This is a genomic window from Streptomyces sp. NPDC001709, assembly GCF_053596375.1.
Map to the genome: position 1 here is coordinate 1 of NZ_JBSFGB010000029.1, position 57,671 is coordinate 57,671.

Consider the following 57,671-nt stretch of genomic DNA (forward strand, 5'->3'; position numbering starts at 1 on the left):
TCAAGGAACGGTCGCTTCCTTTGTACTCACCCTCTCGGGCTTTCCTCCGGGCGCTTCCCTTCGGTCTTGCGTTTCCGACTCTATCAGATCTTTTCCCGATCCGATTTCCTCGGTGCTTTCCAGGTTCCCGCTTTCGCGTTTCCCTTTCCGGCGGTTCCGACTTTATCAGAAGTTCTGAGTCGGTTTTCCCACCCGCTCCGGGCACTCGTGTCCAGCGCATGAAGTGCTGGGGTTCCCGGTTGGGCGGAGCCGTAAACGTACTGGAACGGGGCGCCCCGATGCAAATCGAGGCGCCCCGTTCGGTCGATGCATCCGACGAGCCGTCAGACCTCCACAACCACCGGCAGGATCATCGGCCTGCGGCGATAGGTGTCCGAGACCCACTTGCCGAGGGTGCGCCGGACGAGTTGCTGCAGCTGGTGCGGCTCCACGACGCCGTCCTGGGCGGACCGCTCCAGCGCTTCGGTGATCTTCGGGATGACGGCGGTGAAGGCCGAGTCCTCAATGCCGGAGCCGCGCGCCTGGACGTGCGGGCCGCCGGTGATCTTCCCGGTGGACGAGTCCACGACCACGAAGACCGAGATGATGCCCTCGTCGCCGAGGATCTTGCGGTCCTTCAGGGCCGGCTCACCGACATCGCCGACGGAGAGGCCGTCGACGTAGACGTAACCGGCCTGGACCTTGCCGGAGATCTTGGCCTTGCCCGCGACCAGGTCGACCACCACTCCGTCCTCGGCGATGACGATCCGGTCGTGCGGGACGCCCGTCAAAGCGCCCAGCTCCGCGTTGGCCCGCAGGTGGCGCCACTCACCGTGCACCGGCATCAGGTTCTTCGGGCGGCAGATGTTGTAGAAGTACAGCAGCTCGCCCGCGGACGCGTGGCCGGAAACGTGCACCTTGGCGTTGCCCTTGTGGACGACGTTGGCGCCCCAGCGGGTGAGGCCGTTGATCACGCGGTAGACCGCGTTCTCGTTACCGGGGATCAGGGAGGACGCGAGGATCACCGTGTCGCCCTCGACGATCCGGATCTGGTGGTCCCTGTTGGCCATCCTCGACAGCGCCGCCATCGGCTCGCCCTGGGAACCCGTGCAGACCAGGACCACCTCGTGGTCCGGGAGGTCGTCCAGCGTCTTGACGTCGACCACCAGGCCCGGCGGGACCTTCAGATAGCCGAGGTCCCGCGCGATGCCCATGTTGCGGACCATGGAACGGCCGACGAAGGCGACCCGGCGGCCGTACTCGTGGGCCGCGTCCAGGATCTGCTGGATGCGGTGGACGTGGCTGGCGAAGCTCGCCACGATGATCCGCTTGCGGGCGCTCGCGAAGACCTGCCGCAGGACGTTGGAGATGTCGCGCTCGTGCGGGGTGAAGCCCGGGACCTCGGCGTTCGTGGAGTCGGTGAGCAGGAGGTCGATGCCCTCCTCGCTCAGCCGGGCGAACGCGTGCAGGTCGGTGAGGCGGTTGTCCAGCGGGAGCTGGTCCATCTTGAAGTCGCCGGTGTGCACGACCATGCCGGCGGGGGTGCGGATGGCGACGGCCAGCGCGTCCGGGATGGAGTGGTTGACGGCGACGAACTCGCAATCGAAGGGGCCGATGCGCTCGCGGTTCCCCTCCGCCACCTCAAGGGTGTACGGGCGGATGCGGTGCTCCTGGAGCTTGGCCTCGATCAGGGCGAGGGTCAGCTTGGAGCCGATCAGCGGGATGTCCGGCTTCTCGCGGAGCAGGAACGGGACACCGCCGATGTGGTCCTCGTGGCCATGGGTGAGGACGATGCCCTCGATGTCGTCGAGGCGGTCCCGGATGGACGAGAAGTCCGGCAGGATCAGGTCGATTCCGGGCTGCTCCTCCTCGGGGAAGAGCACTCCGCAGTCGACGATCAGCAGGCGGCCGCCGTATTCGAAGACCGTCATGTTCCGGCCGATCTCGCCGAGGCCGCCGAGCGGGGTGACCCGCAGGCCGCCTTCGGGGAGGGGCGGAGGGGGGCCGAGTTCAGGATGCGGATGACTCAAAAGACTCTCCTCACCACACGCGCCACGTACCGGTCGGGCACGTGGCGCGTGAGACGTTCGTGCATAAGCAGTTGTCGTTGTGGGGCGCGGGCACCGGTGGCCCGCTTCTTCTGTTGATCTTCAGTTGTGAAGCTTGTGTGGTGCCAAGTCTGTTGTCAGAGCTGTACCCCGCCGGCAGCAAGATCGATCTTGAGCTGGGCGACCTCCTCGGGCGAGCACTCGACCATGGGCGAGCGCAGCGGCCCGGCGGGCAGGCCCTGGAGGGCGAGCGCGGCCTTGGTGGTCATGACGCCCTGGGTGCGGAACATGCCGGTGTAGACCGGGAGCAGCTTCTGGTGGATCTCGGTGGCCTTGACGACGTCACCGGAGACGTACGCGTCGACGAGGGCGCGCAGGTCGGGGGTGACCAGGTGGCCGACGACCGAGACGAAGCCGACCGCGCCCACCGACAGGAGGGGAAGGTTCAGCATGTCGTCGCCGGAGTACCAGGCGAGGCCTGACTGGGCGATGGCCCAGCTGGCGCGGCCGAGGTCGCCCTTGGCGTCCTTGTTGGCGACGATCCGGGGGTGCTCGGCGAGCCGGACGAGCGTCTCGGCGTTGATCGGGACGCCGCTGCGGCCGGGGATGTCGTAGAGCATGACCGGCAGCCCGGTGGCGTCGGCGACGGCCGTGAAGTGCCGGTAGAGGCCCTCCTGCGGGGGCTTGTTGTAGTACGGCGTGACGACCAGCAGGCCGTGGGCGCCGACGCGCTCCGCCTCGCGGGCCAGCTCGATGCTGTGGCGGGTGTCGTTGGTGCCGACGCCGGCCACGATGTGGGCGCGGTCGCCGACCGCCTCCAGTACGGCTCGTACGAGGTCCGATTTCTCCGCGTCGCTGGTGGTGGGGGACTCGCCGGTGGTGCCGTTGATGATCAGGCCGTCGTTGCCTGCGTCCACCAGGTGGGCGGCGAGCCGCTGCGCGCCGTCGAGGTCGAGTGCGCCGTCCGCCGTGAAGGGCGTGACCATGGCGGTGAGGACCCGCCCGAAGGGGGTCTGCGGAGTCGAGGTCGGAGCCATGGGTAACACGCTACTCGGTGCTCCATGCGTGGTCTGCCCGTGGGGTGCCGGGAAAGTCAGGACAAATGCGGATCCCGGCACTGCCTGCTCGGGGGTTCAAGCAGTGCCGGGTCCGTTTGATCAGGCTAGATGAACTTCTCTAAATGCCGCAATACGGACACTTCGCGAGGCTGATCCGTACATCCGTTCCTGGTGGGGGAACAGGGCTTCGTAGGCCTTTCTTACGGGGCCACACGCCCGTTCGCGTTGAAGGCGGCGTACGTCAGCGGCATGAGCTTGGCCCACTCCGCCTCCATCTTCTCGCCGACCATCTCGATCTCCCGCTGCGGGAAGGACGGCACCTTGGCCAGCTCGTGCTGGGTGCGCAGGCCGAGGAAGTGCATCAGGGAGCGGGCGTTGCACGTGGCGTACATCGAGGAGTACAGGCCGACGGGGAGGGCGGCACGGGCGACCTCGCGGGCGACACCCTCGGTGAGCATCTTCTGGTAGGCCCCGTACGCCTGCTCGTACGACTCCCGGAGCGTGCTGCTGACGGCCTCGTACTGGGCCGGGGTGCCCTCGACGAAGACGTACTTGCCGGGACGGCCCTCCTGCACGAGCTTGCGGTCAGTGCCGGGGACGTAGAAGACCGGCTCGAGCTCCCGGTAGCGGCCGGACTCCTCGTTGTACGACCAGCCGACGCGGTGCCGCATGAACTCGCGGAAGACGAAGATCGGGGCGCTGATGAAGAACGTCATCGAGTTGTGCTCGAACGGGCTGCCGTGCCGGTCGCGCATCAGGTAGTTGATCAGGCCCTTGGAGCGCTCGGGGTCCTTCTTCAGCTCGTCCAGGGACTGCTCGCCGGCGGTGGAGACCCGCGCGGCGAAGAGGACGTCGGCGTCCGAAGCGCTGGACTTCACCAGCTCGACGGTGACGTCACTGCGGAACGTGAGCGACTCGGGGGTGGTCACGGGGGTTGGGGTCCTTCCCATCACAGCTGTGCTTCGCGCCCACCTTACGGGGCGGCGACCCGGGCCCTGGCAGGACCTCGCCTCAAAAATCCCACCACGGATTTTTTCCGACATGGGCACCTTTTGTGTCACTCGAGCGTCTGTACCGGTGAGGCTTGGACGTTCGACCTCGAAAGGAGACGTACCGCGATGTTCCGTCGGCGCGAGCCCGTACCCTTCGCCTTCCTGGCCGAGGCGGACAGGTTCCGCAGCAATGTCACTCCCCCGCCCCGTCTGCGGGCGTCCTTCGGGGAGATAACCGGGCGCTGGCTGCTGGGACTCACCCTCGTCGCCGGGCTGGTGGGGGCCCTGATCCTCGGTATGCCGGCGATGTCCACGCCGTCCAGTACGCCGACGCAGCAGTCCCAGGCGTCCCAGGGGCACTGACTCTTCCGGCCGCCCGAGGGTGGTGAGCGGAAACAGCGGCGGATAGCCTCACCGGGCACAGCCCACGCGAGGATCGAGTGAGGACCCGCCGTGCCCCTGTCCTTCCTGACGGCCGACCGCACCTTCGAGGCCGCTACCGAGAGCGCGCTGCCGTACGACGACCGGGAGCGCTGGCGGCGCCCCTACCGTCCCGGTCCCTGGCGTGTGGGCGTGGCGGCGCTGGCGCTGTTGCTCGCCTCGTTCGTGCTGTTCGCCGCGGTGGTCATCGCCCTGACCCACTCGGTGTCCTCCTCCGCAGCGGTCTTCGCCGGGGCGCTCGTGGCCATCGCCTGGGCGCTGCGGCTGCTGCGCATGGGCGTGTGGGTGAGCGGGCGCGGACTCCGTCACGTCGGCTTCCTGGTGACGCGTACGGTGCCGTGGGCGCGGGTGGTCTCCGTGCGGACAGTGCAGCAGCCGGTGCGCTGGCTGGGGCTGCCCCGGACGGTGCAGGGGCAGGCGCTGGTGCACGTACGCAAGGACCGGGCCGCCAGTGACACGGCTCCGCTGCTGACGACCCACACGCTGGACTTCCTGGGCCGCCCGGGCGCGTTCGACCGGGCCGCGGACACCGTGGAGGCGTGGGCGGCGGAGTACGGGCGCGGGCGCGGCTGACCCAACGGCGCCGGGTGCCGGTGCGGGCTGGGGTCGGGGTCGGGGTCGGGCGCTGCTTGCGCCCCCCAAGAGGCGCGGGGGACTGCGCGACCAGGGCCCACGCGCCCACACCCGCGCACGGCCCGACACGGCTCGGCTCGGCTCGGCTCGGCGAGTGGGCGCCCCGGTCAGGCCTGGACGGGCCTTCCTTCATGCAGGGCGATAGCCCTTTGCATCGCCTTGCGCGCGCGTGGGGTGTCGTGGGCGTCGTGGTAGGCGACGGCGAGGCGGAACCAGCAGCGCCAGTCGTCGGGGGACGCCTCGGTCTCGGCCTTGCGCTTGGCGAAGACCTCGTCGGCCGAGTCGCGGTCGATCCGGCCGCTGGGCAGGCGCTTCAGCTCGTCGACCGGCAGTCCGCCCTCGGCGTCGAGTTCGGCAGCGAGGGCGTTGGCCCTGCGGACGAACTGGGTGTTCTTCCACAGGAACCACAGGCCGATGACCGGCAGGACCAGCACCGCGATCCCGAAGGTGACGGTGAGGACCGTGCCGGACTGGATGAGCATCACGCCGCGGCTGCCGACCAGGACGAAGTAGAAGACCAGGACGGCGGCCGTGACGAGGTAGGTGATCTTCGCGCGCATCAGGGAACCTGTCTCAGCCCAGGTCCAGGAAGTGTTCCAGGCCGAAGGTCAGGCCCGGAGTGGTCACCACGCGGCGCGCACCGAGCAGGATGCCCGGCATGAAACTGCTGTGGTGCAGGGAGTCATGACGGATCGTCAGGGTCTCGCCCTCGCCGCCGAGCAGCACCTCCTGGTGGGCCAGCAGGCCGCGCAGGCGGATGGCGTGGACCGGGATCCCGTCGACACTGGCGCCCCGCGCGCCGTCCAGGGCCGTGACCGTGGCGTCCGGAGCCGGGGCCGTGCCCGCCGCCCGGCGGGCCTCGGCGATGAGCTGAGCGGTGCGCGTGGCCGTACCGCTCGGAGCGTCCACCTTCTTCGGGTGGTGCAGCTCGACGACCTCGACCGACTCGAAGTACGGCGCGGCGATCTGCGCGAACTTCATGGTGAGGACGGCGCCGATGGAGAAGTTCGGCGCGATGAGCACACCGGTCTGCGGGGACTGGGCGAGCCAGCCCTTCAGCTGCGCGAGGCGCTCCTCCGTCCAGCCCGTCGTACCGACGACCGCGTGGATGCCGTGGCGCACGCAGAAGTCGAGGTTGTCCATGACGGAGTCGGGGGTGGTCAGCTCCACGGCGACCTGGGCGCCGGTCTCCACCAGCGTCTCCACTTTGTCGCCCCGGCCGAGGGTGGCGACCAGTTCCATGTCCTCGGCGGCCTCGACCGCCTTGACCGCCTCGGACCCGATCCGGCCCTTGGCGCCGAGGACCGCCACGCGCAGCTTGCTCATCTCTTGTACTTCCTTACGGGAGTGATTAGGCGACGGCGTCGTGCAGCCGTGCGGCCTGCTTGTCCTTCAGCGGGCCGATGACCGACAGCGACGGGCGCCGTCCCAGGATGTCGCGGGCGACCGAGCGGACCTCGTCCGGGGTGACCGCCGCTATCCGGTCCAGCATGTCGTCGACGGACATCTGCTCGCCCCAGCACAGCTCGCTCTTGCCGATGCGGTTCATCAGCGCGCCGGTGTCCTCCAGGCCGAGGACGGTGGAGCCCTGGAGCTGGCCGATGGCGCGGGCGATCTCGTCGTCGGTGAGGCCGTTGACGGCGACGTGGTCGAGTTCGTCGCGGCAGATCTTCAGCACGTCGTGCACCTGGCTCGGCCGGCAGCCGGCGTAGACCCCGAACAGTCCGCAGTCGGCGAAGCCGGAGGTGTACGAGTACACGCTGTAGGCGAGGCCGCGCTTCTCCCGGACCTCCTGGAAGAGGCGCGAGGACATGCCGCCGCCGAGGGCGGTGTTGAGCACGCCCATGGCCCAGCGGCGGTCGTCGGTGCGGGCGAGGCCCGGCATGCCGAGGACGACATGTGCCTGTTCGGTCTTGCGGCCGAGCAGCTCGACCTTGCCGGACGTGCGGATCGTACGGCTGCCGTCGCGGGGGGCGATGGGCCGCGCGTCGAGGTCCCGGAGGGCGCCCCCCTTCTCGAAGGCCACGCGGACCTGTCGTACGACCTTGTTGTGGTCGATGTTGCCGGCGCAGGCGACCACCAGGTGGGTGGGGTCGTAGTGCTTCTTGTAGAAGCGACGGATGCGGTCGGCGGTGAGGGCGTTGACCGTGTCGACCGTGCCGAGCACGGGGCGGCCGAGGGCGTTGCTGCCGAACATGGTGTGCGCGAACAGGTCGTGTACACAGTCGCCCGGGTCGTCCTCGGTCATCGCGATCTCTTCGAGGATCGCGCCGCGCTCGACGTCGACGTCCTCCTCGAGGATGAGCGAGCCGGTCAGCATGTCGCAGACCACGTCGATGGCGAGCGGCAGGTCGGTGTCGAGCACGCGCGCGTAGTAGCACGTGTACTCCTTCGCCGTGAACGCGTTCATCTCGCCGCCGACGGCGTCGATGGCGGAGGAGATGTCCAGCGCGCTGCGCTTGTGCGTGCCCTTGAAGAGCAGGTGCTCCAGGTAGTGCGTTGCGCCGTTCAGGGCCGGGGTCTCGTCGCGGGAGCCGACGTGTGCCCAGATGCCGAAGGTCGCGGAGCGGACCGAGGGCAGGGTCTCGGTGACGATGCGCAGGCCGCCGGGGAGGGTGGTCTTGCGGACCGTACCGATGCCGTTCTGGCCCTTGATGAGGGTTTGGGTACGGGCGACGGCCCGCGCCTCCGAAGAGGGGCGGGCCGTCACCTTGGAGCTACGGGACGTCACTTCTCGGCGTCGTCCTTGTCCGACTCGTTGCCTTCCTCGCCCTCGATCACCGGAACGAGGGAGAGCTTGCCGCGGGAGTCGATCTCGGCGATCTCGACCTGGACCTTCTGGCCCACGCCGAGGACGTCCTCGACGTTCTCCACGCGCTTGCCGCCGGCGAGCTTGCGGATCTGCGAGATGTGCAGCAGACCGTCCTTGCCGGGCAGCAGGGAGACGAACGCACCGAAGGTGGTCGTCTTGACGACCGTACCGAGGTAGCGCTCGCCGACCTCGGGCATCGTCGGGTTGGCGATGCCGTTGATCGTGGCGCGGGCGGCCTCGGCGGAGGGGCCGTCGGCGGCACCGATGTAGATCGTGCCATCGTCCTCGATGGTGATCTCGGCGCCCGTGTCCTCCTGGATCTGGTTGATCATCTTGCCCTTGGGGCCGATGACCTCGCCGATCTTGTCGACCGGGATCTTGACGGTGATGATCCGCGGGGCGTGCGGGCTCATCTCGTCGGGCCGGTCGATGGCCTCCATCATCACGTCGAGGATGTGGAGACGGGCGTCGCGGGCCTGCTTGAGGGCCGCGGCCAGGACGGAGGCCGGGATGCCGTCCAGCTTGGTGTCGAGCTGGAGGGCGGTCACGAACTCCTTGGTGCCGGCGACCTTGAAGTCCATGTCGCCGAAGGCGTCCTCCGCACCGAGGATGTCGGTGAGGGTGACGTAGTGCGTCTCGCCCTCGATCTCCTGGGAGATCAGACCCATGGCGATACCGGCGACGGGGGCCTTCAGCGGCACACCGGCGTTCAGCAGCGACATGGTGGAGGCGCAGACCGAGCCCATGGACGTCGAGCCGTTGGAGCCGAGGGCCTCGGACACCTGGCGGATCGCGTACGGGAACTCCTCGCGCGTCGGCAGCACCGGCACGAGGGCGCGCTCGGCGAGGGCGCCGTGGCCGATCTCGCGGCGCTTCGGGGAGCCGACGCGGCCGGTCTCACCGGTGGAGTACGGCGGGAAGTTGTAGTTGTGCATGTAGCGCTTGCGGGTCACCGGGGAGAGGGTGTCCAGCTGCTGCTCCATGCGGAGCATGTTGAGGGTGGTGACGCCCAGGATCTGGGTCTCGCCACGCTCGAACAGCGCGGAGCCGTGCACCCGCGGGATGGCCTCGACCTCGGCGGCGAGCGTACGGATGTCCGTCACGCCACGGCCGTCGATGCGCTTCTTCTCCTTGATGACGCGCTCACGGACCAGGGTCTTGGTCAGCGAGCGGTACGCGGCGGAGATCTCCTTCTCGCGGCCCTCGAACTCCGGCAGGAGCTTCTCGGCGGCCAGACCCTTGACGCGGTCCAGCTCGGCCTCGCGCTCCTGCTTGCCGGCGATGGTGAGCGCCTGGGCCAGCTCGGGCTTGACCGCGGCGGTCAGGGCCTCGAGGACGTCGTCCTGGTAGTCCAGGAAGATCGGGAACTCGCCGACCGGCTTGGCGGCCTTGGCGGCGAGGTCGGCCTGGGCGCGGCACAGGACCTTGATGAAGGGCTTCGCGGCCTCCAGACCGGCGGCGACGACCTCCTCGGTCGGCGCCTCGGAGCCGCCCTCGACCAGCTTGATGGTCTTCTCGGTGGCCTCGGCCTCGACCATCATGATCGCGACGTCGCCGTCCTCCAGGACGCGACCCGCGACGACCATGTCGAAGACGGCGTCCTCGAGCTCGGTGTGCGTCGGGAAGGCGACCCACTGACCACGGATCAGCGCGACGCGGACGCCGCCGATCGGGCCGGAGAAGGGCAGACCGGCCAGCTGCGTGGACGCGGACGCGGCGTTGATCGCCACGACGTCGTACAGGTGGTCGGGGTTGAGCGCCATGACCGTGCAGACGACCTGGATCTCGTTGCGCAGGCCCTTCCTGAAGGACGGGCGCAGCGGGCGGTCGATCAGGCGGCAGGTGAGGATCGCGTCCTCGCTCGGCCGGCCCTCACGGCGGAAGAAGCTGCCGGGGATCTTCCCGGCGGCGTACATCCGCTCCTCGACGTCCACCGTGAGCGGGAAGAAGTCGAGCTGGTCCTTGGGGTTCTTGGAGGCGGTGGTGGCCGACAGCACCATGGTGTCGTCGTCCAGGTACGCCACGGCGGAACCGGCGGCCTGCTTGGCCAGGCGGCCCGTCTCGAAGCGGATGGTGCGGGTGCCGAAGGCGCCGTTGTCGATGACGGCCTCGGCGTAGTGGGTCTCGTTCTCCACTAGCGTTTTCTCCGTTACATATCGTCTTTCGTCCCTTGGCTGCCCGTGTGGCAGGGGGACGGTGGTGGAGAAGCGCGCCGTCTGGTGCGGGCCGGTCTTCGATCGAAGCACCCGGGGCTCACTTCCCCCCGGGGGCCACTACCGAGGACCGGCGGCGGCGAGGTGCGCTTCTCCTCGTTCTGTGTTGTACGTCGTTCTGTGTCGTACGTCGTTCTGTGTCGTACGTCGTTCTGTGTCGTACGTATTGCGTTGTGCTACCACACTACAAAGCGTCAGTGACACTCCGCACGTTTCCGCATGTACGACGAAGGGAGCGGTCCCCGGGTGCTACCGGGAACCGCTCCCTTCACGGCGTCTTACTTGGCGCCGGCCGCACCGCGGCGGATGCCGAGGCGGTCGACCAGCGTACGGAAGCGCTGGATGTCCTTCTTCGCCAGGTACTGCAGGAGGCGACGGCGCTGACCGACCAGGATCAGCAGGCCACGACGGGAGTGGTGGTCGTGCTTGTGGGTCTTGAGGTGCTCCGTCAGGTCGGAGATCCGACGGGAGAGCAGAGCGACCTGGACCTCGGGGGAGCCGGTGTCACCCTCCTTGGTACCGAACTCGGCGATGATCTGCTTCTTCGTAGCGGCGTCGAGCGACACGCGTACTCCTCATAGTCTGTGAGTGGCCACCGAGCGCCCCCGGTCTTCGTCTCGGGGGAGCTTCCGTAACTCGGGAGCCGGGGATCCGCTGGGCGCGGCCTCCGGAACCGTCCTTCAGGGGGCTCCGGGGGTGCGTACACAAACGGCCGTCACTCAGGGTACCAGCACGCTTCGGCCGTCTGTGTCACCGGTTGCGCTGGGCGTTCCATACCAGGAGGGCCACGATCACGACGACCAGGACGATGACGGATATCCATACGAAGCCGCCGCCGGACCCGTGGCTCCCAGAGTGGTGGTAGCTGTGGGAATAGCTGCCGTGGTAGCTGCTGTGATAACCGCCGCCCCGGCCGCCGCCCAGGGCGAGTACGTCGGCGGGCGGCAGGGACCACGGGGCAGTGACAGGCATGCTCATGATCGGGACATTACGTGGGCATTGCATGGCATGAGCACGCCCGTTGCACGCCCGTGACGAAACCTCCGCTCCCTGGGCACAAGCGGTCGCCGGTCCGCCCCGCGTGTCCGGCCGAAGTCCTTCCTACGGGCGTTGACCAGGCCGTTTCACAGTACGCGCGCGTGGCCTCCCAGTAGGGTGACGATCGCAACGCAGTCCGTATTGCCGAAGGGGGCCGCTTCACCATGGCCGAGACACAGGGCACGAGCGCCGGCACACCGGCGCCGGAATCGCAGGATGACGTCAAGGCGCGCAAGGAGCGGGAGCGGGACGAGCTGTACGCGCTCGACATCTCCGGCGTGGAGTGGCAGAGCGCGCCCGGTACGGAGGAGCACGAGGAGCGGGTCGAGATCGCGTACCTGCCCGGCGGGGCGGTGGCGATGCGCTCCTCCCTCGACCACGACACCGTGCTGCGCTACACCGAGGCGGAGTGGCGGGCGTTCGTGCTGGGGGCACGGGACGGCGAGTTCGATCTGGAGCCGACGGAACGGAATGGGGGGCTCGCGGCGCAGTAGCGGTGGGCGCTCGCGGCGGAGTAGCGGTGGGCAAGAAAAGGGCGGCACGTGTACGTGCCGCCCTTTGTCCTTCAGTGTTTCAGCCCCGCGCTGCCCACTCCGATCACCGAGAGCACCGGGTTCTTCGGATGAACGACGTCGCGTGCCAGCACGCGACGGGCGAAGAAGGCGTGTCCCTGTTCGTACAGGATGTCCGACTGCTCCGGGTCGCCGAGTTCACCCTCGTCGTCCGCCGGGAGATGGAACAGCAGGTACGGGGTCTCCTTGTCGGTCCGGGGGTTCCAGTCCACCACGGCGGCCGGCTGGACGTCGTCCTCGGTGCTACGGAAAATGATCAGGTCGTCACCGTTCATGCGGACGGGGACGACCTGCTGGAAGAGCCGGCCCACGAACTTGGTCACGGCTGTGCCCTTCTTGAGGTCGAAGGCCGTGATCTGGTTCTCCGGCTTCCTGGTGACGTCGTCGGTGTCCTTGCTCATGACGAAGACCCGGTCGCGGCTGACCACCATGCCGTAGCACTTGTCGACGGCGTCGAAGAAGCCCTCGACGTTGCCGCCACACTGGGGGTCGTAGCCGTTCATCGAGATGGTGGCCAGCCGCTCACCGCTCTTCGGATCCAGAGTGATCAGGTCCGTGACCCGGTAGTCCCCCGCCTCGACGGCGATCACCGGCGGGTCGGCGGACGGCAGGTAGATGCTCCGCAGACCGTTGCTGACCGAGTAGCGCCACAGGACCTTGCCACTGCGCGGCTCGAGCTTCTCCACCCGGTAGGTGGCGTCGCTGGAGTCGCCACACTTGACGAGGGCCAGCAGAGCCCTGCCACCGGCATAGGCCGAGTCATGGCACTGGGACGTGGCGGACGTGTTCCACAGCCGCTTGCCGCTGTGCATGTCGTACGCCACCGACCCATCACCCCAGGCGACGGCCATGACGCCCCGGGTCAGGGAGATGTTGGTGCTGGTGATGGAGGCGGCGTCGGCCGCCGGCATCTTCTCCTGCCAGAGCTTCTTGCCGGTGTCGAGGTCGACCATGACCACCTCGTCACAGGCACCGGCCTGGGGGTTGTCGGTGTGTCCGGGCTCGACAACGACGGCGGTCCGGCCGTCGGCGGTGACGTCTCGGCTGACGGCACAGACGTGGCCGCCGAGTTGGAGGGTCCATGCCTTCGCGTCCCAGTCGGGGTGGGGCTCGATCTTGTAACCCTCGATGCGGTCGGCGAAGGTCCGCGCGACGATCTTGCCCGTGGCCCAGGTGGCGGGCGCGAACAGCTGCTGCTTGCCGGTGAGGCCGCCTTGGTTGTGCTGGACGACGACCTGGCCCTCCGGTGAGACGGGGGCCTTCTCCACGGTCTCGCGTATGGCGTCCGGGGCCTGCTTGACCGCCTTGGGGTCGGTGCGCCCCTTCGTCCGGTCGGCCGAGTGGTACCAGAACAGACCCGCGCCAAGGCAGACGACGGCGGCTACCACCGCGGCGACCGCGCCGAGTATGCGTCTGCGGCGCCTGTTCCGCGACTGGTCGGCCGCCGGCGCCGACTGGGCATGCATGGACGGGGGCGGGCCGAAGCTCACGCTGCTGAATCCTTCTCTTCGCTGCCGCTGATGGGATCAGGAGTCGACGAGGTCGGCCCGGGTCACTTGCTGGTCATCGCGCGGGCCGTCGCGTACACGTCGAACACGGCGAGCGCGAGGGGGACCAGTGTCAGGAGCACGAAGCCTTCGATGATCTCCAGGAAGCGGCCCCAGAAGGGGCTGAGACCCTGGCGCGGGACGATGAGACCCAGGGCTGCCACGAGGGCCGCCCCGGCTGCGATGGCCGCGGTGAGCCAGATCGCACGGATGTCGAGGCCGGAGCGGTCTCCGGTGAGTGCCTCGCGCAGCACGGAGTGTGGTGGGTTGAGCGCCAGGCCGAGACCGAGCAGGACGAGTGAGCCGAGTCCGGCCGCCAGGAGGGGGGCGACCTGCCCGGTGTAGCGGAAGAGCTGGGCGCGCATGAGCAGCGCCACGGCCGTCGCGCAGGCGAGCAGTTGGGCCCAGACGTCGTCGGAGAATCCGAGCACCGCGCAGGAGGCGAGCGCGGTGAGCGCGCAGCCGCCGACGAGCCCGACCAGGATCTCGTGGCCGCGGCGGGCCTGGGCCTCGATCCGCCTGATGTCGACCGGCTCCTGCACGGCGGTCTCCGTGCCGTAGACGCTGCTCTGGGCGGAGTTCGGCGGGTCGAAGCCGATGGGCAGCCGGGCGAAGCGCATGGACAGTCCCGGCAGGAAGGCCAGGCCGGCCACCGCGACCGGCGCGCACAGGGCGGCGATCTCCTTCGGTGTCCAGTGCACGAGGATCGCCGTGAAGACGGTGATCAGGCCGATCGCGGACGCGACGACGAAGGCGACGAACGGGGCGTCCCCGCCCGGTGTGCACAGCGTCAGGATGACAGAGGCGAGCAGGACCGCCGCGCAGGCGAGCAGGAACTGCAGTTTGCCGATTCCCTGGCCGTGGGCGAGAGAGAGGAGTCCCGATCCGGCAACGCCCACGTTGGGAAGAGCGCCGAGGCCCAGCGCTGTCGCCGAGCCCCGGTCGTCGTAGACCCGGCCCCGAACGGCGGCGAAGACCACGAGGAGCACTCCGGAGACGCCCGCGAGTATCCCGGGCAGGCTGTGCATGTCGTGCCGGGGATCGGCGTTCCAGGCGACGAAGGCGAGCAGGGTCGACAGGACGCCCGCGCCCGCGAGTCCCGCGGCGCGGGTGAGGTCGCCGCCCCACAGAGTGCGGTGACGGGTCACCGCCGAGGCGACCGCCTCGGAGACGTCGTCGAAGACGGCGGGCGGCAACGACTCGGAGAAGGGGCGCAGCGTGAGCAGTTCGCCGTCGAGAATCCGTTGTGCGGCAAAGGAGCGTGCGCTGTCGAGAACGGTGCCGTCCCTGCGTACGAGGTGGTAGCCGACCGGCGCACCTTCGGCGGGGCTCTGCCGGGAGAGCCGGAGGATCTCCGGGTAGATGTCGGCGACCGGGATGTCGTCGGGCAGCGCCACGTCGATCCGGCTGTCGGGCGCGACGATCGTGACCCGGCAGAAACCGAGCCCCGACCCCGCCCCCGAGCCGGGCACCGCTGTGCCCGTGGCTGTCGTGCTCACCTTGTGCTCCCCCTCAGTGATGGTTCTGCGCCCGTGATGTGAGAATCCTGCGTCTTTCCCCGGCCGGGACCGCCGGAGGGTGACGCGAAGGGCGCCACCGGGCTCCGCCAGGGGCGGCGTGCGGTGACGCCTCGCACGGAATACCCCGGTTCGCGGGGTGTGTTCGCGTGTGCTCGAGCGAACACCCGGCACCCTACCGCGCACCGGTCACACATGGAGTCAGTAGGATCACGCGGCGGCCTGCGTCCGTCCATCAACGGGGGGCGGACCTCATTCTTGCGGCCCGGCAAAGGAATTGGGGAGCAGTGAGTCACATCGTCGTGAAGCGCCCGCCTCGGGCGCTGCCGTCCGAAGTGCCCACAGAAGAGGTCGTTCTCCAACCTCCCCCGGAATTGCCCCGGGGGCCGCAGGAGAGCGTCCTCATGCAGTTGCTGCCGACGCTCGGCATGGGTGGCTCGGTGGTCTTCTTCTTCACGAACGGACAGCCGTTCATGAAGATCATGGGCATGGTGATGATCGCCTCCACAGTCGCCATGTCCATCGCCATGGTGGTCCGCTTCCGGCGGGGTTCCCAGGGGCAACTCGCCGACGTGCGGCGCGACTACATGCGGTATCTGTCACAGACCCGGCGCGCGGCGGTGGACACCGCGAAGGCACAGCGCGACGCGCAGTACTACCTGCACCCCTCACCCGACCAGCTGTGGGCGCTGGTCGCCGAGGGCAGCCGGGTGTGGGAACGCAGGCCGGGCGACGAGGACTTCGCCCAGGTGCGCATCGGGCTGGGGGCCCAGGAGCTGGCCACGCCGCTCGTCGCCCCCGAGACCGGCCCGGCCGGCCGGCTGGAACCGCTCACGGCGGGGGCCGTGCAGCGTTTCCTCGACGTCCACGGCACCCTCAACGACCTGCCGATGGCCGTGTCGCTGCGCGCCTTCTACCACGTCACCGTCAGCGGTGACGGCGAATCCGTGCGCTCCTGTGTCCGTGCCCTGACCGGCTCGCTGGCCGCGCTGCACTCTCCGCAGGATCTGGTCCTCGCCGTGGCGGCCGGACCCGACACGCTCCCGCAGTGGGAGTGGGCCAAGTGGCTGCCACACGCCCAGGCGGCCGGCGCCGTGGACGGAGCGGGCGTCCGCCGGCTGATCAGCCCTGACGCCCGCGATCTGGAAAGCCTGCTGGCCGCTCGCCTCTCCGGCCGGCCGCGATTCCACCCGGGTGCCGCGCCGCTCCTGGACGAGCCCCACATCGTCGTCGTCCTCGACGGTGTCTCCCTGCCGCCGGACTCCGTGCTGGCCAACCTCGAAGGGCTGCAGGGCGTCACCGTCATCGAGGTGGTGCCCGGTGAACCCACCGCCGCACGCGGCGACCTCGCGGTCGTCGTACGGCCCACCACGCTGCGTCTGGAGTCGGCGGGCGGTGAGGTCTACGAGGGCACGCCGGACGCCCTGTCCTACGAGTCCGCCGAGGCCCTGGCCCGGCAGCTGGCCCCGCTGCGCCTCGCCTCCGGCGGTGACGACGACGAACCCCTGCTCGCCAACCTGGAGTTCACCGACCTGCTGAACCTCGGGGACGCGGCGTCCGTCGACCCCCAGCGCACCTGGCGGCCGCGCGGGCTGGCCGAGCGGTTGCGGGTGCCGATCGGTGTCGGCGTGGACGGCCGTCCCGTGATGCTGGACCTCAAGGAGGCCGCGCAGGAGGGCATGGGCCCGCACGGCCTGTGCGTGGGAGCCACCGGCTCCGGCAAGTCGGAACTGCTGCGCACGCTCGTGCTCGGGCTGGCGGTGACCCATTCCTCCGAGACGCTGAACTTCGTCCTCGCCGACTTCAAGGGCGGTGCGACGTTCGCCGGCATGGCGCAGATGCCGCACGTGGCGGCGGTCATCACCAACCTGGCCGACGACCTCACCCTGGTCGACCGCATGGGCGACTCGATCCGCGGCGAGCTGAACCGCCGTCAGGAGATGCTGCGCGACGCGGGCAACTACGCCAACATCCATGACTACGAGAAGGCCCGCGCGGCCGGCGCCCCGCTCCAGCCGATCCCGTCCCTCGTCCTGGTCATCGACGAGTTCAGCGAGCTGCTGACCGCGAAGCCGGACTTCATCGAGATGTTCGTGCAGATCGGCCGTATCGGCCGTTCGCTGGGCGTGCACCTGCTGCTGGCCTCGCAGCGTCTGGAGGAGGGCCGCCTGCGCGGCCTGGAGACGTACCTGTCGTACCGGATCGGCCTGCGCACCTTCTCCGCGGCCGAGTCCCGTGCGGCACTCGGGGTCCCCGACGCCTATGAACTCCCCAACGTCCCGGGATCCGGCTTCCTGAAGTTCGGCACGGACGAGATGGTGCGCTTCAAGGCGGCGTACGTCTCCGGCGTGTACCGCTCCGGGAACAGGCAGGCCACCTCGGACGGGGGGTCGCTGCCCGTCGACCGGCGCCCGGTGCTGTTCACGGCCAGGGAGGTGCCCGTGCAGTACGCACCGGCGCCGCAGCAGCGGACGGAGCCGACGTCACAGGTCGACGACGCCCTCGCGGACACGGTGCTCGACGTGATCGTGCGCCGGCTGGAGGCACAGGGGCCCGCCGCGCACCGGGTGTGGCTGCCGCCGCTGGACAGCCCTCCTTCGCTGGACGGGCTGCTGCCCAAGCTCACGGCCGTGCCGGAACGGGGACTCACGCAGCCCGGATACGAGGGCGCAGGACGCCTCGTCGTCCCCGCGGGCCTGGTCGACAAGCCGTACGAACAGCGCCGTGAGCCCCTGTGGCTCGACTTCTCCGGGGCCGCGGGCCATCTGCAGATCCTCGGCGGCCCGCAGTCCGGTAAGTCCACCCTGCTGAGGTCGCTGATCTGCTCCTTCGCGCTGACACACACCCCGTACGAGGTGCAGTTCTACGGACTGGACTTCGGTGGCGGCTCCATGGTGGCGGTGGCCGGCCTGCCGCACGTCGGCGGTGTCGCCTCCCGGCTGGACCCGGAGCGGGTACGGCGTACGGTGTCGGAGGTGTACGGCGTACTGCGGCGCCGGGAGGAGTACTTCCGGTCGTCGGGCATCGCCTCGATCGCGGACTTCCGCGCCCGTCGGGCACGCGGCGACATCTCGGTCACCGACCAGCCGTGGGGCGACGTGTTCCTGGTGATCGACGGCTGGGGCAACTTCCGTTCGGACTACGAGAGCCTGGAACCGGCCATCCTCGAGATCGCCTCACGCGGCCTCGGCTACGGCATCCACCTGATCCTTACGGCATCACGCTCGATGGAGGTCCGGGCAAACCTCAAGGACCACCTGATGAACCGCCTCGAACTGCGGCTCGGCGACACCATGGACTCCGAGATCGACCGCAAGGTGGCGGCGAACGTTCCGGCGGGGGTGCCGGGGCGCGGTGTGTCGCCGCAGAAGCTGCACTTCATGGCGGCGGTGCCGAGAATTGACGGCCTGACGTCCGACACGGACCTGGCCGACGCGACGGCAGCCCTGGCGGCCGAGGTCTCCCGGCACTGGCAAGCTCCCGGGGCACCGCAGGTGCGGCTCCTGCCCCGGGAGCTCCCCGCGGAGCAGCTGCCCCCGGGCGACCACCTCCCCCAGCACGGCATCGCCTTCGCCCTCGACGAGGAAAACCTCGAACCCGTCTTCGTCGACTTCGAACAGGACCCCTTCTTCCTGGTCTTCGGCGAGAGCGAGTCGGGCAAGTCGAACCTGCTGCGGCTGCTCATCGCACAGCTGACGCAGCGCTATGCGGGCGACGAGGCGAAGTTCTTCGTGGTCGACAACCGGCGCTCCCTGCTGGACGTGACCCCTGCCTCACACCTGGCCGAGTACATCCCCATGTCCAACGCCATGGACCACCACATGGTGGCCCTCGCCGACCTGATGAAGCGGCGCACGCCCACTGCCGACGTCACGGCCCAGCAGCTGCGGGAGCGGAGCTGGTGGCAGGGTCCGACGGTGTACGTGGTCGTCGACGACTACGACCTGGTGTCGACATCCAGCGGCAACCCGTTGGGCGGTCTCGCCGAGCTGCTGCCGTTCGCCCGTGATGTCGGCGTGCGGTTCATCATCGCGCGGTCGACGGCCGGGGCGGGACGGGCCTCTTTCGAGCCGTTCATGCAGCGGATGACGGAGCTGGGCGCGCAAGGCGTGGTGCTGGCCGGTGACCCGAGCGAAGGGGACCTCCTCGCCGGGGTGCGGCCACGGCCGATGCCGGCGGGGCGGGGCGTCTTCGTCTCGCGTAGGCGGGGGAAGATGCTGGTGCAGACGGGGTTGGTCAGCGTCGATTACTGAGTGAGGCGCAGGCGCTCAGCGGCCGCAGCGGCTGACGGGGCGGGAGCCGGACGCGTGTGTCCGGCTCCCGCCCTTGCCTTATCGCCGCCGCCGCATGGAATGGGCGGCAAAGGCCGGCGCCTCAGGGCCGCCCACCGCCGGTGGCGGGCCACACTTGGCGCGAGCTCAGGCTTGCCACCAGGGTGCTGGAGAAGCTCCGGGCGGTGTCGATCGAGCCGTGGCAGGATCCCGCGCTGCCGGCTCAGCAGCGTCCGGTCACAGCTTGAACACTCCGCGCCAGGTCCATCCAGCGTCGAGAACCGTGTTCCGCAAGGGATCCCGCATGTTCCGCGAGTCGAACTGGATCACCTTGCGCCGACGGCCGTCCGGGCCACGCTCGTACGTCCACTGTCGCTGGACGTACGGACCACGGCTCCACTGGCGCGACAAACCTCGCCGCGGGGGGTTGCCGACCAAGGCGACGTCCCGTACCTCGTCGAGGACATGTACCTCACGCTCGGCAGGGACGAAGCGCATGCGGGTCTTCATGGTCCGCTCCACCTTATTGGCGGAGAGTGCGTCGCCATAGTAGGGCAGCCGGTTCGCCGATCCCGGTAACGGGCCCAACTGTTCCGAAGAAAGCCCATCATCGTGCCACGGCCCCGGTGTCCGGACGAACGGTGCGGACGAACTCCTGGAAGTCCTGCAGAACGGCGTCGTGCTGCGCTGCGGTGGCAGTCAGGGCCAGTCTGGTCAGCGCGCGCTTGTGCGGGTCCTCGACGTCCACCAGGGAAAGGTACACCTGGGACTGGACGAGGTCGCGGCGCGCTTCCCCGACGACGGCCGAGAAGGCCACTCCGGGGTCACCGATCCCGTCGGGACGGGCGGGGAGCCAGCCCTCGGGCAGCCGGAACTCGATCCTCCTTCTCGATCGTCGCGGCCGCGGCTCGATTCCGGGCCGGAGAGGACACGAGATCCTTCTGGCCGCCACCCAACCCCGAAGATCCCGCGCCCCCGCTGGTCGCCAAGGTGCAAAACGGGGGTGGGCGCCTCCCGCGCGTGCCCACCCCCGCTGTCTCTGCTACGCGTGCCTCACTCGAAGTAGCTGGCGCCCTTGAGGTCGCCACCGCGGTAGTCACCGCCGGCTGCGTGCACGCGGTGCGTGATGGAGAGCAGCGCCTGGTGGATGCCAGTGGCGTGCTCGTCCCACTTCTTCGACTTGCGCTGGAAGGCGTCGTACGCCTCACCGCTCCAGCCTTCGGCCACGTCGAGGACGCCCTTCTTCAGAGCGGTCAGGTCGTCCTCGAGCTGCTTGGCCACGTTGCCGAGCTCAGTGGCGAGCGCGTCCAGGGCGCCGTACTTGACGGACAGATCCTGGTAATGCGGTGTGCCGGTCATGTCTTCCTCTTCCCTTGGGGCCCGTCAGTACAGGTTCAGCGCCGAGGTGCCCGCGCCGGCGTCCACCTCGATCTTGGAGATCGTCGAGTGGAGTTCGTCCTCGAGCTTGGTCTTGTCGCTCTTGTTGAGGCGGACGCCCTCGAGGAAGTCCTCGAGCATGCGCCCGATGGCGGCCATGTGCTGGTTGATCTCGTGCTGCTTGCCCTTGAACGCGTTGGCACCGTGGCCCGTCCAGTTGGCCTCGATCATGTCGATCGTGCCCTGGAGCCTGCCGAGCTGCTTCTTGACGGACTCGTACCGGTCGATGACGTTCGTCTGGAGCTTTTGTGCGTGATCGTCTTGAAACTTGCGGCCATCAGCCATTTCGGCACTCCCCTTCGTGAGAGCTGTACTTCGTCTTGACTGGGCGTCACCGGGTGGTGGCGCCTTTTCTGTGAGCCGTCAGGCGCGTCGTCGTGACCGGATGACGGCGAAGGCTGCGCCGCCGATCACCACGAGCGCGGCGACCGCGCCGACGGCCACCCAGGGCAGGGCACCGCCGGACGACTTCGAGGTTGCTCCGGTCGCCGAAGTCTGGCCGCCCGAGGAGGACTTGGCGGGCGGCGAGGAGGCGGAGGGCGAAGCCCCGTTGTTGCCGACCGAGTTCTCCTTGGCGAGCGGATCGACGTTCGCAGGGCCCGGGTTGTAGTTCGGGTTCTCCAGCACCATGCGGGGGCGGAGGAGGCCGTAGCCGAGGTAGTTGCTGGGCGTGTCCTTGGGCCAGTCCCGGCCGGCGGTGTCGATCAGCGAGCGGAGCACCTGATCGGCGGTCCAGTTGGGGTGGGCGGACCAGATCAGGGCGGCGGAGGCGGAGGCTACGGCGGAGGCCATACTGGTTCCGTTCCCGTGGACGCAGTAAGAATGGAAGGTCGCGTCACACCATGCGGGCACGTCGACACCGGGGGCGGCGAGATCGACGTAGCGCCCGTGGGTCGAGAACTTGCCCACCGTACCGGTCTTGTCGGAGGCAGAGACGCCGACGACATAGGGATACGACACCGGGTATCCGGCGTTGTTCTTCGTTTTGGCGTCGTTCCCTTCCGCAGCGAACATCAACTTGCCCTTGGAAGCCGCGTACTTGATAGCTGCCTCTTCGTCGTCATAGCTGATGTCGTCCCCGAAGGACATGTTGATGATCTTCGCGTCACTGTCGGCGATGGCCTTGATCACCGCTCCCACACGAGGAGCCTTGTTCTCCTCAGATAGCGAGAGCCCGCGAAGGGCGACACGATAGGGCACGACTTTGGCGCCTGGGGCCAGGCCTTTCAGTCCTCCGCCGGCACCCGTACCGGCGATGATTTCGGCCATCGTGGTGCCGTGGCCATTGAAGTCCTTCGTGGCCCCGTAGGCGGCGGATTTCGGTACTTCGGCGGCCAGCACCTGCCCCCTGAGGGACGGGGTCGACGGATTGACGCCCGTGTCAACGACCGCGACCTTGACGCCCTTACCCGTGCTCACCTTCCACATTTCGGCGGCCTTCATGGCCGACAGGTACCACTGCTGTGACTGGACGTCGGCGGCCGCCGCGCCGGGGGCCAGGCCCACCGGCAGAGCCATCAGTGCGCCGAGTGCTGCGCATACGGCGGTCACTCGTCTCGTGCTCGCTGACAACATGCCTCTCGTACGTCCTCGCTTCATCTGTCTTTACTCGGTCTCCGGCGCCTGCTGCCGGCGCGACGGCTTCCTGCCGCCGTCCCGTGCGGAGCCTCGCTTGACCGCGGAGGCGCGGTTGGGGACGTTCTCACCGGAGGCGCGAACGCGGCTACTCGCCGTCGATGCCTTGCCGTCGGACGTCCCGACCACACCGCCAGTAGGCATGACAGGCTTGCGCGACGCCTGTCCGTCGCCGCTTTCCTGCTCGGGCATCCTGATCACCCCACGCTGCCCGGGCCGCTCAATGACGCGCGGGTTGCGGGAAGCAGTCTCGCCGCCGACGACCGTGCCACGCGGCACCTTGGAGCCGTTCACGGCCTGTGCAGGCGGCGTGGTCGGCCTCCCGCCGACGACACCGCTGGTGCGCGCTGCTCCGGTCTGACCCGTACCGCCCATGCGCTCGGGGGGCACGCCGATGGTCCTCGGCGTTCCGCCGACGACACTACGGCCGACCGGGGCCTGACCCACGGGCGCCCTGCCCACGGGCGCCTCTCCCAAGGGCGCTTGGCCCACGGGCGTCTTGCCGACCGGTGACACAGGACCACGCGCTCCCGCCTGGCCCGCGGGCTCTTCCACGGGGCCGACAGGGCCGCGTCCTGTGCCGCCACCGCCCCGGGATGAACCACCAGCAGGAGGAGCCATACGCGGTGGCGCCACGACCGGGCCTCGGGACCCGCCCACTCCGCCGCGCCCCATGGGCAAGCCCACGGTCGGGGGCATGGGGACGGTGGGGACGGGAGGAATCGGTCCGCCGCCGACTCCGCTGGGCGCCGGTGCAGTCGGCGGTGTGACAGGGGTCGTCGGCCTCGTGGTGTCCGGCGGCAGCGTGTTGACGCTGTCGATGTCCGTACCCACGGGCTGAGAGGGACCGGGGTGCCGATCCTGAACCGCGACGACGTCGTGCAGCTTCTTCCCGGAGTCGGGAGTCTCTGCCGTGTCAGGCCCGGCCGGTGCGGAGAAAGAGTGATGGCTCGTCGTTCCGGCAACGCCAACTGCTCCCTGAGCGTGTGAGACAGGCACCTGACCTCCACTGTCCCGCTGCCCGCCGGCGGCCTGCGGCACCCCCATCTCCGGCATCTTCCCGAACGTAGGCGCCTGCCCGTCCCGCAACGACTCCCCGGTCACCGTGTAGTACGACGCCAACCGGTTCATCTGGTTGATCGCCTCTTGGCGGTGCCCCTCGACCGTCAGGGCCGCCTGGTAGTCCTTGTTGCCGGCGACCTGGGTAACCATCGGGAAGTCATCGACGCTCTTGGGCATGAGCCGTGTGTCGCGGGGCGGCATGGACTTGCGTACGGAGGCGAGTCCGGTGCTGGCCGCGGTGACGTGCGAGCCTGCGTTCTCCACGTAGACCGCGAGGGTGTAGGCGTTGGTGACGAGGCCGGAGGCCCACTTGTGGAACGCGTTGGCCGCCTCGCCGTGCCAGTCGATCCGGCCTATGTGAGCACTCAGTTCGTCGGCGGCGGCATTGATCGCGTCCCGGGCGTCCCAGAGGGCCTTGCCCGCGTCCTCCAGGTGCTCCGGGTTCGCGGACTCCACCATGTCGATCATGTCGTTGAGCTGGTGCTTCTCGAAATTGGTACGCCCGTGGTGGGGGACGCACTGTGAGTCCGCGTCGTGGATCTCCGTCTGGGCCAGCTCGCGTTCCAGTTGGTAGCGATCCGGCTGAACGTGGTGGTCGCCCATCAGTACCTCGTCTTGGCCTGCTTCTGGTCGGTGCGCTTCTGCTGGGTGCTCGTCTGCGCCTCGGCGTCCTGCTCGTCGATCTGTTCGTTGACCTGGGTCCGGATCTCGTGGAAGCGACGCCGCAGATCGTCCTCGAGCTTGTCGTAGCCGATGTCCGCGCCGTGCACGGCGATCTGCATCGCCTCGATCTGCAGCTTCAGCGTCTGGGAGAGCGACCTGATGCGCTCGTGGACGGTGTGGTACTGGCTGTGGAGATCAGTGGCCTCGGCGAACTCGCCCTTGCCGCAGAACGAGGCGGGGGAGAGCGTGTGCATCGCCACCTTCTTGGGATCGCCCGGCGAACGCTCGAACGTGTCGAGAAGGTTGTCCACCCGAGTTTTGAAGGCCTTCAGCGCCTCCAGACCGCGCCTCAGATCGCTTCCGCCCCCGTCAGGCAGCACGTCGCGTCTCCCCCGTTCCTGTCCCCTGCCCGTGGCAAGTGCGCTCCTCGAGCATTCGTTTTCGCAATGCAGTCACTCTAGTCAACGGATCTGACACCCCCAACTGGCTTGTGTGACAACTCTGCTACTGCCAATGGGTTCTTCACGCATCATTCACGGCTGCGGTCTCGCCCAGCCCACCGCTCCCCGCCTTCCTGCGCGCGTCGCGGATCGCCACCGCCGCCCCGCCGAGGGCGGCCACCAGTACGGCCGCGCCCACGCAGACATACGTCGCCAGGCGGGCGTTGCGTTCGTCCGCCGTTTCACCGAGTTCCAGTCGGGCCGGGGTCGGAGCCTCGGCCCGGCTGAGGCCCTCGTGCGGCTCGGGCCGCTCGATGGGACGGTCGTCCTCCGTCAGGGCCCGGACGGGGTCGACGACGCCCCAGCCGACCAGGCGGTCGTGGCCGGCGACCGAGCGTTCTGCCGTCTGTTCGATCTGGGCCACGACCTCGCGGGGTGTCCAGTCGGGGTGCTTGGCCTTGATGAGGGCGGCCACGCCGGCCACGTACGGCGCGGAGAAGCTCGTGCCGTTGTCGGAACAGTGGCCGCCCTTGGGGACCGTCGAGATCATGTCGACGCCCGGGGCGGCAACGCCCACGAAATCGCCGGACTGGGAGAAGGGCGCGCGCTCGTTGTTGCGGTCCGACGCGGCGACCGCCAGGACACCGGGGTAGGAAGCGGGGTAGGTGAGCTTGACGTTGCCGTCGAGGCCGTCGTTACCCGCCGAGGCGACCACGACGATCTTGTGGTCCAGCGCCTCGTTGATCGCGTTGTGCAGGTCGTCGCCCGGTGCCACGGCGTTCGCGGTGTCCTGGGAGATGTTGATGACCTGCGCCTTGACCTGGATCGCGTGCTGGATCGCCCGGGCGAGGGACTTGGACGTGCCGTGGCCCTCGGCGTCGTTCTGCTTGATCGGGACGATGGTGGCCTCGGGGGCGAGGCCGACGAAGCCGGTGCTCTTCATGGGCCGGGCGGCGATGATGCCGGCCACGCGCGTGCCGTGGCCCACCGTGTCGGTCGTGGGCTTGGACTTGGCGCCGTCGACCGGCTTGCCCTTGCCGTCCTTGGGGGGCAGGAGGTTCGTGCCCAGGGACCCGTCAACCGCCTGGCGGAGCTGCGGGTTGGCCGTGTCGACACCCGTGTCGATGACGGCCACCCTCACCCCCTTGCCCTTGGACTGGCTCCACAGTTCGTCGAGGTTGACGCGCTGAAGGGCCCAGGGTGTGCCGGGGTACTTCTTGTTCGGGAAGGTGCACTGGTCGCTGAAGGAGTCGGCAGCGGCGGGCGGCGCGAGAGCGACGGTGGCGGTGCACAGCGCGGCGACCGCGGTCGCCGCGGTACGGAGCAGACGCGAGGACGACGGAGCGTACGACACCCGGCCCTCCTACGAACCCTGCGGCTGGCTGGCCGCCGTGGTCGACAGGCGCGGTCCCGTCGGCAGGAACAGGGACCAGGCCGCCGGTACGGGAGCGGGGTCCACATCGGAGTATCCGAGGCGGATCTGGGCGAGTTGGGCCTCCTGCCGCAGCTCCTTGCGTTGCTTCGCCGTCATGCCGAACTCGGTGCCGTCCGTGTCGCTGTCTGCGTTGGACTGCATCGCGTAGCGCAGGCCGGTGTCGGTGACGAGGAACAGCCCGCCGACCTTGGTGTTCGTGCCCTGGTACTGGCGGTAGAGCTGGCCCGAGCCGGGGGTCACGTACGCACTCGACGACCCGGTGGGGAGCGCGGCGGGGAAGTCCGTGCCCGCCCAGGTGCTCAGCGTGGTCCGCGTGCCGTCGTCCTTGTCGACGTCGCGCAGGACGTTGCAGATGGTGTTGCGGCTGCCCCCTGAGAGGCCCGGGTCGTTGACGACCTCAGGGGTGAGGCTCGGCCACTTGTGGTCGGCCGCGAAGGCGGTCGCGTCGGGCTCGAAGGCACCCGCGCTGACGTCGAGTGCCTTTCCGGCCTGGCCGAGACGGACCAGGTCCTTGCTGTTGAGGAGCAGCTTCGCGGTGAAGTCCGAGACGGGCAGGACCTTTCCCTGTTCGACGACGTAGTACTGCTCGTGGTCGCCGTTGGGGGCCCGGAGAACCATGCCCACCCGGTTCGCCTTGTCCGGCAGGCCGCCCTGGACGCCGCCGGGCGCGCCCACGCTTCCCTCGACCTTCGGGAACCCGATCGGATCACCCGTGTGAAGGGTTTCGAGCCACTCCCGCGACACCCGCTCGGGCTGCCGGCCCGCGCCGACGAGGGTACGCAGCAGCAACTCGTCGTTCTTGTCGACCTCGTACGCGGTGCCTTGGGCGTCCACGATGTAGCGCTTCCCCTTCGGGTCGGCCACGTACAGGAGCTCGCCGCCGCTGAGCTTCTCGTGGCGCCCCTCGGTCTTGCTCATGTCGCGGGAGGTGAGGACGAAGGCCGCCTTCTGGATGGCTGTGCCACTCCCGCTCGGGCGCTCGCAGACGGCCCAGCGCTTCTTGGCACTCGCCTCCTCGCTGGAGGGCAGGCGGTCGGGGGCGTACGGGATGCCGATGGTCACGCCGTGCGGGATCTTGCCGTTGTCCAGGATCGACTCGTCGACGGTGACGACTTCGCCCTTGCCGTCCGCGAGGAGGAGTTTCGCCGACGCCATGTTGAGCACCGGGTGCAGCTCGGTCTTGCCGTTCGTGGTGAGGACGACGTACCGGGTGGTGGACTTGCTGGCGATGATCACCTTTTCGCCTGGAGTGTCCCAGCCTTGTGGCGCGGTCGGCCGGAACATGCCCCAGGCGCCGAACGCGGCCATGACGACCACTCCGACGATGGTGCTGGGCAGGATCGCCCGCAAGGGCTTGGGAGCTCCTTCCTCCGAGCCGTCCGAGGATGGCTGGACGAACGCCGCGAGCATGCGCTGCTTCGCAAAGGTGTAGGCGTTGAGTTGATCCCGCCGAGATGCCATCTGCCCTGTTTCTCCCCGTGTGCCGCCCGGATGACGGCCGGAGACCACTGTCTCCGTTCCTCCGTTGTCGGACCGAGCCCCTACTATGCCTGGTGTCTGATCGGCCCCGTGGAACGGGTAGGGTACCCGGGCTCTCAAAGGCCGTGCTCGGGGGCGGAATTCCAACGAAGTGTGAGGAAAACGGGGGGATGAATTGAGGGCTTCGGGGACGCGGTCCCGTACTCGCGGACAGGAGCGGACACCCAGCCCTGCGGCGGCCGGTCCGGAACCGGCGGGACAGCTGCCGACGCCGCCCCGGGAAGGGCAGGTCCCGGACACGGGACGCTCGGCTGTCCGTCCGATGCAGTCCGGTTCATTCCGCCTGCAACGGCTTGTACTGCCGGAACTCGCCGTGGCGGCGGTCGTCGTCGGCTGGGTCATCGGCCCCGTGGCCCTGGTGCCCGCATCGGTCGTCGCGCTGTTGCTGATCGTGTTGGCGTTCGTCCGGCGCCGGGGGCGGTCGTTGCCCGAATGGCTCGCCACGGCACGCGCGTTGAAGGCGCGCCAGCGGCGGGCCGCGAGTACGTCGATACCGCCGGGCACCGAGCCGGCGCTGGTGCCCGCACTTGAGTGCGAGCCCAGTCTGCGCACGTACTCCTACGCGCCGCGCGACCGGAGCCCCGTCGGCATAGTCGGGGACGGCACCTTCGTCACCGCCGTGCTCCAGGTGGAGGCCGACGCGACCGCGCTGCGGGCCGAGCGGAGTCGGCAGCCGCTGCCGGTCGCTCTGGTGCGGGACGCGCTGGAAGTGGACGGGATCCGGCTGGAATCGGCCCAGATCGTGCTGCACACCCAGCCGGCGCCCGCGCTGCACCTGCCCCAGCAGTCCGTCGCGGTGTCCAACTACCTTCCGCTGCAGGAGCAGACGGGCGCACCGGCGGTGCGCATCACCTGGATCGCCCTGAAGCTCGACCCCGAGGTGTGCGCGGAGGCCGTGGCCGCGCGCGGGGGCGGGCTGCTCGGGGCGCAGAAGTGTGTCGTACGGGCGGCGGACCACCTCGCGAGCCGGCTGACGGGCGCCGGGTTCCGGGCGCGCGTGCTCGACGAGGAGGAGCTGGTCGCCGCGCTCGCCACCTCGGCCTGCGCCAACCCGCTGGTCACCGCCGAGGCGGGGCGCAGCGAGACCCGGGAGCGGCGCACGGAGGAGTCCGGGCGCAGCTGGCGCTGCGACAACCGGCGGCACACGACGTACTGGGTCAGGCGCTGGCCCCAACTGGGTGGCGGCCGGGGCAAGTCGCTGCCGCACTTCGTCGCCCGGGTCACCGCGATACCGGCCCTCGCGACCACGTTCAGCCTCACACTTACACACGGCGAGCGGCAGGAAGTGACCCTGTCCGCGCATCTGCGGGTGACCGGGCGCAGCGACGACGAACTCGTGTCGGCGCGGCGCGCGCTGGAGAGCGCCGCCCGGCAGGCAGGGGCCGGCCTGACCCGCCTCGACCGGGAACAACTGCCCGGCATGCTGGCCACACTGCCCCTCGGAGGTGCGCGGTGACGACGATTCCGACGGTGTCCTCGATGCCGGGCACGGACGCACCGGCGGCGTCCGGTCCGCGCCGGGCGGTCGAGCTGCTGCGGCACGGGCTGGGTCTGATCGGGCCCCGGCACGGGCGACACGGACTGCCCGAGCAGCAACTGGACGCGCTCGCCCTGCCCATCGGGGACGACGGCGTGGTGGCCGGTGTCGACGCCGAGGGCCAGCCGGCGGTGCTGGGCATCAACCGGCCGACTCCGTACGACGTCGTGCTGATCGGCGGTCTGTGGACGGCGCAGGTGCTGGCGCTGCGCTCGGCGGCCACGGGCGCCCGTGTCGCGGTGGAAACCGGCCGGCCGCAGGCCTGGATACAGATGGTGCATGCCATGGGCGGCGGGCAGAACGGACTGTCCGTGTTCGAGGTCGGCCGAGTGCCTCCGCAGGGTGCCTCAGCCGGTACGCCGGTGCTGGTGGTGCGGGACTGCGGTATGCGGCCGCCCCGGGGGCGCGTGGTGTCCGGGCCCTGGCAGTCGGTGCTGACCCTGTTGCCGTATCTCAGTCCCGTCGCACCCCGGCTGCTGCGTCAGGCGCGGCTCGCCGGTATCCAGCGGGTCTCGCCGGACGAGGCCGCCGAACTGGGGCGCACCATGGGACTGACACGTACCGAGGTGGAGTCGCTGCCGACGCTGCCCGACGGGGTCACCCTGTGGTGCACGGACCGTGACCGGCAGTACGTGATGACCCAACCCACCGACGCCGAGATCGGATTGTTGGGCACACCTCGCCGGATGGACTGAACTGCCCTTCCTGTCCGTTTTGTTCACGGTGTCCGCGTTCCCGTTCGCCCGTTGTCCGCCCATTCCTCCCCAATCCATCCGGCAAGCAACGCGGCAAACAGGGCCGTTCAGGGTGTGCGGTGACCCGGTGGATGTGCGCCCGGAGGCGGACGGGCCTGCCGGGGGACGGCCCGTGGTGATTAGGCTGGGAGCGGGCGCGATGGCACGACCCGTGACCGGGCGATCGGTGTCCCAGGGGGAGGACCGTCGGCTCGGACTGCCCCGAATGACTACGGACGACTCGGAACGACACGACATGGTCGCCCCGGCACGGCATGAGGGTGTTCGACCACACCAGGAGGAACTGTGAACAGCGATCGGGACGGGATCCGCGGGGGCTGGGACACACCCGACGACGACCAGACCGACGCGGAGTCCGCCATCGAGATGACGGGCGAGTTCACCATCGACTACGCGCCGCCCGCCTGGTACACGCAGAACGCACAGAACGCGCAGGGCCCGTCCGGTGCGCCTTCGTCGGCTCCGGCGCCTCCGCCGCCCCCGCCGGCACACGGCGCGCCCTACGCCCCGCCCCCGCCCGCCCAGGGCGCCCCTTACGCCCCGCCGTCGCCCGCCCAGGGCGCTCCAGGCGCTCCATACGCCCCGCCTTCGCCGGACCAGGGCGCCCCGTACACCGCACCCACGCCGCCCGCGCCGCCCGTCGGGAATCCCGTCCCGATGCCGCAGTTGCCGAACGGCTTCGAGCTGCAGCAGCCGCAGCCTGCCCCGCAGGCACAGCCGGAGGCCGTAGCTCCCGCCGCCCCCGCCCCTGCCCCCGCCGTCGAGCCGGAGACCGACAACGGGGACCTGGAGAGCGGCGCCACCATGCGCTTCTCCGCCGTGGCGTTGAAGCGCGAGATGGCCGAGATCGCCGAGCGCGCGGCCGCGGCGGCGCAGCAGATCGGGTCCGGCGACGAGGGCTCCGCGGAGGCTTCGAGTACGGCCACGGCCGACGGGGAGGCCACCGGCTCCGCGGGTGCCGAGGGCGACACGTCCGAGGAGTCCGCGCCGCAGGGTTCCACCGAGGTCGCCGAGGAAAGGACGGCCGAGGAGACCGGAGACGAAGTCGCCGCGCAGGACGGTCCCGGCCGCGAGGCCGACGCCGCTCAGGCGCCCGAGGCCGCTGGGGCCGACGGGGATGAGGGCCAGAGCGAGGACGAGCGCGAGCACGAGCACGAGGACGAGAGCGAGGGCGAGCACACGGCCCTGGCAGGCGGTGACGCCGGTGCTGAGGCCGGGGACACCGCCGGTGCTCTGGAGGGTTCCGCCGACGACACCACGTCCGCCGCCGTGGAGCCCAAGGACGCCGTGGAACCCAAGGACGCCGTGGAGCCCATGGACGCCGTGGCGCAAGACGCCGTGGCCACGGATGCGACCGCCCAGAACGGCATCGCCCAGGACGGCACGCCTCAGCCGGGCACGCCGGAGAACGGCACGCAGCCGGACGGCACCGCGCAGACCGGCGCGCCCCAGGCTCCCGTACCGCCCGCGCCGCAGGACGCCCAGCCCGCCTGGACGCCGCCGCCCGCGCCGCAGAGCGGGGTGCCCCCGCTGCCGCCCTCGTACCAGCCCGCGGCGCCCGCTCCGGCGGCCCAGTGGCCCGGGCAGCCGCCCGCGCCCCAGCAGCCCGGTCCGATGCCGGGTCAGCCGCAGCCGGGTCAGCCGCAGCCGACGGCCGCGCAGGGGCCCGGTGGCGTGCCCGGCCAGCAGCCGCCGTTCCAGCCGCAGGCCCCGCAGCCCGCGCCCGCCGCCTGGAACCAGCCGAACCAGACCAACCAGCCCGGCGTGCCCAGCGCACCGCAGCCGGGCCAGCCGAACACGGCCGGACAGCCTCCGGCGCCGACGGCCGGCCCGGGACCGCAGCCGAACCCGGCGGGACCCGCGGCGGCGGGCGGTCATGGCTTCCCGCAGCCACCGGCACCTCAGCCGAACCCCAACGCCCAGGCTCAGGCGCAGGTCCCGCCCGGCGGTTACGGCTTCCCGCAACCGCCCGCACCCCAGCCGAACCCCAACATCCAGCCCCAGCCCGGCGGTTACGGATTCCCCCAGCCGCCCGCGCCGCAGCCCAACCCCAACGGTCCCACCCCGCCCGCCCCCACCGGATACGGCTTCCCGCAACCGCCCGCACCCCAGCCGAACCCCAACGCCCAGCCCCAACCCGGCGGTTACGGCTTCCCACAGGGGCCGGACGGCGCGCCCGCGCCCGAGAACCCGCAGGCACCACAGGCCCCGCACGCCCCGGTCGATCCGCGGTCCGGTGCCGCCTGGCCGCAGCCCATCCAGCACGACCAGCGGCAGCCGACCAACCCCGGTGCCGCGCCGCTCGGTTACACCGCCGCCGTGGAGTTGTCCGCGGACCGGCTGCTCAACAACAAGAAGCAGAAGGCGAAGAGCGGGCGGCCCACCGCGGCATCAAGCCGCTTCAAGATCGGCGGTAAGAAGGAGGAGGCCGAGCGGCAGCGCAAGCTGGAGCTGATCCGCACGCCGGTGCTGTCCTGCTACCGGATCGCGGTCATCAGCCTCAAGGGTGGCGTGGGGAAGACCACTACCACCACCGCGCTCGGCTCCACCCTCGCCACGGAGCGGCAGGACAAGATCCTCGCGATCGACGCGAACCCGGACGCCGGCACGCTCGGGCGGCGCGTGCGCCGGGAGACGGGTGCCACCATCCGCGACCTCGTCCAGGCGATCCCGTACCTGAACTCGTACATGGACATCCGGCGGTTCACCTCACAGGCGCCCTCCGGTCTGGAGATCATCGCCAACGACGTGGACCCGGCCGTCTCGACCACGTTCAACGACGAGGACTACCGGCGCGCGATCGACGTCCTCGGCCGGCAGTACCCGGTCATCCTGACCGACTCCGGTACGGGCCTGCTGTACAGCGCCATGCGCGGCGTGCTGGACCTCGCCGACCAGCTGATCATCATCTCCACGCCGTCCGTGGACGGTGCGAGCAGCGCCAGTACGACGCTGGACTGGCTGTCCGCGCACGGGTACGCCGACCTGGTCTCCCGGTCCCTCACCGTGATCTCGGGGGTCCGCGAGACCGGCAAGATGATCAAGGTCGAGGACATCGTGGCGCACTTCGAGACGCGCACCCGCGGGGTCGTGGTCGTGCCCTTCGACGAGCATCTGGCCGCCGGTGCCGAGGTCGACCTCGACATGATGCGGCCCAAGACGCGCGAGGCGTACTTCAACCTCGCCGCGCTGATCGCCGAGGACTTCGTACGGCACCAGCAGTCGCACGGGCTGTGGACCAGCGACGGCAACCCGCCGCCGGTGGCCGCCCCGCCGATGCCGGGCCAGCCGATGCCGGGCCAGCCGATGCCCGGACAACCGATGCCTGGTCAGCCCATGCCCGGTCAGCCCATGCCCGGACAGCAGCCGATGCCGGGTCAGCCCTATCCGCCGCAGGTCCCGAACCAGCCCTACCCGCCCCAGCAGAACCAGCCGTACGCACAGGCCCCGCAGGCCCCGCAGGCCCCACAGGCCCCCGCCCCCGGCCAGGAGCTGTACACCGGGCCGCCGCAGCCCCCGGCACACCTTGCGCAGCCGCAGCCGCAGCCGCAATCGCAACCGCAGCCCGGCCAGCCGTACGGCTACCCCCAGCCCCCGCAGGGGCAGCAGCCGCCGCAGGCCCCGCCGCCGCAGCAGTGACCAAAAGGGCGGCCGGTGCTCATCGCACCGGCCGCCCTTTCGTGTCGTAGAACCGCCGAAGGCCTACCCCTCCGCCGCCACGATCTCCCGGCACCGCTTCACATCCACGGCCATCTGCTCCAGCAGGGCCTCCAGCGAGTCGAACTTCGCCTGGCCGCGCACGTAGGCGAGGAAGTCGACGCCGACGTGCAGGCCGTACAGGTCGAGGCCGACGCGGTCGATGGCGTACGCCTCCACCGTGCGCTCGGTACCGTCGAACTGCGGGTTCGTGCCCACGGAGATCGCGGCCGGCATGGCCTCGCCCTCGACGTGCAGATAGCCGGCGTAGACACCGTCGGCGGGGATGGCGGTGTGCGGGAGCGTCTCGACGTTGGCCGTCGGGAAGCCCAGTTCGCGGCCGCGCTGGGCGCCGCGGACGACCACGCCCTCCACGCGGTGCGGGCGGCCCAGGATCTCGCGGGCGCCCTCGACGTCGCCCTCGGCGACCAGGTGGCGGGTCAGCGTCGAGGAGAACGGCCGGCCGCCGCCCGCCTCGCCGGTGACGTACAGGTCGACGACCTCGACCTCGAAGTCGTAGACCTTGCCCTGCTCGGCGAGGAACTCGACGTTGCCGGCGGCCTTGTGGCCGAAGCGGAAGTTCGGGCCCTCCACGACCGCCTTCGCGTGCAGCTTGTCCACCAGGACCTTCACCACGAAATCGGCGGGCGAGAGCTTCGAGAACTCTTTGGTGAAGGGAAGGATGAGGACCGCGTCCACGCCCAGGTCCGCCATCAGCTCGGCGCGGCGGTGGTGCGGGGCGAGCAGCGGCGGGTGGCTGCCGGGGCGGACGACCTCGCTGGGGTGCGGGTCGAAGGTGACCACGACGGCCGGGACGCCCAGCTCGCGCGCGCGGTCGACGGCGTGCTTGATGATCAGCTGGTGGCCGCGGTGGACGCCGTCGTAGGAACCGATGGTGACGACGCTGCGCCCCCAGTCCTGGGGGATGTCCTCCAAGCCACGCCAGCGTTGCACTGTGACCGCTCCTCGAACCCGTGTCCATATCGACGCTTAAGACTTGTGCAGGTCTAAGGGTGCCATGCCGGGTGCCGCGGGCCCGCATCGGTATCGGGGCTGTGACCGGGCGCACGTCCACCGCCGTCCCTCGATGGCCCCTCACGCCGGTACGCGGACGCCCGCCAGGTTCTCGAGCATGCGGCGGGTGCTGGGGCCCACCACGGCGGCCCAGTCGTCCGGGGTGGCGGCCAGCCAGCGGGCCATCCGGGCCGCGAAGCCGGGCACGTGCCGGCCCAGGTCGACCAGGCCGCGGTCGAAGCGGGTGGCGCCCTCCGGGGTGCGCACGAGGAGCAGGCCGGTGCGGTGGACCAGTCCGCGGACCTCCTCCTCCCGGCTGTCGTCCGACTCCCCGCCGTCGCCGTGCTCGGCCGCCGCGTGCAGGACGGCGTCCAGCACGGACGGGTCCCGTTCCCTGGCGAGCAGCAACTCCAGGAGCTCGCGGCGCAACGGGCGGGAGGCGGGGGTGCCCGCGGCGGCGAGAACGGCGGCGAGGGCCTCGCGGAGCTGCTCCGGGGCGTCTTCCAGCAGGCCGGTGAGCAGGGGCAGCAGGACCGGGCGGGTGGTGGGGCCCTGGGCGAGGCGCCGGTCGACATGGGCGGCGATGTGTCCGGCGGTCCGGGGGCGGAGCCGTGCCGCCTCCTGGAGCAGGGGCGCGACGCGGCGGGCGAGGGCAGGGGTGGTGACGTCGGTGAGCGCGCGCAGCACTTCCCCCGGGTGCGGGCCGGCGTGCAGCCGGGCGCGGAAGGCCGCCAGGACCGGTTCGGGATGGGTGGTCAGGGCGGGCGCCAGGGCGCTCGGCCGGACCTGCGGGTCGTCGTCGGCGAAGTGCCGCAGGGCCGCGGCGAGGTGCCGGTCGCGGGTGTGCGGATCGCGGACCAGCAGGGCGAGGGCGCCGCCGTGCAGGGTGCAGTCGGCGGGGCGGGCCAGCAGGGCGAGGGCGGCGTAGCGCAGCAGCTCGCGGTCGGCCTCCGAGCGGACGTGCGGGGCCGCGCGCAGGGCGTAGGCCACGGCCGCGACCCGGCGGGCGGGCCGCTCGTCGTGCGCCCAGCGGTCGACGGCCCGGCAGACGGCCGACGGCTCGTCCTCGGCGAGCGTGGCGAGCAGTTCGTCGGCACGCCGGTGGGCGCTCGCCACCAGGACCTCGGTGAGGTCGTCCAGCGCGCCGTGCCGGTGGGTGTGCAGCAGCGCCTGTGCCGCGGTCGCGACGGTGGCGTGCGGGGTCGCGGGCAGCGGCCGTTCGTCGTCGAACCAGCGGGTCAGCCACGGCTGTACGACGGCGGGGGCGGCGGCGAGCAGCCGGGCGGCGGCGTCCAGGTAGCGTTCGCCGGCCTCCGGGGGCGCCTGGTCGGCCAGCACGAGCCGGCGCAGCAGGTCGAGCCGCTCGGTGTCGCGGACCGGCAGCTCGGTCCAGAAGCCGGGACCGAACTCGGCCGGGACGGGCCGCTGTGCGCGGCGCCAGCCGACGATCCGTTCGGCGAGCAGCCGCAGCACCTCGGTGTACGGCGTCGCGTCCGGGACCTGGAGCAGGGTGCGGGCGAGCAGCCGGGCGGCCCACCAGGAGCCGGGGTCACGATCCAGGGCGTCCGTCAAGTCCCGGAGCCTGGCGGCGAGTTGGCTGACGCCGTGCTGCCTGGCAAGGAGCAGCAGGGCCTGGACGACGGGGCCGACGCGATGGTGCGGCACGGGCACGGGGGCGGTCTCCCGCGCGGCACGGGGGCGGTGGACCAGGGCGCGCAGGGCCTCGTCGAGGTCGAGATGCGTGCCCTGGATCCAGTCGGCCAGCTCCTCGTGCGCGAAGCGGTAGCCGCTGCCGGCCGGGACGAGGAGGCCCTCGGCCAGCACGGCGGACGCCCAGCCGGCGCCGCCACCGAGCCGGGCCGGGGCGGGCCCCCAGGGGAACACCGCCTCGAACGACGCACGGTCCAGCTCTCCGTGCCCGGGGCCGAGGCTGCGCCGGGCGGCCTCGTGCACCTGGCCGGCCACGCGGGCCGCGAGCCTGCGTACGGCGGTGCCGCGCAGGCCGCTGTCGGCGGCGAGCCGGACCGCGATCCGCAGACACATCAGGTCGAGGTGGGCCGCGAACACCTCATGCCGGTCGACCGGCCCGCAGTCCTGTGCCTCCGGGGCGGCTGCCCGGACCTCGGACAGCAGGTGGAGGGTGAGCGGATGCCGGGCGTCGCGATCGGCGAGCGCGCCGTCGGGGATCCCGTAGCGGGCGCGGGCCAGGCGGGCCTCGTCCTCCGTCAGATCGGGGAGGCGCAGGCAGGGCGGGAGGGGGGTGGGGGGCGACGGCCTGGTGGGGCTGATGAGCGTGATGGGCGTGGATGGGACGGGGACGTTCGCGGTGCTGGGGTCGAGCGTGGCGGCGGGAACGGCGCAACGGACGGCGCCGCCGGGAACAGCCTCGGGGTTCCCGGGAGGCGCGGGGCCGTCGGAAGCCACGGGCTCGGCGGGCGCCGGGGAACCGCAGGGCTCGGGCGGGGCTGTGGGCCCCGTGAAACCGCCCGGAGCAGAGGGAGCAGCCCCGGGAGAGGCCGGACCGACAGGAGCTACGGGCGCGGCAGGAGACGCCGGACCAACAGGAGCCACCGGCGCGGCGGAACCAACCGGCACCGCAGGAGCCGTGTGAGTGGCGGGAGCCGACAGGTTCGCCGGAGCCACGGGGGGCACAGACACCGTCACAGCCGCGGACGCTCCAGGCACCACCGGACCCCCGAAGGCCCCGGGAGCCGTGTGAGCGGCGGGAGCCGACAGGTTCGCCGGAGCCACAGGGGGCACAGACTCCGTCACAGCCGCAGAAGCTCCAGGCGCCACCGCACCCCCGAAGGCCCCGGGAGCCGTGTGAGCGGTGGGAGCCGAAAGGTTCGCCGGAGCCACGGGGGGCGCAGACGCCGTCGCAGCCGCAGAAGCTCCGGGCGCCGCTGGAACCGCAGAGTGCCCAGGAACCCCAGGACTCATAGAGGGCCCAGGCTCCATAGAAGCCCCTGAAGACCCAGACCCCGTCGAAACCCCGGAAGCCCCAGACCCCGTCAAAGCCCCAGAATGCCCAGGCTCCATCGAAACCCCGGAAGGCGCAGACGCGGTCGAGGCCCCGGAAAGCGCCGACCCCGTCGAAGTCACCGAAGACCCAGGCCCCGTTGAAGCCCCGGAAGGCACCGATGCCGTCGAACCCCCCAAAGGCACCGACGCCGTCGAAGCCGCCGCAGACCCGGACCCCGTCGAAGCCGCCGCAGGCCCTGGCGCCGACCGAGTCGCCGGAGCGTGCAGCAGGTCCGGGGGGAATTCCGCTCCCGCGCGCTCCCAGTACTCCTCGCGGCAGGCCACCACCAGGCGTGCCCCGGTCTCGCGCAGCCAGGTGGCCGTTTCCCTGGTCCAGTCGGGCAGGCGGTGGGCGAGGACGGGGGGCATCTCCTCGGGGCCGTCGAGGAGGAGCAGGAGCGGGCGGCCGGCGCGGGCGGCGAGGTGGGCCAGGTGTTCGGGGGTGAGGTCGCCGAGGGATTCGGGATGGGCGTTGTGGGCGGCGGCGACGATCCGGGCGGCCCGTTCCAGGGTGCGGCGGGCCGCGTCGGCCACCGAGCCGTCGGCGTCTTCGAGGTCGGCGCCGCGCAGCCACAGCGTCGGGGCGGGCCGCTCACCTCGGGCCCGGCGGGCGGCAAGGGCCGCGAGCTCCGTCGTACGGCCGCTGCCCGAGGCGCCGACGAGCCCGAGCACGCTGCTCTCGCCGTCCGTGAAGGCGGCCAACTCCCTTACGACACCCTCGCGTTCGACCGGTTCCACGGCACCGGCGACGAAGCCGTGCGGGCCGTCCTGGCCGACCGAGGTGGCGGTCAGCTGCAGGATGCCGGCCAGGTTGAGGTCGGCGCCGTAGGCCGGCACGGTGGCCGCGTTGCGGGCGAGCAGCTCGGCGAGGGAGTCGTCGGCGGGCCGTAGCGGCACCGCGAAGCCCGTGTCGCTCAGCGCGGAGTGCAGTGCGGTGCCGAGGACCCCGAGGACCGCGCCGGTCCGCGCGTCGAGCACCGGTCCCCCGGCCGCCCCGCCGCCCAGCCGCAGCGCGTCCCGGCCGGCGGTGCCGATGGCCAGCTCCAGGGCGTCCGGGAGCAGGTGGAAGCGGTCGGTGGCGGTGTACGTCACCTCGGTCGCGGCCAGCACCCGCGCCTCCCGCCAGCAGCCCGCGGGGACCCGTACGTACGTGCCGGCGTCGATGCGCTCCCGCACGGTCAGCGGCAGCGGGTCCAGGCCCAGACCCGCGGTGCGGACGAGGGCCAGATCGAGGTCGGGCAGCGGGGTGACGTCGTCCGCGGTGACCACACAGGTGAGGTCACCGCCCGCGGCGTGCAGCACCAGCCGGGGCAGGCCGTCGACGGTCTCGTGGCTGGTGACCAGGGTGCCCTGGTGATCGGCGAGGAATCCGACGCCTCGGGGGCGGCCGGCGAGGTCGCGGATCTGGATGAGGGCGGGGTCGGGGCGGGAGCCGCCGTGCTGCGTGGTGGGGGCGGCCGTGGGGTGGGAGTGGCTTGCGCCGTCAGCGGCACCTGTGGGGCCGCCGGGGCCTGCGGGGCCTGCGGGGCCGGTTCCTGTCGGGCCGCCGATATCTGTGGAGCCGGTACCTGTGGTGTAACCGATACCGGTGGTGTAGCCGATACCGGTGGTGTAGCCCGTGCGGTCGGCCGCTGTGGTATCCCCGTCGCCCCTACGGCCCCGGTGTGACCGTCGGGAGCCGTCCGCCGTCTCCCGCGTACCGTCCGCCGCCGCCCCGCGACCGCTCCCGGTGCGCGGGCCCCGTCCCGCCATGGCCGTACCTCCCCGCCCTTACCGCGTGCTCTGTCTCCCGACGGTAGGCGCGCGATGATCGGCGGGACAGATCGCGTGGCGAAAGCGCCCCCTTCCGCTCCCCCGCTTCACTCCGAGCGCCTGCCCGGACGGGTGAATAGGCGGGAGCCGCTGGATAACCCTAGAGGTGGGGGAACCGAGGGGGGACCGTGGAGCGGCGGCAGGGGCTCACCCCGTGGCCTGGCCGCCGCTCCACGGACAGCATCCGCGACAGATGTCTCAGCCGAAGACGGCCAGGCTCTTGGCCTTGCCCTTGTGCTGCTCGACGAGCGCGAGGAAACGGCCCTCGCCGTCGAACACGGCCACGGGACCGGCGCCCGCGTACTCGTCGGGCATCTCCAGCCGGACGCCGTTCAGCAGCAGCCGGGCGCGCCGGGCGTCCACCTGCCAGCGCGGGAACGCGGCCGTCGCGGCCTCCGCGATCGGCATCACGGTCAGCTCCTGCTGGAGCTGGTCCAGCGTCTTCGCCGTATCGATCTTGTACGGCCCGACGCGCGTGCGGCGCAGCGCGGTGAGGTGGCCGCCGACACCGAGGTCGGCGCCCAGGTCGCGGGCGAGGGCACGGATGTAGGTGCCGGAGGAGCAGACGACGGAGACGACCAGGTCGAGGACCGGGGTGCCGTCGGCGGCGACGGCGTCCCGGACGTCGTACACCGCGAAGGAGGAGACCTTCACCGGCCGGGCGGGGATCTCGAACTCCTCGCCCTCGCGGGCCCGCTTGTACGACCGTACGCCGTCGATCTTGATGGCGCTGACCCTGGACGGCACCTGCATGATGTCGCCGGTCAGTTTGGCGATCCCGGCGTCGATGGCGTCCCGGGTCACCTTGGAGGCGTCGGTGGACGAGGTGATCTCGCCCTCGGCGTCGTCGGTGATCGTGTTCTGGCCCAGGCGGATGGTGCCCAGGTACTCCTTCTCGGTCAGCGCGAGGTGCCCGAGGAGCTTGGTGGCGCGCTCGACCCCGAGGACCAGGACACCGGTCGCCATCGGGTCGAGGGTGCCGGCGTGGCCGACGCGGCGGGTCCTGGCGATCCCGCGCATCTTGGCGACCACGTCGTGCGAAGTGAAGCCCGACGGCTTGTCGACGATGACGAGGCCGTCGGGCGTGGTGTGCTTCTGGGTCATTCCGCGGCGTCGCCGTCCGTCTCGACCTCGTCCTCGGCCGGCTTGCGGTACGGGTCCGCGCCGCCCGCGTACGACGCCCCCGCGGAGGCCTCGCGGACCTTCGCGTCGGACTGCCGCGCCTTGTCGAGGAGGTCCTCGATGGTCCGGGCGGTGTCCGGCAGGGCGTCCGCGACGAAGGTCAGGGTCGGCGTGAACTTCACACCGGCCGCGCGGCCGACCTCGGAGCGCAGGATGCCCTTGGCGCTCTCCAGTCCGGCGGCCGCGGCCTGCCGCTCCTCGTCGTCCCCGTAGACCGTGTAGAAGACGGTCGCCTCCCGCAGGTCACCCGTGACCCGGGTGTCCGTGATGGTGACGTGCGAGCCGAGCCGCGGGTCCTTGATCCCGCGCTGCAGCTTCTGGGCCACCACCTCCCGGATGAGGTCCGCCAGCCTTTTCGCCCGCGCGTTGTCGGCCACTGGTCCGTCTCCCGTTCTTTCTTCTGCTTGCGTTCTGTGGTCTGGTCGCCGTCGGTCGTGTTCAGTCGTCTTCGCCGTGGAAGCGGCGTCGGACCGACAGCAGCTCCACTTCGGGGCGGGCGGCGACCAGCCGTTCGCACCGGTCCAGTACGTCGGTGAGATGCGCCGCGTCGCCGGAGACCATGGCGAGGCCGATGATCGCTCGCCGGTGGAGGTCCATGTGGTCCACCTCTGCCGCGCTCACCGCGTACTTGCGCTGGAGTTCGGCGACGATCGGGCGGACGACGGAGCGCTTCTCCTTCAGCGAATGGACGTCGCCGAGGAGGAGGTCGAAGGACAGAGTCCCCACGTACATGTTGTGTGCCGGGTATACCCGCCGGTACGGGATCGATGGCCTGGGGCCACGTTACCGCTTGGCCGTCCGTGACTCGACCGGGTTTCCCGGGCACCGTTGCCCCCGGGAACGGCGCGCTGGCCGACAGGACCGAAGTCCCGTCGGCCAGCACGAACCGTGGGCATTACACCCGCGGCTTCTCCCGCATCTCGTACGTCGCGATGACGTCGTCGACCTTGATGTCGTTGAAGTTTCCGAGGTTGATACCACCCTCGTAGCCTTCGCGGATCTCGGTGACGTCGTCCTTGAAGCGACGCAGGCCCTCGATGTTGAGGTTCTCCGCGACCACCTTGCCGTCGCGGATGAGGCGCGCCTTGGTGTTGCGCTTGACCTCGCCCGAGCGGATGAGGACACCGGCGATGTTGCCCAGCTTGGACGACTTGAAGACCTCGCGGATCTCCGCCGTACCGAGCTCGACCTCTTCGTACTCCGGCTTGAGCATGCCCTTGAGGGCCGCCTCGATCTCCTCGATCGCCTGGTAGATGACCGAGTAGTACCGGACGTCCACGCCCTCGCGCTCGGCCATCTGCGCCGCGCGGCCGGCCGCACGGACGTTGAAGCCGATCACGATGGCGTCGGAGCCCATCGCCAGGTCGATGTCGGACTCCGTGACCGCACCGACGCCGCGGTGCAGGACGCGGATGTCGACCTCTTCGCCGACGTCCAGCTGGAGGAGGGAGGACTCCAGGGCCTCGACCGAGCCAGAAGCGTCACCCTTGATGATCAGGTTCAGCTGCTGGACCTCGCCGGCCTTCAGCACCTTGTCCAGGTCCTCCAGCGACACGCGGCGCGTGCGCTTGGCGAACGCGGCGTTGCGCTCACGGGCGGCGCGCTTCTCGGCGATCTGACGGGCCGTACGGTCCTCGTCCACCACCAGGAAGTTGTCGCCCGCACCCGGGACGTTGGTCAGGCCCAGAACCTGGACCGGCGTCGAAGGTCCGGCCTCGGCAACGTTGTTGCCGTTGTCGTCGAGCATGGCGCGCACTCGGCCGTAGGCGTCGCCCACGACCATCGTGTCGCCGACCCGCAGCGTGCCTCGCTGGACGAGGACCGTCGCCACGGCACCGCGGCCGCGGTCGAGACGGGACTCGATCGAGATGCCCTGCGCGTCCTGGGCCGGGTTGGCCCGCAGGTCGAGCGAGGCGTCGGCCGTGAGGACCACGGCCTCCAGCAGCGAGTCGATGTGCAGACCCTGCTTGGCGGAGATGTCGACGAACATGGTGTCGCCGCCGTACTCCTCGGCCACCAGGCCGTACTCGGTCAGCTGACCGCGCACCTTGGTCGGGTCGGCACCCTCGACGTCGATCTTGTTGACCGCGACGACGATCGGGACGTCGGCCGCCTTGGCGTGGTTGAGCGCCTCGACCGTCTGCGGCATGACGCCGTCGTTGGCCGCGACGACCAGGATCGCGATGTCGGTCGACTTCGCACCACGCGCACGCATGGCGGTGAACGCCTCGTGACCCGGGGTGTCGATGAAGGTGATCTTGCGCTCTTCGTCGTTGACCTCGGTCGCGACCTGGTAGGCACCGATGTGCTGGGTGATGCCACCGGCCTCGCCCGCGATGACGTTCGTCTTGCGGATGGCGTCGAGCAGGCGGGTCTTACCGTGGTCGACGTGACCCATGACGGTGACGACCGGCGGACGGACCACCAGGTCCTCCTCGTCGCCCTCGTCCTCGCCGAACTCGATGTCGAAGGACTCGAGCAGCTCGCGGTCCTCCTCCTCGGGGCTGACGATCTGAACGCTGTAGTTCATCTCGTCGGCGAGGAGCTGCAGGGTCTCGTCGGAGACGGACTGCGTCGCGGTGACCATCTCGCCGAGGTTCATCATGACCGCGACGAGGGACGCCGGGTTGGCGTTGATCTTCTCCGCGAAGTCGGTGAGCGACGCGCCGCGGGAGAGACGGATGGTCTCGCCGTTGCCGCGCGGCAGCATCACGCCGCCGACGCTCGGGGCCTGCATGGCCTCGTATTCCTGGCGACGCTGCCGCTTCGACTTGCGGCCACGACGCGCGGGACCACCGGGACGGCCGAAGGCGCCCTGCGTGCCACCACGGCCACCGGGACCGCCGGGACGGCCACCGAAGCCGGGACGGCCACCGCCGCCACCACCACCGGGACCACCGGGACGGCCGGCGAAGCCGCCACCGCCACCGCCGCCGCCGGGACCACCGGGACGGCCGGCGAAGCCGCCACCGCCGCCACCGGGACGGGCGAAGCCGCCGCCACCCGGACGACCGCCGCCGCCACCGGGACGACCGCCGCCACCGGGACCGCGGCCACCGGGACCACCGCCGCCGGGACGCGGGCCGGCAGCGGGACGCTGCGGCATCATGCCCGGGTTCGGACGCGGACCGGCCGGGCCGGGACGCGGACCGCCCTGCGGGCGGGGCATGCCGGACGGAGTCGGCCGGGGACCGCCGGGAGCCTGCGGACGCGGACCGCCGCCCTGGGCGCCGGGCGCCTGCGGACGGGGACCGGCGCCACCGGCGCCACCGGGGCCGCCGTGGCCACCAGGACGGGGACCGCCCTGCGGGCGCGGGGCCTGCGGGCGGGCCATGCCGGTGGAGCCACCGGAGGTGAAGGGGTTGTTACCCGGACGCGGACCGGCCGGACGGGCACCGGGACGCGGAGCCTGGCCACCGGGACGCGGACCACCCTGGCCCGGACGGGCCGCCTGGCCCTGACCGGCACCGGCCGGACGGCCGCCGGGCTTCGGGGCACCGGGGCGGGCGCCGGGACGCGGACCCTGCGCGGCCGGAGCCTGCGGGGTCTGCGCGGCCGGAGCGGCCGGCGGAGCGGTGAACTCCGGGGCGGCCGGGGCCGGACGCGGCGCGGGCTTGGGGCCCGGAACCGGACGCGGGCCCGGGGCCGGCGCGGGGGCCGACGGAGCCTCGGAGACCGACGGGGCAGCGGGCTGCGGAGCCGTCGGAGGCTTGGGGGCGGCCGGCCGCGGGGCAGCCGGACGTGCCGCCTGCGCCGGAGAGGGCGCGGCGGGCTTGGGGGCGGCCTTGCGCGGGGCGGGCTTACCGGCGGACTTGCCGGAGCCACCCTGGAAGGCGTCGGTCAGCTTGCGTACTACGGGCGCTTCGATGGTCGAAGACGCCGAACGGACGAATTCACCGAGTTCCTGGAGCTTGGCCATGACGACCTTGCTCTCCACACCGAACTCCTTGGCGAGTTCGTAGACCCGGACCTTAGCCACTTCGCTCCTTTGAGGTCCGGGTGAAGCCGGACCGTCGCTAGTTCATGGGCGTACTCATCGCGTACTCATCGAGTGCTCATCGCAATCTCGACCTGCTTTCGACTCGCGAGGTACCAGGCCGCACGGGGGGTTCCGCGCGACATGCTTTCTTACGGTGTTGCCTGCTCAGCAACTGTCTGTCTGCCCGACGTACCGGCGCAACGCCTTTATGTCGAGCGGTCCCGGGACGCGCAGCGCCCGTGGGAACGCCCGGCGGCGCACCGCCTGGTCGATACAGACGGGGTCGGGGTGTACATACGCACCCCGGCCGGGCAGCGTACCGCGTGGATCGGGAACGCACCGCTCCTGATCCGCTACGGTCCGCAGCAGCTCGTCCTTGGCCGCTCGCTGCCTGCACCCCACACAGGTGCGTTCAGGGCATGCACGGGCACGCGTCCGGCCAGACACCCTTTAGTCTACCTCCCCGTACCGACCTCACCCCTTTGGGGGAGAAGTCGAACAGTTGCTGCATGCAGCCTGACGTGATCTCAGCGTCGCGCGGCCGAGATCTATTCCCCGGCCTGCTCGGTGTCGGGCCGGATGTCGATCCGCCAGCCGGTGAGGCGGGCGGCGAGGCGGGCGTTCTGCCCCTCCTTGCCGATCGCCAGCGACAGCTGGTAGTCCGGGACGGTCACCCGGGCGGAGCGGGAGGCGAGGTCGACGACCTCCACCTTGCTCACCCGAGCGGGTGACAGGGCGTTCGCCACCATCTCGGCCGGGTCGTCCGACCAGTCGACGATGTCGATCTTCTCGCCGTTCAGCTCGCCCATCACATTGCGCACCCGGCCGCCCATCGGGCCGATGCAGGCGCCCTTGGCGTTCAGGCCCGAGCGGGTGGACCGTACGGCGATCTTGGTGCGGTGACCGGCCTCACGGGCGATCGCGGCGATCTCGACCGAGCCGTCGGCGATCTCCGGCACCTCCAGGGCGAAGAGCTTCTTCACCAGGTTGGGGTGCGTACGGGAGAGGGTGACCGACGGTCCGCGGACGCCCTTGGCCACCCGGACGACGTACGAGCGAAGCCGCATGCCGTGCGGGTAGGTCTCGCCCGGCACCTGCTCCTGCACCGGCAGGATGGCCTCCAGCTTGCCGATGTCGACCAGCACGTTCTTCGGGTCGCGGCCCTGCTGGACGACGCCGGTGACGATGTCGCCCTCGCGGCCGGCGTACTCACCGAGCGTCGCGTCGTCCTCGGCGTCGCGCAGCCGCTGCAGGATCACCTGCTTGGCGGTGGTGGCGGCGATCCGCCCGAAGCCGGTGGGGGTGTCGTCGAACTCGCGGGCCTCCTGGCCCTCCTCGAGGTCCTCGGGGTCCTCCTTCGCCCACACGGTCACATGCCCGGTCTCCCGGTTGAGCTCCACGCGCGCGTGTCGGCGGCTTCCCTCGGTGCGGTGGTAGGCGATGAGGAGGGCCGACTCGATCGCCTCGACCAGCAGGTCGAAGGAGATCTCCTTCTCCCGAACCAAGCCCCGCAGGGCGCTCATGTCGATGTCCACGGCTACGCCTCCTCCTCTTCCTTCATGTTCTTCTTGTCGGTCTCATCGGTCTTGTCCTTGCGGCCGAACTCGACCTGCACGCGCGCCTTGGCGATCTCCGGGAAGCCGAGTCGGCGGCCGGTGGCCTTGCGGCCCTTGACCCCGGGCACCTCGACGTCCAGCCCGTCCTCGTCGACCTTCAGGATCCGGGCGACCAGCTCGCCGCCCTCGGTCAGCTGGAACTTCACGAGCCGGTCGGTGGCGCGCACGAAGTGCCGGTGCTCGGTGAGGAGGCGCTCCGCGCCGGGGGTTCCGACCTCCAGGTCGTACGCCGCGTCACCCATCGCGTTGGTCTCGTCGAGCTTCGCCGAGAGCGCACGGCTCACATCGGCGATGGCATCCAGATCAGCTCCGGTGTCGGAGTCGACGACCACGCGCAGCACCCGCTTGCGTCCGACGGAGTCCACGGCGATCTCTTCGAGATCCAGTCCCTGGGAGGTGACGAGCGGTTCGAGCAGCTCTCGCAGCCTCTCGCTCTGGGTGGTGCTCATCCGGGTGACTCCTCGGCCGCGTGTGCTGTTGTGGGATGGGGCGCGTGTCTGGTCAAAGGGTATCCGGTCACGAGGGGTGTTGCCGTCCCCTCCGGGGGTGGGGCGGCGTGCCCACGAGCTCGGGGGGGCTGTCGGGTGGGTCCGCTGAGCCGGTGACATGAGGCGCGGGGATGCGCGGGTACCGTGATCACGGCGGGGCGGCCTTCCCGCCCGTGTGTTCGTACCAGCCCCCGAGGACGTCAGCCGTGCCGTACCCCCCACCCTTGCGCGCCCCCTCGGGGCCGCGCAGAAGATCCCTGCTCGCCTCGGCCGCCGGTGCCGCCCTGCTGGTGGGCTGCTCGGCCGAGCCGGATCCCGGTGGCGGCGGACCGTCGGCGTCGGACCGGGCACGCGCGCGTGCGGCGCGGGACAGCCGGGGGCTGCTGGAGCGCTACGACGCCGTCATCGCCGCGCACCCGGGGCTCGCGGAACGACTGCGTCCGCTGCGCGCCCAGGTCGCGGCACACGTCGCGGCCTTCACGGACGGTGCGACACCCACGGCGACCACCACCCCATCGGCCTCCCCCGAACCCGTTCCGGCCGGCGAGAAGGACGCGCTCGCCGACCTGGCCACCGCCGAGCGCGTCCTCGCCAACTGGCGTGCCAAGGACCTGCTGGAGGTGCCGGGCGAGCTGGCGCGGCTGCTGGCTTCGGTGGCGGCGGCCGGCGCCACGCACGCGTACCTGCTGACGAAGGGGGCGAAATGAGCGGCGAGGCGAAGGCGGCCGAGCTGACCGCGCTGCAGGCGGCGCTGGCGGCGGAGCACGCGGCGGTGTACGGGTACGGCGTCGTCGGCGGCCGGATCGGCGCCGCGCATCGGACCCAGGCACGGGCGGCGTACGACGCCCACCGGGCGCGCCGGGACACGCTGACCCGTGAGGTCCGCGATCTGGGCGGGCAGCCGGTGGCCGCGGACGCCGCGTACGCGCTGCCGTTCCCGGTGCCGGACTCGGCCGCGGCCGTACGGCTCGCCGCCCGGCTGGAGGAGCGGGTGGCAGGTGTGTACGCCGACCTGGTGCGGGCGGCCACGGGCGCGCGGCGCGGCTCGGCCGCGGCGGCGTTGCGGGAGGCCGCGGTGCGCGCGGTGCGCTGGAGCGGGGAGAGCGTAGCCTTCCCTGGGCTCGCCGAGCGGGCCGGCGAACCGGCGGGCGCGGCCGGTACCGCGCCGTCGGCCTCCGCCTCGGTGTCGCCGTGACCTGGTGACCCGCCGAGCGCCCGTTACGACGACCCGGACTGGATTGGACTGGAAGGGAACGACTCGCGCATGGCTTTCGAACCGCCTCCGCGCCTGGTACGGGCGCTCGGTGAGACGGCACCGGCCGGGGACGACTGGCTGGCACGGCTGCCCGAGGCCGTCGAACAGGCCGTCGCCCGGCGCGAGTTGACCGTGGAGCGGGTCCAGGTGCCGGGCGGCCGCAGCAGCCTGGTGGTGCTGGTGCGGCAGCCGGACGGCACCCCCGCCGTACTGAAGCTGGCCCCGCCCAGGGCCCGCCCGGAGAGCGAGCGGGCGGCGCTGGCGCACTGGGGCGGACTGGGCGCCGTACAGCTGCTGGAAGGCGATGCGGAGGACGGCGCGCTGCTGCTGGAGCGGCTGCACCCGGATGTGTCGGTGCGGTCGCTGCCGGAGGCGAAGGCGCTGCTGGAGGCGGCGGGGACGCTGCGGCGGCTGTGGGTGGAGCCGCCGGCCGGTCCCGCCTTCGAGACGGTCGCCGAGCGCACGGGGCGCCAGGCGGCGGCGATGCGGGCGGGCGCGGAGGCCGACCCCGAGGTGGCGCCGCTGGTCGACGCGGCGCTCGCGGCCCGCGAGGAGCTGCTGGCCGCACCGCCCGAGCACCGGTTGCTGCACGGCACGTTCCGGCAGAGCAAGGTGCTGGCCGGGGAGCGGATGCCGTGGCTGGCGGTGGGGCCGGATCCGGTGGTCGGTGAGTGTGCCTTCGACCTGGCCCGGTTGGTGCGGGACCGGGTGGAGGACCTGATCGCCGCGCCGTCCGGAGCGGCCGTCGTACGGCGGCGGATCAAGCGGCTTGCCGAGTCGCTGGACGTCGATCAGGAGCGGCTGCGCGGCTGGACGCTGTTCCGCGCGGTGGAGTCCGGGGTGCGGGCGCTTCGCGTGGGGCGGCCGAAGGACGGCGAGTTGCTGCTGGAGTTCGCCGGCTGGCTGTAGGACCGCCGAAGCCCCCCGAGCCGCTGCGGGCTTCGGGGGGCTTCTTCGAAGGTTTCCCCTGACGCTACGCGGTCAGGCGGGCGATCGCTTCCTCGACCGGCAGTTCCTCGCGCTCGCCGGTCTTGCGGTCCTTCAGTTCCAGGACGCCCTCGCCGGAGCGGCGGCCGGCGACGAGGATCTGGGGGACTCCGATCAGCTCGGCGTCGGTGAACTTCACGCCCGGGGAGACGCCGGCCCGGTCGTCGACCAGGACGCGGACGCCCGCGGCGGCGAGCTTCTCGGCGACGTCGAGGGCCAGCTCGGTCTGCAGGGCCTTGCCGGCGGCGACCACGTGCACGTCGGCCGGGGCGACCTCCTTGGGCCACACCAGGCCCTTGTCGTCGGCGCTCTGCTCGGCGATGGCCGCGACCGCGCGGGAGACGCCGATGCCGTAGGAGCCCATGGTGACGCGGACCGGCTTGCCGTTCTGGCCGAGGACGTCGAGCTTGAGGGCGTCGGTGTACTTGCGGCCCAGCTGGAAGATGTGGCCGATCTCGATGGCGCGGTCCAGCTTCAGGCCGGTGCCGCACTGGGGGCAGGGGTCGCCCTCCTGCACCACGACGACGTCCACGTACGCGTCGACCTCGAAGTCACGGCCCGCGGTGACGTTCTTGGCGTGCGTGTTGTCCTTGTTGGCGCCGGTGATCCAGGCGGTGCCGGGGGCCACGCGCGGGTCGGCGATGTACGTGACCTTCTCGCCCAGGCCCTGCGGGCCGACGTAGCCGCGGACCAGGTCGGGACGGCCGGCGAAGTCCGCCTCGGTGACCATCTCGACGACGGCCGGGGCGAAGTGCGCCTCGACCTTGTCCAGGTCCACCTCGCGGTCACCGGGGACGCCGACGGCGACGATCTCGCCGTCCACCTTGACCAGCAGGTTCTTCAGCGTGGCGGAGGCGGGGACGCCGAGGGAGGCGGCCAGGGTCTCGATGGTCGGGGTGTCGGGGGTGGGGATCTCCTCCAGCGCGGGCACGGCCGAGGCGTCGATCTCCTTGAGCGCGTAGGTGATCGCCTCGGTGTTGGCGGCGAAGTCGCAGTTCGGGCAGTCCGCGAAGGTGTCCTCGCCGGCCTCGGCCGGGGCCAGGAACTCCTCCGACTTCGAGCCGCCCATGGCGCCGGCGGTGGCTGCGCAGATGCGGTAGTCGAGGCCGAGGCGCTGGAAGATGCGCTGGTATGCCTGGCGGTGCAGGGCGTAGGACTGGGCGAGGCCCTCGTCCTCCAGATCGAAGGAGTACGAGTCCTTCATCAGGAACTCGCGGCCGCGCAGGATGCCGGCGCGGGGCCGGGCCTCGTCGCGGAACTTGGTCTGGATCTGGTAGAGGATCACCGGCAGGTCCTTGTAGGACGTGCACTGGTCCTTGACCAGGAGGGTGAAGATCTCCTCGTGGGTGGGGCCGAGGAGGTAGTCGCCGCCCTTGCGGTCCTTGAGGCGGAACAGTTCCTGGCCGTACTCGTCCCAGCGGCCGGTCGCCTCGTAGGGCTCGCGCGGCAGCAGGGCGGGCAGCGAGACCTCCTGGGCGCCGACGGCGTCCATCTCCTCGCGGACGATCCGCTCGACGTTGCCGAGGACCTTCTTGCCGAGGGGCAGCCAGCTCCAGATGCCGGCGGCCGTGCGGCGGACGTAGCCGGCGCGGACGAGGAGCTTGTGGCTGAGGACCTCGGCGTCCGCCGGGTCGTCGCGCAGCGTCTTCGCCATCAACTGGGACATGCGCTGGACCGGTGCGTTGGCCATGGTTCTCGTACTCCTGCCGGGAAAGGGTGATGGCATAGGAGGTTAGCCGGGCTGGCTGCGCGGGCGGAAATCGGATATGGCGTCGTCTTTATTCGCGGCTTTATTTGCGGCGCAGCGGCAGGGGGGCTCCCATCACGGCGTACGGCCGCGGCGCGCTCGGGAAGTGGACCTGGCGGGCCAGGTCGACGTACCCGAGGGAGAAGTACAGACCGCGGGCGGGGCTGTCGGTGTCGATCGCGGAGAGGATCGAGCGGGGTTCGTCGGCGGAGTCGGTGATCGTGGTGATGAGCCGTCGCCCGATCCCGCGGTTCTGGTGGTCGGGGTGGACGTGCAGCTCCGTGATCACGAAGGAGTCGTCCAGCCAGTGGTCGTTGCCGGCCGCGCGGAGGTAGGGCTCCACGACGGTGGACCACCAGTGGGTGCGGCTGTTGGGCATGCCGTAGACGAATCCCACGAGGTGGCGACCGACTCTCGCGCCGAGGGCCCTCGCGCCCGGGAACTGCATGTGGCGCTGGACGATCTGCCGGCGTACGGCGACCTCGTCGGGGCCCAGTCCGAAGGCGACGGCTTGGACGGCCAAGGCCTCGTCCACGTGGGCAGCGAGGTCCAGGGAGCCGATCACGAGGTCCATGCCCGGAGCGTACAGGGGGCTCAGAACAGCACGCTCATGAAGGCGCCGACCTCGTGGAAGCCCACGCGCAGGTACGTCCTTCTCGCCGCCGTGTTGAAGTCGTTCACATAGAGGCTGACGACCGGGGCGACGTCGGCGAGGGCGTAGCGCAGGACGGCCGCCATGCCCGGTGCCGCCAGGCCCCTCCCCCGGTACTCGGGGGCCACCCAGACGCCCTGGATCTGGCAGGCCTGGCTGGTCGCGGCGCCGATCTCCGCCTTGAAGGCGACCTTGCCGTGCTCGTCGAGGCGGGCGAAGGAGCGGCCGGCGCCGACGAGTTCGGCGACGCGGGCCTGGTACAGCAGACCGCCGTCACCGGCCAGCGGTGACACACCGACCTCCTCGGTGAACATCGCCACGCACGCCGGCATGATCGTCTCCATCTCGTCCTTGCGGACGCGGCGGACGTAGGGGTCGGGGGCGATGTCGGCGGGCATGCCGTCGGTGACCATCAGGGGCTGGTGGGCGCGGACCTCGCGGGCGGGGCCCCAGTGGGGTTCGAGCAGGCGCCACAGCGCGGCGGTGGCTTCGGCGGGGCCGACGATGGAGGAGCAGCGGCGGCCGGCCCGGCGGGCCCGGTCGGCGAAGGCGCGGACGGCGCGCGGGGTGGCGCAGACCGGGACCAGGTTGGCGCCCGCGTAGCACAGGGACGTGAGCATGCCGTCCTCGTACCAGCCCCACATCTCGCCGCCGAGCCGCCAGGGGTCGAGGCCCGCGATCTGGACCCGTGAGGTCACGAAGGCGTTCGCGACCGGCTCACGGTCGAGGACGGCGAGCGCGGCGTCGAGGTCACTCGGTTCGAGCACCCGGGAGGTGGTCTGGGTCAACACGTGCGGGGCCTCACCCTGGGGGTTCTGCTGGTCCCGGAACTTTACCCCGAGCGTTTGTGGAGCGCTTCTGGGCGAGGACGGCTCAGTAGGACGGCATCGAGGGTGGGCGTCTCCTGCCCCGGGAACTCGCGCATCTCCTGGCCGTGCACCGACCGGAGGAACTCCCTGACTTCGTCGATGGTCGTCTGCCACTCAGAGATCTCATGCCCGTCCTCGTCGACCGTGGATCGCGGTTCCACGAAATGCCAAGGCTCATCCGGCGTGAAATCCTCTTCGATTCCCTCGAGGAAAATAATCGAGTTCTGGACGTAGATGACGCTTCCCGACCGGTAGACGGGCCAACAGAAAATAAAGTTACTGTTCGCTGGATCCGTGATGGATGCAATGAGACACGATACGGCGTCATCAGCCCGCTCGAGAACCTTCAACGCCCGAAACCAGCTGGCCTGATACCGTTCTACATCCCAGTAGGTCAGGTCCATCGGAAAATTCTCTCCGAAGTCCCGCACCGCAATGCGGCCCACCGCGCCAACGCCGGCCGCGGCTTCGGTGGGCGATGGGACGGAGACGACCCGAATGGAGAACGTGTCACTTCTTGAGGTACCCACGGTTATGTGCCGATGTCCCGAAGCCGCCGCGCGATATCGATGTCCCTCTGGAGTGCGCTGAGCCGCGGCGGCTCTCGGCTGGAGTCGAGGACGACGACGCGCAGCCGATCTCCGACCTGGGGGGGTGCGGTGCTCGGATCCCACCAGGAGGGATGCTTCACCTGATCGATGAATCCGGTCTCGCCGTCAGCGTCGACCTTTGCCCCCACAGGAGCCACCGCGACCACGGTCACGTCGAGCTCCTGATGATTGCGGAACGTCATTTCGGTCCTCCGAATATGGAAACCCAGCTGCGTCCCTGGGTCAGCTCGTTGAACCGATCCAGCTTCTCCACCGGAATTTCGAACTCTAGGCGCGGCGCCCCGTTGGGGCCGTTGTAGTCGTGGATTTTCGCATGCTCGCCGAATTCCTCAAGGAACGACGGATGCATGTCATACTTGACCATTCCCTTGGCAAAGTTCGCACCCGTCGGCCCAGCGTACTCCGCTGCGACGGCCCGTTCGCCGAAGTAGATCTTCCCGTCGGACATGATGCCGCCGCCGATGTCCACCCCAGGCTGGTGGTTGGCCGGATTCGGGCCGTTCGCAAGTTCGTATTCAGCATGCGCTCCCTTCGGGGTCCGGTAGATGGGAATGTAGTCCGGCGCCAGGCCCAGGTAGTCCGTCCACGACAGGGGGTTCGGCACATAGGTCGAGGAGTTGGGCGCGGGTGCGAGTCCGAGCGGGTCGGGGGTGAGGTAGCGGGCGGTTTCGGGATCGTAGTGGCGGAAGTAGTTGTAGTGGAGGCCGGTTTCGGGGTCGTAGTACTGGCCCGGGAAGCGCAAGGGCGTGTAGGTCGTGCTGTCTGCCGCCCACGCCGTTGTCCCCCACAGCGTGCTGCGGGTACGCCAGGCTATGTCGCCCTGCTCGTCCACGAGTTCGTTCGGGGTGCCGACCAGGTCGGTGACTATGGCGAAGAAGCGGGAGTCGATCTCATCCTGCGGGGCATCCGCCGCCGTGATGCGTTCGGTCTGGGCGAGGGGGCGTAGGCCCTGGTGGTCCCAGGTGAGGGTGACCGGGTTGGGGAGGGACGAAGAGGTCGTCGTCTGTTCGCAGAGAGTCGTGCCGTCCCAGGTGAAGTCCACCCTCTCCAGCACCGTTTCGGCGTCTTCCGCCAGGCGGAGTTTTGCCGTGCGGCGGCCCAGGGGGTCGTAGGTGTAGCGCCAGCGGGAGCCGTCCGGGGTCACCACCGATGTCAGGCGGTCCTCCGCGTCCCATTCGTACTGCCAGGTGTCCGGTTTCCTCGACAGGCGGGTCTTCTGGCGGAGGGTGATGCGGCCGAGGGCGTCGTGTTGGTAGCGGACGTTGCCGGCTCGGGTGATGCGGGTGCCCGTGTAGGTGCGGGTGCCCGTTGCCTCCGTGCCCGGGTGGTTCGTCGGCCAGGTTGCCTCGGTCTGGTTGCCTGCCGCGTCGTACGCGTACCGCTCCGTCCAGCCCGCCGCATGGACCGCCGTTACCCTGCCCGTCGCGTCCAGGTCGAAGCGGCGGGAGCCGGAGAGGTGGTCTTCTATGCCGGTCAGGTTGCCGTCGGCTCGGTAGGTGTACGTCCTGCTCTGCAGCAGGCGGCCCGCTGTGCCCGTCACCGACTGAGTGGTCAGGCGGCCCAAGGGGTCGAAGGTGTGCTGCAGGGTGATCGTTTCGCCTATGTGGCGGGTCAGTTCGCGGCCTGACTCGTCGTAGGTGAAGTCGATGGTGCGACCCGACGCCACCATCCCCGTGCGGCGGCCTGCCTCGTCGTACGTCCAGGTGCTGTGGGCGCCGGTGGGGGTGGTGCGGGCGGTACGGCGGCCCAGGGTGTCGTATGCGTACGTCACCGTGCGGCCGTTGACCGTCTCGGAGTGCAGGCGGCCGTAACGGTCGCGCAGCAGGCTCAGTGTCGTGCCGTCCGGGCCCGTTGCCTGGGCCAGTTGGTCGGTGAAGTCGTAGGCATAGGTGGTGACGTCACCTGCGGCGTTCTTGGTGGCGATGCGGCCCAGGGCGTCGCGTTCGAAGGACGTGACCTCACCGAGGGCGTTCCGGCGTGAGATCAGGCGCCCCGCCGGGTCGTACTCGTAGGTGAGGGTGCGGGCGTCGAAGTCCGTCTCCGACAGCAGGCGGCCGACCGGGTCGTAGGCGTACTCCCACGTCAGACCCTGCGGGTTCGTGACCTTCGTCAGGCGCAGTTCCGCGTCGTGGGTGAACTCGTAGCGGACTCCGTCCGGACCTGTGCGGGCCGACAGGAGGTCGAAGTGGGTGTACTCGAAGTGCGTGACACCGTCCAGAGAGTCCGTGTGGCTGGTGCAGTTGCCCTCGCCGTCGTACGTCCACGACTCCGTCGTGCCGTCGGGAGCCGTACGGCGGGCCAGACGGCCTTCCACCGTCCATTCCAGGTGAGTCGTCGCGCCGGTCGGGTCCGTGATCGCGACCGGGCGGCCGAAGGCGTCCCGGTCGTACCTGGTGACTGCGCCGAGTGGGTCGGTCACCTCGATCGGGAGGCCCGCCCGGTCGCAGAGCACCTTCGTCGTGTGGCCCAGCGGGTCCGTCACCGACGTCAGATGACCGGCCTCCGTATAGGTGAAGCGCGTGGCCTGGGCCGCCGGGTCCGTCACCGAGGTGCGGTTGCCCCGGTCATCGTAGGTGCTGCGGTGTGTGTTGCCGTCCGTGCCGGTCACCTTGACCGGCAGGCCATGGCCGTTGTAGTCCGCTCTCGCCTCGCGGCCGTCCGGGCGGAGGACCGAGATGAGGTTGCCCTCGTCGTCGTAACGGAACATGGTCGTATGACCAAGGGGGTCCGTCGTGGAGAGCAGTCGGTTGTAGCGGTCGCGGGTGAAGTGGGTCGCCGCGCCCAGCGGGTCTATTTCCGTTACGACCTGGCTGTTGGCGTTGATGAGGTAGCGGCGGGTGTGGCCCTCACCCGTCACCGTGCTGGTGACCCGGTGGCCTGTCGCCGGGTCCGTGTCGTCGTACGACAGGCGCAGGGCCATGTGGCCGTGTGAGCCGCTCTCGGCGATGCAGCGGTCCCGGTCGTCGTACTCGTACGTGTAACTGCGGTTGTTCGTGTCCGTCCAGGACACCACCCGGGCGCGGTCGTCGTAGCCGAAGCGGAGGGGGAGGCCCGAGCTGTTGATGACCTCCGCCAGGTGGCCTTCGGGAGAGTAGCCGTAGCGCTTGATTTCTACGTCGGTGCCGTCGGGGGCCGCGCCCGCCAGGTGCAGGGCCGTGATGCGGTCACCGGCTGTCGTGATCTTCAGGCGGTAGCCGCCGGAGGAGGCGATCGCCAGCGGGGTGCCCTTGGCGTCGTACTCGAAGGTGAGCCAGTTGCCGTTGCGGTCGTCTATCTGTTCCAGGACGGCCCGGTCATCCGTCTGGTCGGCAAAGTGCCAGACCCGGCCCGAGCGGAGGTCCGTGATCGTGTAGCCGCCGTCGACGCGAGCCAGGGGCCAGCGGTTGCCGCCGTGGGTGGGGACGGTCGGGGCGCCGGGCTGGGGGTGGGGGTAGGTGAGGAGGAGGCCGTCCTCCGTCACGAAGATGACCCCCTCGGCGTCGATCGCCAGGTGCTGGTCGACCGTGGAGGACCAGGACGGGCCGAACCAGTGGCCCAGGCGGTAGCCGGACTCCACGCGGCGGGTGAAGGTCAGGGGGAGGGTGCCGGGGAGTACGACATCCGTCTGCGGCAGGTACATCTTGCCGGTGACCAGGTCGACCGGGTCGGTGTTGTCGTCCTGGACCTTGTTCTTCGGGTTCTCCGCCACGCCCTCGGGGTCCTCGCCCGCCGCCTGGCGAGCGTCGCCTGCCGCACCCTGCTCGCCCGCGCGCAGGTCGGTTCCCAGGCCGTCGAGTTCGCTGGGCAGGGCGCGGGCGCCGGGGATCGAGATGCCGTCGAACAGGGCGCGGAAACCGCCCGCCTCGCCCGCCGCCCTGGCCAGCGCACCGCCGCCGCCGAAGGCGCCGCCGAACACCATCCCGGACGTCGCGGCGTCGCTCGCCTCGTCCAGGCTGAAGCCCTTGCTCTCGCCGGTGGCCATGGCGACCGGCTGGCTGACGGCCAGGTCGACGGTGACCGACTCGACGCCGCCGATCGCGGCCGTGGCCAGGGTGGTACCCGCGATGGTGGCGATCTCGGTGGAGACCTCGATGCCGAGTGTCCCGGCGAGTTCCACGATGCCCGCGGTGGCCGCCGCGGCCGCGCCCTCGGAGATACCGGCCGTGAAGATCGCCAGCGCCGTACCCGCGACGATGGTCGCGCCGACGATCTCCAACTCGTGTTCCAGGCGTGTGACCGCGTGGTGGACGGCATCGGCGTACTTGTCCAGCGCCTTGGCCATGTCACGGGCGGCGTCGGCCATGTCCTTCAGCCAGCCGTGGCCGTTGTAGTGGTAGCGGCGCCAGAACGGGTCGTCGAAGGCGGAGATCGCCTCGCCCTTGTTGTCCTCGATGATGTGCCGGGCCGACTTGTTCGCCGCCGACAGCACGTCCTCGATGTCGTCCGCGAAGGTACGCCAGGCCTTTGCCGCGTCGCGCAGCCCGCCCTCGTCGGCCGCCGGCCACCACATGCCGGTGAGGTCCTGGACGATCTCCTTCGCCTTGTCGGCCGCGCTCACTTGGCCTGGCCCCCGCCCTCGCCCTGGCCGTGCACATGGATCCGGCTGAACATCGAGCGGACGAGCTGCTCGTTGTCGATGTGGCCGTCCGCCATGTCGCTCATCGCCTCGTGGATGCTGGCCAAGCCCTGAGCGAGGATGTTCGCCGCGTTCTCGATCTTCGTGACGTTCGGGCCGTAGGCGTCGTGGAACTCCTTGCCCTGCTTGTCGTCACCCCACGGCGAACCCGCCGCCGCCAGCGCCGTCTTGAGCTTGGTGAGCGCCTTCGTGAGATCGGTACTGTGCGTCTGGAAATGCGGAGCCGTCTGCTTCAGATCGTCGATCTTGATGTCGAGTATCTTGCCGTCGCCGCCGCTGCCGCCCTGGTCGCCCATGGTGCCGCGCCCCTCCCCGTCAGTCTGCTCAACAGCTCGAAAACACTAGTTTCCAAGACGCGTTCGCAAACGGGAGCGACACCAATGGGCGGTAAAGATCCGTTCAGGATTGCGCAAGACCGAGGAACGCCTGCCAGGCGGCGGGGGGCAGCGTGAGGGTGGGGGCGGTGGCGGGGTTCTGCTTGGAGTCTCGTACGTGGATGGTGG

At 70.7% G+C, this 57,671-nt stretch carries 47 protein-coding genes (1 of these 47 running past the window's edge); 10 read left to right on the forward strand and 37 right to left on the reverse strand.

The window, feature by feature from the left end:
• Positions 1-323: 323 nt before the first annotated feature.
• The 3 genes from ACWC0C_RS33645 to thyX form a co-directional block, all read right to left on the reverse strand.
• Complete coding sequence (locus tag ACWC0C_RS33645; RefSeq protein WP_449201240.1) at positions 324-2,009, reverse strand: ribonuclease J; 1,686 nt, start codon at positions 2,007-2,009, stop codon at positions 324-326.
• Positions 2,010-2,164: 155 nt separating this feature from the next.
• Positions 2,165-3,064: a 4-hydroxy-tetrahydrodipicolinate synthase gene (dapA, locus tag ACWC0C_RS33650; RefSeq protein WP_449201239.1), complete on the reverse strand. Its 900-nt coding sequence runs from the start codon at positions 3,062-3,064 to the stop codon at positions 2,165-2,167.
• 221 nt (positions 3,065-3,285) lie between these two features.
• On the reverse strand, positions 3,286-4,035 hold the full coding sequence (gene thyX, locus ACWC0C_RS33655) for an FAD-dependent thymidylate synthase (protein ID WP_450867905.1): 750 nt from the start codon (positions 4,033-4,035) through the stop codon (positions 3,286-3,288).
• A gap of 168 nt (positions 4,036-4,203) precedes the next feature.
• Here thyX and ACWC0C_RS33660 point away from each other — a divergent pair, with 168 nt between their 5' ends.
• Entirely contained in the window at positions 4,204-4,440 is a 237-nt protein-coding gene (locus tag ACWC0C_RS33660; RefSeq protein ID WP_450867906.1) for a hypothetical protein, read from the forward strand.
• Positions 4,441-4,530: 90 nt separating this feature from the next.
• The gene (locus tag ACWC0C_RS33665; protein WP_450867908.1) at positions 4,531-5,091 is read left to right on the forward strand and encodes a hypothetical protein; all 561 of its coding nucleotides are present in this window, start codon (positions 4,531-4,533) and stop codon (positions 5,089-5,091) included.
• 167 nt (positions 5,092-5,258) lie between these two features.
• On the opposite strand, the gene ACWC0C_RS33670 is transcribed toward ACWC0C_RS33665, so the two are convergent.
• The 6 genes from ACWC0C_RS33670 to ACWC0C_RS33695 all read right to left on the reverse strand — a co-directional run bounded on the left by ACWC0C_RS33670 (position 5,259) and on the right by ACWC0C_RS33695 (position 11,154).
• Positions 5,259-5,711: a hypothetical protein gene (locus ACWC0C_RS33670; RefSeq protein ID WP_449201235.1), complete on the reverse strand. Its 453-nt coding sequence runs from the start codon at positions 5,709-5,711 to the stop codon at positions 5,259-5,261.
• A 13-nt stretch (positions 5,712-5,724) separates the two neighbouring features.
• Positions 5,725-6,477, reverse strand: a complete 753-nt coding sequence (dapB, locus tag ACWC0C_RS33675; protein ID WP_450867910.1) for a 4-hydroxy-tetrahydrodipicolinate reductase — start codon at positions 6,475-6,477, stop codon at positions 5,725-5,727.
• A 25-nt stretch (positions 6,478-6,502) separates the two neighbouring features.
• Positions 6,503-7,882, reverse strand: coding sequence for a M16 family metallopeptidase (locus ACWC0C_RS33680; protein WP_450867912.1), 1,380 nt, complete (start codon positions 7,880-7,882; stop codon positions 6,503-6,505).
• The gene (locus tag ACWC0C_RS33685) at positions 7,879-10,098 is read right to left on the reverse strand and encodes a polyribonucleotide nucleotidyltransferase (RefSeq protein ID WP_449201232.1); all 2,220 of its coding nucleotides are present in this window, start codon (positions 10,096-10,098) and stop codon (positions 7,879-7,881) included. The genes ACWC0C_RS33680 and ACWC0C_RS33685 overlap by 4 nt, the downstream gene beginning before the upstream one ends.
• A 356-nt stretch (positions 10,099-10,454) precedes the next feature.
• Positions 10,455-10,742: a 30S ribosomal protein S15 gene (rpsO, locus tag ACWC0C_RS33690; protein ID WP_030619140.1), complete on the reverse strand. Its 288-nt coding sequence runs from the start codon at positions 10,740-10,742 to the stop codon at positions 10,455-10,457.
• Between the two features lie 184 nt (positions 10,743-10,926).
• A complete protein-coding gene (locus tag ACWC0C_RS33695; RefSeq protein ID WP_449201231.1) occupies positions 10,927-11,154 on the reverse strand; it encodes a hypothetical protein in 228 nt (75 codons plus the stop codon).
• Between the two features lie 224 nt (positions 11,155-11,378).
• Between ACWC0C_RS33695 and ACWC0C_RS33700 the strand changes: the two genes are divergently transcribed.
• The gene (locus ACWC0C_RS33700) at positions 11,379-11,708 is read left to right on the forward strand and encodes a DUF397 domain-containing protein (RefSeq protein ID WP_449201230.1); all 330 of its coding nucleotides are present in this window, start codon (positions 11,379-11,381) and stop codon (positions 11,706-11,708) included.
• Positions 11,709-11,779: 71 nt separating this feature from the next.
• Here ACWC0C_RS33700 and ACWC0C_RS33705 read toward each other — a convergent pair whose 3' ends face one another.
• Both ACWC0C_RS33705 and eccD read right to left on the reverse strand, forming a co-directional pair.
• The gene (locus tag ACWC0C_RS33705) at positions 11,780-13,276 is read right to left on the reverse strand and encodes an outer membrane protein assembly factor BamB family protein (protein ID WP_450867914.1); all 1,497 of its coding nucleotides are present in this window, start codon (positions 13,274-13,276) and stop codon (positions 11,780-11,782) included.
• Positions 13,277-13,338: 62 nt separating this feature from the next.
• Complete coding sequence (eccD, locus tag ACWC0C_RS33710) at positions 13,339-14,832, reverse strand: type VII secretion integral membrane protein EccD (protein WP_450867916.1); 1,494 nt, start codon at positions 14,830-14,832, stop codon at positions 13,339-13,341.
• Positions 14,833-15,137: 305 nt separating this feature from the next.
• On the opposite strand from eccD, the gene eccCa reads away from it, so the two are divergent.
• Complete coding sequence (gene eccCa, locus ACWC0C_RS33715; protein ID WP_450867918.1) at positions 15,138-19,103, forward strand: type VII secretion protein EccCa; 3,966 nt, start codon at positions 15,138-15,140, stop codon at positions 19,101-19,103.
• 255 nt (positions 19,104-19,358) lie between these two features.
• Here the strand turns inward: eccCa and ACWC0C_RS33720 are convergent, their stop codons facing one another.
• The 9 genes from ACWC0C_RS33720 to eccB form a co-directional block, all read right to left on the reverse strand.
• Positions 19,359-19,631 (reverse strand): hypothetical protein, encoded by a 273-nt coding sequence (locus ACWC0C_RS33720; protein WP_450867919.1) that lies wholly within the window; start codon positions 19,629-19,631, stop codon positions 19,359-19,361.
• Between the two features lie 97 nt (positions 19,632-19,728).
• The gene (locus ACWC0C_RS33725) at positions 19,729-19,938 is read right to left on the reverse strand and encodes a hypothetical protein (RefSeq protein WP_450867921.1); all 210 of its coding nucleotides are present in this window, start codon (positions 19,936-19,938) and stop codon (positions 19,729-19,731) included.
• Positions 19,939-20,174: 236 nt separating this feature from the next.
• Positions 20,175-20,480 (reverse strand): WXG100 family type VII secretion target, encoded by a 306-nt coding sequence (locus ACWC0C_RS33730; RefSeq protein ID WP_449201225.1) that lies wholly within the window; start codon positions 20,478-20,480, stop codon positions 20,175-20,177.
• A gap of 24 nt (positions 20,481-20,504) precedes the next feature.
• A complete protein-coding gene (locus ACWC0C_RS33735; protein WP_228623109.1) occupies positions 20,505-20,843 on the reverse strand; it encodes a WXG100 family type VII secretion target in 339 nt (112 codons plus the stop codon).
• Between the two features lie 78 nt (positions 20,844-20,921).
• Positions 20,922-22,076, reverse strand: coding sequence for a S8 family serine peptidase (locus ACWC0C_RS33740; protein WP_450868004.1), 1,155 nt, complete (start codon positions 22,074-22,076; stop codon positions 20,922-20,924).
• 87 nt (positions 22,077-22,163) lie between these two features.
• The gene (locus ACWC0C_RS33745; RefSeq protein ID WP_450867924.1) at positions 22,164-23,858 is read right to left on the reverse strand and encodes a WXG100 family type VII secretion target; all 1,695 of its coding nucleotides are present in this window, start codon (positions 23,856-23,858) and stop codon (positions 22,164-22,166) included.
• Positions 23,858-24,298, reverse strand: a complete 441-nt coding sequence (locus tag ACWC0C_RS33750) for a hypothetical protein (protein WP_449201222.1) — start codon at positions 24,296-24,298, stop codon at positions 23,858-23,860. Before ACWC0C_RS33750 ends, ACWC0C_RS33745 begins: the two co-directional genes overlap by 1 nt.
• A gap of 142 nt (positions 24,299-24,440) precedes the next feature.
• Positions 24,441-25,712, reverse strand: coding sequence for a type VII secretion-associated serine protease mycosin (gene mycP, locus ACWC0C_RS33755; protein ID WP_449201221.1), 1,272 nt, complete (start codon positions 25,710-25,712; stop codon positions 24,441-24,443).
• Between the two features lie 9 nt (positions 25,713-25,721).
• On the reverse strand, positions 25,722-27,254 hold the full coding sequence (gene eccB / locus ACWC0C_RS33760; RefSeq protein WP_450867926.1) for a type VII secretion protein EccB: 1,533 nt from the start codon (positions 27,252-27,254) through the stop codon (positions 25,722-25,724).
• A 340-nt stretch (positions 27,255-27,594) separates the two neighbouring features.
• Here eccB and eccE point away from each other — a divergent pair, with 340 nt between their 5' ends.
• The 3 genes from eccE to ACWC0C_RS33775 all read left to right on the forward strand — a co-directional run bounded on the left by eccE (position 27,595) and on the right by ACWC0C_RS33775 (position 33,263).
• A complete protein-coding gene (eccE, locus tag ACWC0C_RS33765) occupies positions 27,595-28,788 on the forward strand; it encodes a type VII secretion protein EccE (protein ID WP_450867927.1) in 1,194 nt (397 codons plus the stop codon).
• A 23-nt stretch (positions 28,789-28,811) separates the two neighbouring features.
• Positions 28,812-29,564 (forward strand): hypothetical protein, encoded by a 753-nt coding sequence (locus tag ACWC0C_RS33770; protein ID WP_449201241.1) that lies wholly within the window; start codon positions 28,812-28,814, stop codon positions 29,562-29,564.
• 345 nt (positions 29,565-29,909) lie between these two features.
• On the forward strand, positions 29,910-33,263 hold the full coding sequence (locus ACWC0C_RS33775; RefSeq protein WP_450867929.1) for an SCO5717 family growth-regulating ATPase: 3,354 nt from the start codon (positions 29,910-29,912) through the stop codon (positions 33,261-33,263).
• A 63-nt stretch (positions 33,264-33,326) separates the two neighbouring features.
• Here ACWC0C_RS33775 and ACWC0C_RS33780 read toward each other — a convergent pair whose 3' ends face one another.
• The 9 genes from ACWC0C_RS33780 to rimP all read right to left on the reverse strand — a co-directional run bounded on the left by ACWC0C_RS33780 (position 33,327) and on the right by rimP (position 46,393).
• Positions 33,327-34,274, reverse strand: coding sequence for a bifunctional riboflavin kinase/FAD synthetase (locus ACWC0C_RS33780; protein WP_449201217.1), 948 nt, complete (start codon positions 34,272-34,274; stop codon positions 33,327-33,329).
• Positions 34,275-34,415: 141 nt separating this feature from the next.
• A complete protein-coding gene (locus ACWC0C_RS33785) occupies positions 34,416-39,107 on the reverse strand; it encodes a hypothetical protein (RefSeq protein WP_450867931.1) in 4,692 nt (1,563 codons plus the stop codon).
• A 258-nt stretch (positions 39,108-39,365) separates the two neighbouring features.
• The gene (gene truB, locus ACWC0C_RS33790; protein ID WP_449201215.1) at positions 39,366-40,271 is read right to left on the reverse strand and encodes a tRNA pseudouridine(55) synthase TruB; all 906 of its coding nucleotides are present in this window, start codon (positions 40,269-40,271) and stop codon (positions 39,366-39,368) included.
• Positions 40,268-40,726 carry a 30S ribosome-binding factor RbfA gene (gene rbfA, locus ACWC0C_RS33795; protein ID WP_449201214.1) on the reverse strand — a complete coding sequence of 153 codons (459 nt, stop codon included), beginning with the start codon at positions 40,724-40,726 and terminating at the stop codon, positions 40,268-40,270. The genes truB and rbfA overlap by 4 nt, the downstream gene beginning before the upstream one ends.
• 61 nt (positions 40,727-40,787) lie before the next feature.
• Complete coding sequence (locus ACWC0C_RS33800) at positions 40,788-41,081, reverse strand: DUF503 domain-containing protein (protein WP_059252917.1); 294 nt, start codon at positions 41,079-41,081, stop codon at positions 40,788-40,790.
• A 163-nt stretch (positions 41,082-41,244) separates the two neighbouring features.
• On the reverse strand, positions 41,245-44,328 hold the full coding sequence (infB, locus tag ACWC0C_RS33805; protein WP_450867934.1) for a translation initiation factor IF-2: 3,084 nt from the start codon (positions 44,326-44,328) through the stop codon (positions 41,245-41,247).
• A 165-nt stretch (positions 44,329-44,493) separates the two neighbouring features.
• Positions 44,494-44,775 (reverse strand): YlxR family protein, encoded by a 282-nt coding sequence (locus ACWC0C_RS33810; RefSeq protein ID WP_449201212.1) that lies wholly within the window; start codon positions 44,773-44,775, stop codon positions 44,494-44,496.
• Positions 44,776-44,876: 101 nt separating this feature from the next.
• Positions 44,877-45,863: a transcription termination factor NusA gene (gene nusA / locus ACWC0C_RS33815; RefSeq protein WP_449201211.1), complete on the reverse strand. Its 987-nt coding sequence runs from the start codon at positions 45,861-45,863 to the stop codon at positions 44,877-44,879.
• A gap of 2 nt (positions 45,864-45,865) precedes the next feature.
• Positions 45,866-46,393, reverse strand: a complete 528-nt coding sequence (gene rimP / locus ACWC0C_RS33820) for a ribosome maturation factor RimP (protein WP_450867936.1) — start codon at positions 46,391-46,393, stop codon at positions 45,866-45,868.
• A gap of 245 nt (positions 46,394-46,638) precedes the next feature.
• On the opposite strand from rimP, the gene ACWC0C_RS33825 reads away from it, so the two are divergent.
• The 3 genes from ACWC0C_RS33825 to ACWC0C_RS33835 all read left to right on the forward strand — a co-directional run bounded on the left by ACWC0C_RS33825 (position 46,639) and on the right by ACWC0C_RS33835 (position 48,596).
• Positions 46,639-47,139 (forward strand): hypothetical protein, encoded by a 501-nt coding sequence (locus ACWC0C_RS33825; RefSeq protein WP_449201209.1) that lies wholly within the window; start codon positions 46,639-46,641, stop codon positions 47,137-47,139.
• Positions 47,136-47,627: a ferritin-like domain-containing protein gene (locus tag ACWC0C_RS33830; protein ID WP_449201208.1), complete on the forward strand. Its 492-nt coding sequence runs from the start codon at positions 47,136-47,138 to the stop codon at positions 47,625-47,627. The genes ACWC0C_RS33825 and ACWC0C_RS33830 overlap by 4 nt, the downstream gene beginning before the upstream one ends.
• Positions 47,628-47,696: 69 nt before the next feature.
• On the forward strand, positions 47,697-48,596 hold the full coding sequence (locus ACWC0C_RS33835) for an aminoglycoside phosphotransferase family protein (protein WP_450867938.1): 900 nt from the start codon (positions 47,697-47,699) through the stop codon (positions 48,594-48,596).
• Positions 48,597-48,660: 64 nt separating this feature from the next.
• On the opposite strand, the gene ACWC0C_RS33840 is transcribed toward ACWC0C_RS33835, so the two are convergent.
• From ACWC0C_RS33840 to ACWC0C_RS33875, 8 genes are all read right to left on the reverse strand, one after another.
• Positions 48,661-50,364, reverse strand: a complete 1,704-nt coding sequence (locus ACWC0C_RS33840) for a proline--tRNA ligase (RefSeq protein WP_450867940.1) — start codon at positions 50,362-50,364, stop codon at positions 48,661-48,663.
• A gap of 100 nt (positions 50,365-50,464) precedes the next feature.
• Entirely contained in the window at positions 50,465-50,995 is a 531-nt protein-coding gene (locus ACWC0C_RS33845; RefSeq protein ID WP_449201205.1) for a GNAT family N-acetyltransferase, read from the reverse strand.
• A gap of 20 nt (positions 50,996-51,015) precedes the next feature.
• Positions 51,016-51,864 carry a GNAT family N-acetyltransferase gene (locus tag ACWC0C_RS33850; protein ID WP_449201204.1) on the reverse strand — a complete coding sequence of 283 codons (849 nt, stop codon included), beginning with the start codon at positions 51,862-51,864 and terminating at the stop codon, positions 51,016-51,018.
• 41 nt (positions 51,865-51,905) lie between these two features.
• Entirely contained in the window at positions 51,906-52,346 is a 441-nt protein-coding gene (locus ACWC0C_RS33855; RefSeq protein ID WP_450867942.1) for a hypothetical protein, read from the reverse strand.
• Between the two features lie 128 nt (positions 52,347-52,474).
• Positions 52,475-52,735, reverse strand: coding sequence for a hypothetical protein (locus ACWC0C_RS33860; protein WP_449201202.1), 261 nt, complete (start codon positions 52,733-52,735; stop codon positions 52,475-52,477).
• Entirely contained in the window at positions 52,732-57,090 is a 4,359-nt protein-coding gene (locus ACWC0C_RS33865; RefSeq protein WP_450867944.1) for a DUF6531 domain-containing protein, read from the reverse strand. The genes ACWC0C_RS33860 and ACWC0C_RS33865 overlap by 4 nt, the downstream gene beginning before the upstream one ends.
• Positions 57,087-57,464, reverse strand: a complete 378-nt coding sequence (locus ACWC0C_RS33870; protein ID WP_450867946.1) for a WXG100 family type VII secretion target — start codon at positions 57,462-57,464, stop codon at positions 57,087-57,089. Before ACWC0C_RS33870 ends, ACWC0C_RS33865 begins: the two co-directional genes overlap by 4 nt.
• A gap of 103 nt (positions 57,465-57,567) precedes the next feature.
• Positions 57,568-57,671, reverse strand: the 3' portion of a protein-coding gene (locus tag ACWC0C_RS33875) for a DUF397 domain-containing protein (RefSeq protein WP_450867947.1). It continues 94 nt past the right edge of the window; 104 of the gene's 198 nt are visible here — the last part of the coding sequence; the start codon falls outside the window, past its right edge; its stop codon occupies positions 57,568-57,570.

Bases quoted from the DNA above. Each gene is read 5' to 3' on its own strand.
- ACWC0C_RS33870 (WP_450867946.1), bottom strand. From the start codon at position 57,464: ATGGGCGACCAGGGCGGCAGCGGCGGCGACGGCAAGATACTCGACATC.
- eccB (WP_450867926.1), bottom strand. From the start codon at position 27,254: ATGGCATCTCGGCGGGATCAACTCAACGCCTACACCTTTGCGAAGCAG.
- truB (WP_449201215.1), bottom strand. From the start codon at position 40,271: ATGACCCAGAAGCACACCACGCCCGACGGCCTCGTCATCGTCGACAAG.
- ACWC0C_RS33720 (WP_450867919.1), bottom strand. From the start codon at position 19,631: ATGAAGACCCGCATGCGCTTCGTCCCTGCCGAGCGTGAGGTACATGTC.
- ACWC0C_RS33700 (WP_449201230.1), top strand. From the start codon at position 11,379: ATGGCCGAGACACAGGGCACGAGCGCCGGCACACCGGCGCCGGAATCG.
- ACWC0C_RS33835 (WP_450867938.1), top strand. From the start codon at position 47,697: ATGGCTTTCGAACCGCCTCCGCGCCTGGTACGGGCGCTCGGTGAGACG.
- rimP (WP_450867936.1), bottom strand. From the start codon at position 46,393: ATGAGCACCACCCAGAGCGAGAGGCTGCGAGAGCTGCTCGAACCGCTC.
- ACWC0C_RS33860 (WP_449201202.1), bottom strand. From the start codon at position 52,735: ATGACGTTCCGCAATCATCAGGAGCTCGACGTGACCGTGGTCGCGGTG.
- ACWC0C_RS33785 (WP_450867931.1), bottom strand. From the start codon at position 39,107: ATGGCGGGACGGGGCCCGCGCACCGGGAGCGGTCGCGGGGCGGCGGCG.
- ACWC0C_RS33840 (WP_450867940.1), bottom strand. From the start codon at position 50,364: ATGGCCAACGCACCGGTCCAGCGCATGTCCCAGTTGATGGCGAAGACG.
- ACWC0C_RS33670 (WP_449201235.1), bottom strand. From the start codon at position 5,711: ATGCGCGCGAAGATCACCTACCTCGTCACGGCCGCCGTCCTGGTCTTC.
- ACWC0C_RS33735 (WP_228623109.1), bottom strand. From the start codon at position 20,843: ATGGCTGATGGCCGCAAGTTTCAAGACGATCACGCACAAAAGCTCCAG.
- ACWC0C_RS33740 (WP_450868004.1), bottom strand. From the start codon at position 22,076: ATGGCTCTGCCGGTGGGCCTGGCCCCCGGCGCGGCGGCCGCCGACGTC.
- ACWC0C_RS33745 (WP_450867924.1), bottom strand. From the start codon at position 23,858: ATGGGCGACCACCACGTTCAGCCGGATCGCTACCAACTGGAACGCGAG.
- ACWC0C_RS33845 (WP_449201205.1), bottom strand. From the start codon at position 50,995: ATGGACCTCGTGATCGGCTCCCTGGACCTCGCTGCCCACGTGGACGAG.
- ACWC0C_RS33730 (WP_449201225.1), bottom strand. From the start codon at position 20,480: ATGACCGGCACACCGCATTACCAGGATCTGTCCGTCAAGTACGGCGCC.
- eccE (WP_450867927.1), top strand. From the start codon at position 27,595: ATGCAGTCCGGTTCATTCCGCCTGCAACGGCTTGTACTGCCGGAACTC.
- dapB (WP_450867910.1), bottom strand. From the start codon at position 6,477: ATGAGCAAGCTGCGCGTGGCGGTCCTCGGCGCCAAGGGCCGGATCGGG.
- ACWC0C_RS33770 (WP_449201241.1), top strand. From the start codon at position 28,812: ATGCCGGGCACGGACGCACCGGCGGCGTCCGGTCCGCGCCGGGCGGTC.
- ACWC0C_RS33830 (WP_449201208.1), top strand. From the start codon at position 47,136: ATGAGCGGCGAGGCGAAGGCGGCCGAGCTGACCGCGCTGCAGGCGGCG.
- ACWC0C_RS33855 (WP_450867942.1), bottom strand. From the start codon at position 52,346: ATGGACCTGACCTACTGGGATGTAGAACGGTATCAGGCCAGCTGGTTT.
- dapA (WP_449201239.1), bottom strand. From the start codon at position 3,064: ATGGCTCCGACCTCGACTCCGCAGACCCCCTTCGGGCGGGTCCTCACC.
- thyX (WP_450867905.1), bottom strand. From the start codon at position 4,035: ATGGGAAGGACCCCAACCCCCGTGACCACCCCCGAGTCGCTCACGTTC.
- ACWC0C_RS33800 (WP_059252917.1), bottom strand. From the start codon at position 41,081: ATGTACGTGGGGACTCTGTCCTTCGACCTCCTCCTCGGCGACGTCCAT.
- ACWC0C_RS33660 (WP_450867906.1), top strand. From the start codon at position 4,204: ATGTTCCGTCGGCGCGAGCCCGTACCCTTCGCCTTCCTGGCCGAGGCG.
- ACWC0C_RS33695 (WP_449201231.1), bottom strand. From the start codon at position 11,154: ATGAGCATGCCTGTCACTGCCCCGTGGTCCCTGCCGCCCGCCGACGTA.